The sequence below is a fragment of the Streptomyces sp. NPDC050617 genome, assembly GCF_040654795.1.
In the GTDB taxonomy this organism is placed as follows: Bacteria; Actinomycetota; Actinomycetes; order Streptomycetales; family Streptomycetaceae; genus Streptomyces.
This window is the reverse complement of record NZ_JBFAIS010000011.1, coordinates 163,101-218,371: the sequence shown is the minus strand read 5'-3', so window position 1 is coordinate 218,371 and position 55,271 is coordinate 163,101. Positions and strand designations below refer to the sequence as shown.

The following is a 55,271-nucleotide window of genomic DNA, read 5'->3' as shown; positions in this document are numbered from 1 at the left end:
CGTGGCGCTGTGGCTGGGCTTCTCCCGGTACGGGAAGGTGCGCCTCGGCGGGGCGGGGGCACGCCCGGAGTACGGCAGGTTCCAGTGGGTCGCGATGATCATGTCGACGCTGCTGGCGGGCGGCGGCGTCTTCTTCGCGGCGGGCGAGCCCGTACAGCACTACGTCCAGACGCCGCCGTTCTACGAGGGCGTCAAGAGCGGCACGCAGCAGGCGGCGAACGCGGCGCTCTCCCAGAGCTTCGCGCACTGGGGCTTCCTCGCCTGGGCCGTCCTCGGGACCCTCGCCTCGATTGTCATGATCCGGGGCCAGGAGCGCGGCATGCCGCTGCGCCCGCGCACGCTGCTGTACCCGCTCCTCGGCGAACGCGTCCGGCACTCCCGGCTGGGCGCCGCCGTCGACATCGTCTGCGTGATCGCCGTGGTGGCCGGGACCGTCGGCCCGATCGGCTTCCTCGGCCTCCAGGTCTCGTACGGCCTCTCGAAGGTGTTCGGCATCTCCGGCGGCTACCCGGTGCAGCTCGGCGTGATCGTGCTGCTGACGGTCGTGGCGGTCGCGTCCGTGGCCAGCGGCATCGACAAGGGCATCCAGTTCTTCAGCCGGGCCAACATCTGGCTCGCCGTCGCCCTGATGGCCGTCTTCCTCGTCCTCGGCTCGGTCGGCTTCGTACTCGACTCCTTCCTGGGCGGACTGGGCCAGTACGTAAGCGACTTCGTGCCGCTCGCCCTCAACCGCGGCGACCACCAGTGGCTGGGCTCCTGGACCGTCTTCTTCTTCGGCTGGTTCCTCGGCTACGGCCCCCTGATGTCCATCTTCGTGGCCCGCATCTCCAAGGGCCGCACGGTGCGCGACCTCGTCGTCTCCACCGCGATCATCCCGCCGCTGGCCACCATGTTCTGGTTCACGGTCTTCGGCGGCACCGGCATCTTCCTGGAACAGCAGCACCCCGGCACGATCTCGGGCCCGCTCAAGTCCGTGGGCATGGACGCCGCCGTGATCTCCATGGCGGAACGCCTGCCGATGGGCGCCGTCGTGGCGGTGGCCCTGCTCATCCTGACCATCACGTTCGTCGTCACCACCACGGACTCGATGTCCTACAGCATCTCCGCCGCCGGCACGAAGTCCGGCGAACCCACCCGAGCCGTACGAGCCTTCTGGGCCCTCCTCATGGGCGCGGCCGCCGCCGTCCTCATCCTCGTCGGCGACGGCGGCATCACCGCCCTCCAATCCTTCATCGTCGTCACCGCCGTCCCTGTCGGCTTCATCATGCTCCCGACGTTGTGGACGGCACCGCGCGTAGCGAAGGAAATGGCGAGGGAACAGGGCCTGCTGCCACGGGAACCGGCTCCGACCCCGTCCTCGGACCAGCAGTCCTGATTGGACCGATGCGGGGAGATGCGACACGAGGCGCGGTGCGGGGGAAGTCCCGCACCGCGCCTCGCAACGGTCTGGAAGCCGCGTACTCGTCGATCGGCCGATATCCACGGGGTATTCGCCGGTATCCACGAGTATCTGCGAGGGCACATCAGTCGTCGTAGGGAGCCTCAAGTTTCTGAAGCCGTTCTCCGATGCCGTCGGCCCATTCCTGTGCCCACCGCCGTAGCTCGGTGATCGCTCGCTCGTCGAGTCCGTATGCGGCGAATTCCGAGTCGTCGATCCAGTCGGCTCCTCCCAGCCGCGCCTGGAGCTCGCTCAGGTCGAAGGAGTCGCGGGCGTGGCGTCGGCCGAGCTCTTCGAGTTCCACGTGGGGCCAGCGGTCGGCGGCGGCCCGCACGTCGATCAGGTCCCTGGCGAGTCCCCGGTCGGCCAGCGCGCGGACCTTGGTGCCGACGACGTCTTCAAGGGACAGCACCAAGCCGTGCTCGGTACGCACAGGAGGGCGCCAGAGCGCCTCCTTGAGGATGTCGACCTCGCACTCGTCCTGGCTGACGGGGTCCGTGACGATCAGACGTGCGGACAGCGGGTCCGTCTCCAGCGCCCTTACGCGCCATCCGCGCTGTTCGAGCCCGGTGTGCACGGCAGCCGCGATGTCCTCCATACGGTCCGGGTTCTCGGTGGCGACATCGAGGTCCTGACTGAGCCGGTCGACCAGGCCGTGCGCTTGGACCGCGTAGCCGCCGGTGAGCGCCAGCGGGTAGGCGCCGCCCACGGCGAGTACGTCCGTGAGCAAGCGGCGGTGCAGGTCGGTGAGGTTCACGCAGCGGCCTGCGCGCTCTGAGCCAGTTCGGCGAAGGAGCTCTCCCAGACCGCGCGGACGTCGCGGCTGACCAGGGTGCGGAGCGTGGGCCACAGGCTGACGAGCAGGTCGCGGTTGAGGTACTGAACGAGGTCGTCGTGCTGGCCCTCGGCCAGGACGATGCGGTAGTAGCTCATCCGCAGCCGAGGCTGATCGATGTCGAACGTGGTCAGACCGGACCATGCCAGATGGACCGGCAGACTCACCATGCCGTGCTCGGGGCCGGCCAGCTCGGAAAGCGCTGCGGGCAGGCGTCGCGCGAACTTGGCGCGGCGAAGATCGGAAAGACCGGGCTGTGCTGCCATACGCCGATTATCCAGGAAGAACCGGCGTCGAGCCTCTCGATCCGCTGACCCCGATCCTTACCGGCCCCCCCAACATAAGAGCCTCGGGCCGCTGGCTGGGGCCCGATGTGGCCGACGGCGGGGGAGCCCGGCGGCTACTTCGGCGGGTGGAGCTTGCGGAAGTACGTCCAGCTGGTCTCGTTCGGCTCGCTCCACTGCTCAGGGGCGTGGGCGAACTCCGGCTGGCGGTCGGCGATGTAGGCGCGGGTGCGGTCGGGGACCTCGGCGTACGAGCCGAGCTTGCGGCCTCGGCAGTGGAAGGTGAGCCCGCCGGGCGCCTGGCCGCGGGCCATCCACGGGAGCCACGGCGACATCCGGGACCACGACATGGTGGCCGGCACGCTCGGCGCGGCCCCGGCCAGGTCGGCGCGGTCGGCGAAGAACTGGAAGAGCTCCAGCGCCTTGTACGTGTCCCCGGCCGAATGCACCGGGTACTCGGCCACCGGCAGCGGCGACGGATAGGCCAGCGGAATCTCCAGACTGAAGCAGACCTGCCCGCCGAGCTCGGTCGTCGGAATCGGGAACGGCCGCCACTTCTGGTTCGCCGGGTCGTTCCAGACATGCACCACCGGCAGGTCCTGCCAGGTCTCCAGGATCTCGCGGGTAACCGGGTCCAGATAGAAAGCGGCCTCACGCGTGAGCAGTTGATACGCGTCCGGCCCGGCCGCGGCGTCCCGCACCAACCGGGAGACATTGAGCCCCTCAAACCCGAAGACACGCTGATATGGCTCATCAGGCGCCCACGAATACACGTCCCCGGACCACCAGTACGTCACCTCCTCCCCATCGAGCGAGGCACGGGTACGGGCGAAGTCGCGGAGCAGCTCAGCTGGTGTCGTCATACGGAGTACTGTGCCGGAGCGCTCCGCGCACCGCCCGCCTCCTGTCCGCAAACGCCGCAACCGACCTCGGCAAGGTTCTGGGATGGGGTACGTCCCTGACCGTTCTCAGGCATGGCGCTCGCAGCTGCGGTCGGTGGAGCTGCTATGCAGCCGGGCTACGGCGGGGCAGGGCACGGGCTCGACCGACCTGCGTTGTCAGTGCCCAGCCGTAGAGTCGCCCGCATGGCGACATTCCGATCCGGGTTCACGCTCTGGCAGATGGTCACCGACGCGCGTGAGCTCACCGAGCACCCGAGCGTGCGGGAGCGTATCGACGCGGTGCAAAGCATTATGGGCCCTGCCTTCGGCAGGACGGGGTATGGCAAGGGCAGGCCGTTGGTGAACGCCCTGGAGGATGTCGCTCAAGAAGCGCTTCTGCTCGGCGACTTCGAGTTCGCGCAGCGATTTCAGCGGTTCGCAGCCTATGCCGGAGGCGAACTGTTCCTCGAAATCCTGGAAAACCACTACGACGAACGGGCACGACGCCGCAGCGAGGAATACATGCGCAGGCTGACGGCCATGGGCGCCGATCGCGCGGTGGCGGTCCTGGACGCCCTGTGCCAAGACAACCCCGACGCGACTGTGGGTGACGTGCGAGACCTCTTCCGTGGAATAGCCTTGTCGGTCGACCACTTGGGTATTGGCGACGGCGAGGGCGGGATCCGCCTGCCCACCCGAGAGAGAAGGCGCCTCCAGCAGTACGGCCACATGGAGCTGGTCCTGAGGGGGCTGCCGCGACCGGCCTCTGCTGAGGCCGCGCACATGGTGGGCGACCTCTTGGCGGACGCTGACGTGGAGTTGCTGGCCCAGCTGTTGGAGCTGAAGACCCGGCGAGCGGGCCTCGACGCCCTGCGTGTCGTCGTGGAAGACCCGGCGAGCTCTGAAAAGGCCCTCCACGACCGTCTGAAGAATCAGGAGTGGATCTTCGGCGGTGCCTATGTGGCGGAGCTGGCGCGACGGCAGTACACCTCGGACACGATTCTCGACATTCCGCTGCTGCGCGGCGACGGGGCCATACACGTGGTGGAACTCAAGCGTGCCAACATCGAAAAGCTGGTCATACGGCGCGACGGCCACCTCATGCTGGGTGCGCCGGCGCACCACGCGGTTTCTCAGGCACAGAACTATCTGAGAGCCATGGACGAGAATCGCCAGGCCATCCTCGCGGACCACGGCGTCGACACCCGCAGAGCCTCGGCGACGGTGGTGATCGGGCATCCGCGGTACGTGAGTGAGGGCATCACACCTCAGGAGATCGCCGAGACGCTGCGCACCTACAACACGCACGCGGCACGAATAGAAGTAGTCACCTACGAGACCCTGCTGGAGTCGGCTGCACGGATGCTTGCCCTCTCGTCGGCGAGGCAGGAACCCGACCAGGCCGAGGAGCCCACAGCATGACCGAAGACGAGCGTCCCGCTCTCGAGCACTACCTGGCCCGCCTGTGCGGCGGGACGATCACCGACGAAGACTACGTGGGTTACTTCCTCAACGAGCATGGTGAAGAACTCGTTTTCGCGCAGCGCCCGGGTGAGAAGACCGGTCGGCTCTGGCACAGCGACGCCGAATGGCAGATGTTCCGTGTCGGCGATCACTCGATACGGGTCGGCGGGGTGATGGACGGGGTGACCACCGTCGATGACTTGATCATCGATCGCACTGAGGCGTCGTGGCTGTCCTCATGCCTGGCGGCCTCACGCCACATGCGCGAGAAACGGGGCTGATGAGCACCTCTGATGCCGATGATTCAGCCGAGGATGATTCCGACGCTACGGTCCGGATCGCTCCAGCGGGGCTTCAGTTGGTCAGGTCAGCGCGCGGGTGGGCGGTCAGGCTTCAGACGTGGTGTGGGTGAGCGTTGCTGACGGGCGTACTGCGCCTACGGGTTCGCCGTGGCCCAGGACTGGGGTCGTTGTCAGGGCGGTGAGGTGGGGGTTGGTGTCTACGGCTATGCCGATGTGGCGCAGGGCCGCGGTCATGACGACGGGGCGGGGGCGTTGGGAGCCGTCGGCGATTTTGAGGGCGACGGCGGAGCCGTCGGGGAGGGCGAGGGCGTAGACGCCTTCGGCGCCGTCCTTGGCTACGGCGCCGGGGATGGCCCGCATGAGGGTGGTGACGTCGCGGCCGGTGCCGCCGACGTACTCGGGGTGGGCGTTCATCGCGGAGGCCACGCGCTTCTCGTCGCTGCCCGCCGGGGCGGTCGCGATCGTGGCGAAGGCGCGGGCGAGGCCGCGGAGGGTGAGTGCGAACAGCGGCGCGCCGCAGCCGTCCACGCCGACCGCGGTCGACTTCTCCCCGGCCAGGTCCTCCAGTGTCGCGCGCAGGCCGAGTTGGAGGGGGTGGTCCGGGTCGAGGTAGTTCTGTACGGGCCAGCCCGCGGCCACACAGGTGGCCAGCATCGCGGCGTGCTTGCCCGAGCAGTTCATGGTGATGCGGGTCGGCCCGAGGCCGGCGGCCAGGTGGGCGGGGTGCGACTCGGCCCCGATGGGCAGCGCGGCGGTGCACTGCAACGCGTCCTCGGTCAGGCCCGCGCCCGCGAGTATGCGGCGTACGCCGTCGAGGTGGAAGGACTCGCCGGAGTGGCTCGCGCAGGCGAGCGCGAGGAGTTCGCCGTCGAGGTCGAGGCCAGCGCGGAGCATGCCGACGGTCTGGAGCGGCTTGTTGGAGGAGCGCGGGTACATGGGGGCGTCGACAGGGCCCGCGGTCAGCACGGCGTCGCCCTCGGCGTCGAGGCACACGACCGATCCGTGGTGCACGGACTCCAGGAAGTCGCCGCGCCAGACCTCCGCCAGTACGGGGTGAGCGGGGTGGGCGGCCTGCTCCGCCGGCAGGGGAGCGGGGACGTCCTTGGGGGCTTCGGGGGGCATCTGCGTTCCTTCGGTCGATGATCGGTCGATTGCGCTGGCCATGCCGCGTCGAGGGCGGGTGCGGTCGCGTCGCCCTTCCAACTGTCGACAGTTATCAGTTTTCCGGGCAGGTGTCGACGGTCCGCCCACAATGAAAGACGGTCCCGAAGAACCGTTGACATCGGGTCCATGCCACCTGTCCACTGTCGTCTGTCACCACCTGTCGTGGCGACTGTCGACAGTTCGTGGTCCCGTGAGCGCTGTCTGCGAGACCCACGTCAGCCCCCCGCCCCTGGGAGATTTCCATGACCGGACTGGTCCACCGCGGCTTGGCGGGACAAGTCGTGGAGATGCTGCGCGAGCGGATCCTCACCGGCGTGCTGCCGCCCGGCTCCCGCCTCAACGAGGTGGAGATCGCCCGCGACCTGGGCATCAGCCGAGGCCCGCTGCGGGAGGCCATCGGGCAGTTGGTGAGCGAGGGCCTTCTCGTGCACGTGCCCAACAAGGGCGCCGCCGTCTTCGCCGCCCGCCCCGACGACGTCGCGGCGCTCTTCGAACTGCGCTCCGCCCTCGAATGCGCGGCGGCCCGTATGGCCGCGCACCGCCGCCGGCCCCAGGAAGTGACCCGCCTGCGCAAGGTGTGCGAGCGCTCCCGCAAGGCCCGCGAGGCGGGGCGGAAGCTGCTGTACGACCTGGACCTGGACTTCCACCGTTCGCTGATGGAAGCGGCGCACAGCCCGCGCATCGCCGAGCAGGTGTGGCTGGTGCAACAGCAGGTGATCGTGTTGCGCAGCGGCCTCACCTCGCGGACCTCTCATACGGAGACGTCGCTGGCCGATCACGAGGCCATGGCGGAGGCGGTCGCGGACGGCGACGCCGATCTCGCGGCGAGCCTGATGGAGGCCCATCTCGCGCTCGTGGAAACCGAACTCCTGCAAGCCATGCAAGCCATGCAGGCCATGCAGGCCACGCCGTCCGAAACCCGCGGTGACGAGGCTCCGGAGCCGCGGAGTACGGGGCGTACGGGGCGTACCCAACGCACGGGACGTACCGCCCCATGACGCGCGCCGACAGCCCCACCCCCCGTACCAACCCCCGCCCCCGCGACCTGGGCATCGCCCCAGGCACCCTGCCCCCCGGCCCCTCGAATTCCCTCACCGATGTCCCCGGCGTCCGCGTCGGCCACGTCACCCTCGACCACCAGCACGGAACAGGGCTCCCGGTGCGTACCGGCGCGACCGTCGTCGTCCCCGCGCCCGGCTCGCTCTTCCGTGACAAGCCGGTCGCGGGCCTGGAGGTCGTCAACGGATTCGGGAAAGCGGCCGGCCTGAGCCAGGTCGCCGAACTGGGCGTACTGGAAACGCCGTTGGCCCTGACGAACACGCTCTCCGTCGGTTCCGCCTTCGAGGGCCTGGTCCGGCACGCGCTGGACGGGCACCCGGAGATCGGCGTCACCACGGGCACCGTCAACCCGGTGGTCTTCGAGTGCAATGACGGCTGGCTCAACGACATCCGTGGCCTGCATGTGCGCCCGGACCACGTGCTGGAGGCGCTGGAGGCGGCGTCCGACGGCCCGGTGCCGGAAGGGGCGGTGGGAGCGGGCGCCGGCATGGTGGCCTTCGGCTGGAAGGCCGGCATCGGCTCCAGCTCCCGCATCGTCGACGCAGTCGGCGGCACCGGCACCGGCTTCACCGTGGGCGCCCTGGTCCTGGCCAACTTCGGGCTGGCCGACGACCTGACCGTGCTCGGCGTCCCGGTGGGCCGCACCCTCACCCCGCAACAGGTCAGGGAGCAGGCCGAGTTCGCGCGCGGCGCCGGGTCCTGTGTCGTCCTCCTCGCCACGGACGCCCCGGCCGACGCCCGTCAGCTGCGCCGCGTCGCCAAGCGCGCGACGGTCGGCCTGGCCCGTACCGGCGGCATCGTCCAGCACGGCAGCGGCGAGTACGCCCTGGCCTGGTCGACGACGCACCGCGTCCCGCACCGCCCGTCGGGCCCCGTACGCGCCGCCTCGGCCCTCGCCGAGGACGGTCCCCTGATCGACCTGTTCTTCCGGGCCGCCGTCGAAGCCACCGAAGAGGCCGTGCTCGGCTCGCTGTTCGCGGCCCGTCCGGTGACCGGCGTACGGGGCCACCACGCCCCCGCGCTTCCCGCGGAACGCGTCGCCCGCCTCGTCAACCCTGTGCACCACCCGACGTCCGCGCGGTAGCCGGACCCGCCTCCGTAACAGAACCACAGAAGCAGAAGCCAACTGGACCCACAGGGGCCGTCGGCGCGCCGGACCGCCCGGCGGTCGGCCGCGCCCTGCCCTCAACCACCCCGAAAAGAGCGACTCATGCCAGAAACCGCTCCGGCCGAGGCGTCCCGGCGCAAGCCGACCTTCCTCCAGGCCCTCACCCCCGTCGTCGTGATGATCGTTCTACTGGTCACCGGAACGGTCTGGCTGGACATCGCCCCCGTCATCCTGCTGATCGTCGCCGGCACGTTCGCCGGGGCCTTCGCCCTGCGGCTCGGCCTGACCTGGGAGCAGATGCTCGCCGCCATCTGCCGGAAGATCGATTCGACGATGCCGGCGCTCCTGATCCTGATCTCCATCGGGATGCTCACCGGCACCTGGATGATCAGCGGAACCATCCCGATGATGGTGGATCTCGGGCTCCGGGCGATCGATCCGCACTGGATCATCCCGGTGTCATTCCTGATCACCGCCGTCGTCTCCACGCTCACCGGAACGTCGTGGGGGTCCGTCGGTACGGTCGGTGTCGCGCTCATCAGCGTGGCGGGCGGGCTGGGCGCCTCGCTCCCCATGACGGCGGGCGCGATCGTGGCGGGCGCGTACTTCGGCGACAAGATGTCCCCCCTGTCGGACACCACGAACCTCGCGCCGGTCGTCGCGGGCACCAACCTCTTCGCGCACATCCGCCACCTCCTCTACACGACGGTCCCGGCCGCGCTCGTCTCCCTGGTCATCTACTTCTTCCTCGGCCTGACGCAGACCACGGGCTCGGTGAAGGACACGGGCCACCAGACGCAGGAACTCCTCGACTTCCTGGGCACGTCGTTCACGTTCAGCCCGCTGCTGCTCCTGCCCCCGCTCGTGGTCCTGGCCGGCGCGGTGCTGCGCAAGCCGCCGCTGCCGACGATCATCCTGTCGTCCTTGATCGCGGCGGTGCTCGGCGGCGTGCTGCAGGGCTTCTCCCTGAGTGACCTGAGCACGGCCGCGTCCCAGGGCTTCAGCGTCGACCTGCTCAGCGGCCACGCCGGGGTCCCGCACTCGGTTCCGGCCGCGGCCCAGACGCTCCTCAACCGCGGCGGCCTCGCCTCCATGACGAACGTCGTGCTGATCGGCCTCGCGGGCTTCGCCTTCGCGGGCATCATCACCGAGGCCGGCTGCATGGACGTCCTGATGACCCGCCTGCTCCGGCGCGTACGGCGCACCGGCGGCATCGTGCTGGCGACGGTCGGGTCGTCGGTCGGGGTGGCCCTGGCCACCGGCACCTCGTACCTGACCATCCTCGTCCCCGGCGAGGCGTTCAAGAAGGTCTACGCCGAGCACGGCCTCGAACCCAAGAACCTCTCCCGCACCCTGGAGGACTCCGGCACCGTGATGGTGCCGCTGATCCCCTGGAGCGAGGCCGGTATGTACATGTCGACCGCGCTGGGCGTCGCCACCCTCTCGTACGCGCCGTACGCGTTCCTCTGCTACCTGGGCGCGGTGTTCGCGGTGATCTGCGGTTACACCGGATTCGGCATCGCCCGGAGCAAGTCGGCCCAGTCGGCGCAGTCGGCGCAGTCGGACCAGCCGGCGCAGCCCGAGGACGCGCCCGCCGAGCCCGTACGTCCCTAGGCCGGGCCTTCTGGCCTTGCCGCGGCCCGGCCGGTCGCCCTCGGGGCCTGTTACGGGTGGAGGGCGTCGCGCAGGGCGCGGACCTGGTCGGCCAGGCTGCGCTCGCTGACCCTGGCCTGGGGGAAGAGCAGGTCGTATCCGTGTACGGCGCCGGGGACCTGGACGAGTTCGGTGGTGACCCCGGCGGCGCTCAGGCGCGCACCGTAGGCACGGCCCTCGTCGCGCAGCGGGTCGATCTCGGCGACGGCGATGTAGGCGGGCGGCAGCCCGCCGAGGTCGGCGGCCTGGAGCGGGGAGGCGTACGGGGCGGAGTGGCTCCCGGGCGCGTAGTACTGCCAGCCCCGCTGCATGGCGGCGCGGTTGAGGACGGGGGTGTCGGTGAGTTCCCGCGCGGACGCGCTGGCCAGGTCGGCGTCGAGGCCGGGGTAGGTCAGCGCCTGGAAGACGACGCGCGGGCCGTCGAGGTCGCGGGCGCGCAGCGCGGTGGCGGCGGCGAGGTTCCCGCCGGCGCTGCCGCCGGCGACGGCGATGCGCTCGGCGTCGCCGCCGATCTCGGCGGCGTGCTCGCCGACCCACACCAGGGCGGCGTAGGCGTCGTCGGCGGCGGCGGGGAAGGGGTGTTCGGGCGCGAGGCGGTAGTCGACGGAGACGACGACGGCCTCGGCCTCGGCCGCGTAGCGCAGGGAGCGGCCCTCCTCGGCCTCGGGGGAGCCGTAGGTGAAGGCGCCGCCGTGCGTGTAGAGGATCACCGGCAGGACCTGGTCCGTGACGGGACGGTAGACGCGCAGTCGCAGCTTGCCGCCGGGGCTGCCGGGGCCGGGGATGAACAGGTCCTCGACCTTCACGCGGTCGTCGGCCGGCGTCTCGGGGAGGTCGCGCAGCAGCGCGTACCGGGCGGGGTCGGCGAGGACCTCGTCCAGGCCGTGGACGGGGAAGACGCCGGTGTCGGCGGTGTCGAGGAGCGTCTGGATCTCGGGGTCGACGGCGGGGACGGGCATGGCGGTTTGCCACCTTTCGTACTGTGCTGAGCTGTGCTGTGCTGTGTTGCGCGGAACTGACCTCAGTCTCTGCCGTTCCCGCACGTCACAGAAGTGGCCCGAGGGCCATCATGTGCAACAAACGGGCCATGCCGATGTCGGATGGCTGTGTCTTGCCGCCTTGACGCCTTGACGCCTGGGCGCCTCGGGGCACATGGCGGTCACGCGGCCTACGAACGGGGGCGGACCGCCCCGCCCGGCTCCGACCCCGGCTCCGGCCCCGGCTGACCGTAGGGCGGCTATGTCGCGGTGGTGAAGGCGTCGGGCGACAGGCTGCGGGTGAGGAGGGTTCGGGCGAGGTCGGACAGGGGCTGGTCGTGGGCGACGGCACGGGCGCGCAGGAGGAGGAGCGCTTGCCACAGGGGGACGCCGAGCGCGCTGGAGAGGAAGCCGGTGGCCTGGTGGACTTCGGCGCGGTACAGCCGCAGGCCGGTGCCGGGCCCGATGTCGTCGGCCGGGTCGGCCAGTTCGGCGCGCAGCAGGAGGAGCAGGGCGCGGCCCAGCCGGTCCAGGTCGCGGAGTTGGGCCGGGGTGAGAGGTCCGGGGGCGACGCGGTAGCCGGTGAGGACTCCGACGGTGGCGGCGCCGAGCCGCAGGGGTGCCGCGATGACGGCGCGGAGCGGGGTGCGGGCGGCGGCCGGCAGGAAGAGGGGCCAGCGGGCCGGGTCGGCGGCGGACAGGTCCGGTTCCGTCAGGGGGCGGCCTTGCTGTACCACTTCGAAGGCGGGGCCGTCGCCCAAGGCGCACTGCAGGCCGTCCAGTTCGGGGCCCAGGCCCTTGGCCGGGTCGCACCACAGCAGTTCCAGGCGGTCGTCGTGGGTGAGCATGTTCAGGGTGACGGCGTCCAGGCCGAGCCGGCGGGCGGCTCCGCGAGCGGCGGAGGGGGGCGGGCCGTGTCCGTCGCGGGCGGTCGCGTGCGCATGGGCCAGGACTTCGGTCGGGTCGAGGCCGTCGTGGGGTGGCGGGGTGCCACCGGAAGCGTTGCCCCGGTCGTCGCGGGGCATGTCAGGACGTCGTGTCGAGTTCGGCCGGGACGGCCCCCCGTGCCACGTCGGCGGCCAGTTCGCTGAGCTTCCGCTGCTGGGAACGGGCGTGGCGGCGCAGTCGGTCGAACGCCTCCGGCGTGTCGACCCCCAGACGGGAAGCGAGCACGCCCTTGGCCTGCTCGATCACGATGCGGGACGCCAAGGCCGTCTCCAACTGGCCGATGACCTCGTCCTCGGTGCGCAGCATGTGCCGGTGGTGCAGGCAGACCCCGGTGGCGTCGGCCAGTACCTGCGCCAGGCCCAGGTCCTCACGCGTCGGCACGCGCCCGCTGCTCATCAGATTGAGGGCGCCGATCTGGTGCCGGGGGGTGCGCAGGGGGACGGCGGCGACGCTGGTGATGCCGGCGTTCAGCGCGCGGAGGGTGAAGCGGGGCCAGAGCCGGCGGCTGGTACGGGCGGCGTTCAGCAGGACCGGGTCCAGCGCCTCGCCGCTGCGGGCGCTGTCCAGGCAGGGGCCTTCGCCCAGTTCGATCTGGTCTTCTTCCAGGCCCCGGCATGTTTCGTCGGAGGCGGTGAGGTAGTCGACCTCTCCGCTCTCGTTGAGGACGGTGACGGCGGCCGAGCGTACGCCCAGCAGGGTGACCACGTGCCCGGTCAGGTCGTGCAGCAGTTCCAGGGTGTCGAAACCGTCCGGCCGGGAGGCCAGGTCGAACACGGCCTGGGCGGCGAGGACGTCATGTCGGGTGGCAGACATCGAAAGTCCGTTCCGTCGCCTCCCGGGCACGCGGCAGCGAGCGAGGGCTCGGTCACGCGGTGAACGCGCTGAGAGGCGAGCCTAGGTAGGGCGGCCGCAGGGAGCCGCGTGATGCCCGCTGACGGAAGGTATCGGCTACCGCCTCGATTCGCGTGTATCCGCCGGAGCCGCCACTGTGGCCGGGTACCGCCCCGCCGGGGCAACTCACGGTATCCATTCCAGCGTAGCTCTCCAGCCGACAAAGAGCTGGTCCCGGAGCCGATGATTCGGCCTTTCACCGAAGCCTCCCGGCCGGGGCCGACGGCCTGGGGGCTGTGCATGGAGCGGCTGACGAGAATCGAACTCGCGCTCCGAGCTGGGGAATCCACGGTGCTCGGCCGTCGAAGGAGATCTGACCTGTGCATTCCCGTTGAGCGGGGGCGAGGGATGGCTACGGGCTCTGGGGGCCGCACCTGACCGCTGTCGGTCGTCCGCTCCGCTGGGCACGGACGGGGCGCGAGGGCCGGCAGTGCCACGGAACCTGCCAAGGTGCGTGCTCCGGGTGGGCCCGTGGGCCCGTGGGTCAGAGAGGGATGACGCGGACCTGGTTGCCACAGAGCTTGGCCATGTCGTCGCTGTCGTCGCTGTCGTCGCTGTCGGACGTCAGGACGGCGACCGGTTTCGGTTGGCGCAGGGCGGCCTCGGCGACTGTGGCGTCGATGGCGTACTTGTGCCCGTGCAGTCCGGTGTCTTTGAGGAGCTGCGCTGCCGCTTTGGCCGCGTGTTCGGTGACCGGTTCCACCTTGATCCGGGACAGGGCCCAGTTCAGGCGGGGCATATTGGTGCGGGTATGGCTGACTTCCACGATGGTGTTCGCCCCGACCACCAGCTCGGCGCCCATGTCGTGGAAGACCTTCAGCATCGCGAGGAGCTTGCGATCCTGCGTGATCCAGGCGGAGAGCCCTTCCGAGTCCAGGACGACGGTTTCGATGCGCTCGCTCACGCGGCGTCCGCGTCCTTGGCGGAGCCGGCGGTGCCGAAGATCTTCGCGCGGGCCTCGGCGAGCTCCTCGTCACTGAAGTGCCCATGCTCTTCCTCGTGACGCCGGAGGTCCTCGCCCAGGAGCTGGTGCCGGATCTGGCGGGCTACGGCTTCCGCCACGTATCCGGAGACGTTGTCCGTGAGCTTGCGCAGCTCCGCGACCTGTTCGCTGGGGAGCGTGACGGTGATGCGGGTCGTTGAGGACATGCAGTAAGCATACTGGAGTATGCGCGGACTGGCCCGGCTCCTGTGCCCGACCTCGACAGCCGAGGCCGCATGATCCCGTGGGTCTTGTGGCGCCCCGGCTGTCGGCGGCGGCTCGCATCCGCCCGTAGGGCGTCGGAGCACCAGTGAGCCGATGGGGGTCAGTGGTGTGGTCGTGGCCGTTCCTGCGGCTGGGATGTGGCGGGGCACTCGGAGTCCGACTGCGTCATCGTCCATCCGTCCCCGAGTATCCGGAGGCTGCTGCGTGCGGCGAACGGGCGTCCGGTGCCGCCGACTGCTTCCGCCTCGGATGCGACGCCGGGCGAAGCTGTCCGGTGGTTCACCGTTTTCACCGTGCAGGCCAGTTGGCGCATGGCCTGACGGCTCAGCGGAGCCGCCCCGCCCGGGAGGCGGATGGAGAGCATGCCGTCGTCGCCGGTCGTCAGCCGTGGTGCGTCCGTCAGGCGGGGCAGTTGCGTGGTGGCGGTCGCGGCTTCGGCCGCGGTCGGCCCTTCGAACAGCAGGCGTACGACGGCCTGGAGGTCGGCGGCGTCGCCGGTTCGGCGGGGGTAGGCCGTCAGGTTCCCGTCGCGCAGGAAGAAGAGGGAGACGGTCGCGGGTGTCGGGGGCTGCGAACTGGCGGAGAACATGCCGCTCGCCGGTTCACCGGCCTCGATGACGCCGGACTGGGGGACGCCGCACGCCGTGAGTGTGAGCATGAGCGTCGCGGTGAGCCCGAGCCCCAGCCCCAGCCCGGACCGCAGGGGTGCCGCCCGCCGTGAGTTCTTCATCGGGCGCCTCCTGCGGTACCGGTGGTGGCGTGTGGGCCCGCGTCCGCGTCTGCGTGGTGCAGGGGGAGTTCGACGGTGAACGTCGTGCCGCCGTGGGGCTGGTTCGCCGCCCGGATGCGCCCTCCGTGCAGGCGCACGTTCTCCGCCGTGATGGCCAGGCCGAGGCCGCTGCTCTCGCTCCGGGTCCGTGAGGTGCTCGCCTTGTAGAACCGCTCGAAGATGTGCGGCAGGGCCTCCTCGGCGATCCCCGGCCCGTTGTCGCCGACCGCGATGACGGCCCACGCCGTGCCGGTCCCTTCGTCCCGTACGTCCATGGTCAGCCGCACGGGCGGCGCTCCGTGCCGCAGCGCGTTGCCGACCAGGTTGGCCGTCACCACGTCGAGCCTGCGCGGGTCGACGCGGGCGCGCAGTTCCCCCGGTCCGGGCAGCCGGGTCTCCACCTGCTGCTGCCAGCCGCGGGAGGCGAGAGTGCGCCGTACGGACTCGGCCAGGTCGATCTCGTCCCGGTTGAGTTCGGCGGCTCCCGCGTCGAAGCGGGAGATCTCCATCAGGTCGTCCACCAGCACGCTCAGCCGGTTCGTCCCCTCGCTGATGAGCCGCAGCGCCTCGCCGGTCTCACCCTCCTGTTCCTGCGGGTCCAGCACGTCGGTGACCGCCGACATCGCTGCCAGGGGGGTGCGCAGCTCGTGGGAGACGTCGGCGACGAAGCGGCGTCCCTGGGCCTCCAGGCGGTGCAACTCCTTGATGGTGCGCTCCAGTTCGGCCGCGGTTTCGTTGAACGACTGGGAGAGATCGGCCAGTTCGTCGGAGCCGGTGACCTCCAGCCGTACGTCGAGGTGCCCCGCGGCCATCCGGCGGGTCGCGCGGCGCAGCGCCCGCACGGGACGCAGTACGCCGCTCGCGGCCAGCAGGGCGAGGACGACGGCGAGGCACAGGGCCACCAGGGTCGCCCGCTCGATGCCGCTGACCATGGCCTTGATGTATCCCTCTTCGGCGTTCTGCTCGACCTCCAGGTACAGCACGAGTCCGGAGAGCCGGGGCTGCGTGTCCTCGCCCGAGGTGGAGGTGACGGGCATGCCGACGACGAGACGGGGATGGCCGTCGATGTTCACCCGCTGGAACACCGTGGCGCGTTTGTCGGCCACGGACCGGCGCAGTTCGGGGCTCAGCCCGGCGAAACCGGCGCTCGGCGCAAAGGCACGGCGGTCGCCGTAGACGGCCATGACCCGCCAGCCCGAGGACCGGTTGGCGTACAGCACCTGGTTCACGACGGACTGGAGCTCCGACTGGTCGGGGGAGGGGGGAATGTAGGGCGCGATCGCGTCGACGGTCGTACGGAACTGGCGGATGACGGAGTCCTGGCTCTGCTGGAGCACCCCTGTGCGCGCCTCGCGGAAGGCGAGGGCGCCGGTGCCCAGGGCGCTGGCCACGGCTACCAGGAGGAAAGCGGTCAGCAGGCGGGGGCGCAGGCCGCGCAGCGGGAGCGGGATGCGGACCAGGGCCGCGCGCAGAAACCGCCGGGGGGCGGTGCCCGGAGCGGCGGCGGGGAAATCCCTGTTCGTGGAGGCGCTGCCGGTCGAGGGGGCTGTGGAGGCTTCGCCGGTCGTATGGGCTTCGCCGGTCGTGAGGGATGCGGGGACTTCGCCGGCCGTAGGGGCTGCGGGGGCTTCGCCGGTCGTATGGGCTTCGCCGGACGTGGGGGCTGCGGGGGTCTTGCCGGTCAGGGGGGCTGTGAGGGATTCCGGCGCGGTTCTGCGCGGCCTTGCCGCCTTCCGCCCGCGCCCGGTGCCGAAGCGGCTGTCCCTCGCAGATCCGCGGGCGCTCATGAGGTGCCGAAGCGGTAGCCGAATCCGCGTACGGTCTGCACGTAGCGGGGTTTCCTGCCCTCGGCGAGTTTGTTGCGCAGCCGCTTCACGCAGGCGTCCACGAGCCGTATGTCGCCGTGGTAGCTGTGTTCCCAGACGGCTTCCAGAAGTTGCTGGCGGCTGAACACCTGGCCGGGCGAGGCCGACAGGGTGAGCAGCAGCCGTAGTTCGGAGGGGGCGAGGGCGACGGCGTCGCCGCGGTGCGTCACGACGAGTCCGGCGCGGTCGAGGACCAGCTCGCCGTGGGTCTCCGTCCTGGGGCGGGTGCCGTCCGGCAGCGAGGTGCTCTGTCTGCGCAGCACGGCCCGTATTCGCGCGTCGAGCACCCGGGCCCGTATGGGCTTGACCACGTAGTCGTCGGCGCCCGCCTCAAGGCCCACGACCACGTCGATGTCGTCGCCGCGGGCCGTCACCATGATGACCGGCACCATGTCGCGGTCCCTGATCCGGCGGCAGACGTCCAGGCCGGAGATGCCGGGCAGCATGAGGTCGAGTACGACGACGTCCGGCTGGAAGGGGCGCAGTTGCTCCAGCCCCTCCTCACCCGTGCCCACGGCTACGACGTCATGGCCCTGGTGCCGCAGGCCCAATTGGATGGCCAGGCGGACATCCTGGTCGTCTTCGATGAGCAGAACCCGTGACATTTCGGCAGTGTAAGCAGGCCGGATGGTGCCGCCGTCCCACGGAAGGCCGCTCTCCCGCCGCCGTTACACAATGATCACAACGGACCAACTGGCACAGGTTTCGTTATCTTTTCGCGACAATACCGGCTCATGGCGATCATCTGGGATGAGCAGTTTGAGCTGCCATGCGTTCAGCACGACAGCGACCGTCCGCAGCTCCCACCGGCAGCACCGCCACGCCCGTTCACCGCGCCGACCGTCGTCGCCGGCCCTCCCGGCGCCGGAGACGGCCGCGCCGCCGGGGTCGAATCCTGCTGACCGCCCTGCTGGTGACCGCCGGCCTGCTGATCCCGACGGCGTACTTTCTGCCGGGCGGGCGCGGCGATGCTTCGAGCGCGGCGCCGCACCCGCGGCATACGCGCCTCACCGACGCGTCCACTCCCACGACGACCCCTCCGCCAACCCCCACTCCCACCCCCACTCCCACCGTGAGCCGGACCGGGACCGACGTCCCTGCTACGGGCAGCGGGACGTTCGTCACCGCCCATGCCGACGGGGCGACGGTGGGCAGCGGTTCCCGCCCGCTGCGCTACGTCGTGGAGGTCGAGAGCGGCCTCGACATCTCGCCGTCCCAGGCGGCGAAAGAGATCGCCGCGATACTCGCCGCCCCGCGGGGCTGGACCCATGACCCGGGTACCGCGTTCCGGCTGGTGAGCGCCGGGGCCCCGCACGACCTCACGGTGAAGATCGCGACACCGGGGACGGCCGACGCCGTGTGCTGGGCAGGCATCCATCAGGACACCGGAGGCGAGTACAACTGCGAGGTTCCCGGAGGCGTCGTGGTGAATCTCAAGCGCTGGGTCAAGGGCTCACCCACCTTCGACGGGCCGATCCACGACTACCGCGCGCTGATCATCAACCACGAGATGGGCCACTTCCTCGGCCACTCGCACGTGACCTGCGCGGGCCCCGGACGACTGGCCCCCGTGATGATGCAGCAGATCAAGGGCCTGCACGGCTGCGTCGCCAACGCCTGGCCCTACGACAAGAACGGCCGCTTCGTCACCGGGCCACCCGTGTGACCGTCGTCGGCGGCCGTGGCGGCGGCCGTGGCGGCGGTCGCGGCGGCGGTGGCGGCGGCGGTGGCGGCGGCGGTCGCGGCGGCGGTCGTTACAGCTTGGTCATACAGCGAACCCAAGGCCATGAACTGCCGGCACCACTGTGAACCCCGCGTTCTCTCGGGCTCGCAGGCAGCCCCTCGCGTTCCCCCTCTTCCTCCCCCTCCCCCCTCTCTCCCCCTCCTTGCTTCTCCTCTCTCTTGATCGGATGGACGTACATGACTCGATCCCGCGCTGCCCGAAGACTGGCCGCGACGGCCGCGGTGAGCCTGTTGCCCCTGCTGGCGGCCTGTGGCAACGACACCGGCGCGGAATCCCGTTCCTCGGACAGTGGAACGACCGCGGCCGGATCGTCGGGCCATCTCGACGTGCCCGCCGACGCGAACGCCGACCTCAAGAAGAAGTACCTCTTGGAGAACGCGATCGCGGCCTGCATGAAGAAGCAGGGCTTCACCTACACCCCCGTAGCCCCCGAGGACCCCGCCGACTCCTGGGCCACCAATGGGGCGGACTACGCGCTGACGAAGAAGTACCGGCAGAAGTACGGTTTCGGGGTCTACGCGGGCATCGTCTACCCCAACGACGCCGCCGCGTCGGGCCGTACGGCCGCCCAGCGGGACTCTGACCGGACGCCCAACGCGGACTACGTGAACACGCTCACCCCCGAGCAGAAGACCGCGTACAGCAAGGCGCTGGGCGGGCCCCCGGATGCCAAGACCGGCCAGAAGAACTGGACCGGTTGTCAGGGCGAGGCCGACAAGAAGGTCTACGGCTCCGCGTCGGTCCAGGAGCGGAGCACCGCGACCGCCGGCCAGAACCAGGCCAACGCGCAGGCCCTCAACGGCGATCCGCAACTGGTGGCGCTGGCGCAGACGTACGCCTCGTGCCTGAAGAAGGAAGGCGTCTCCGTCACCACCACGCAGCCGACCGGCATCGGCGACATGGTCAAGCTCCAGGCGCTCGCGTCCGCTCCGCCCGGCGCGGGCGGCATCGTCGCCGTCACCGAGGAGGGGAGCTCCCAGGACTCCAAGGACTCTAAGGACTCCCAGGGCTCCCAGGGCTCCCAGGGCTCCCAAGGCTCCCAAGATTCACAGAAGTCACAGCACTCACAGAAGTCGCTGAGCAAGGAGGAGGCGCTCCCCCTGCTCGACAAGGACATTCAGCTGGCTATGCGGGATCTGAAGTGCGGCAAGGAGTTCCGGGCCGCCTACTTCCCGAAGTTCCTGAAGGCCCCGACCAGCGGTGGCGGTGCCGGGTGAGGCAGCGCACCAAGCCGGACGCCGCCCTCGCCGGACGGTTCCGCAAGCTGCTCGCCACCCGGTCCGGACAGCTGAGCGTCGTCGTCACCGCGGTGGCGCTGGTCGGCGCGGGCGGCTGGTTCGCCGGATCGCGGATGCAGTCGCCCGCGGACGCCGCCGCCGCGCACCGGCCACCCGAAGCCGGTCCCGTCACCGTCGCGGTCGAGCGGCGCTCGCTGACCGCGCGTGTGGTGGCCCAGGGCACGGTGGAGTTCGCGTCGTCGCGCGGCGTGACCCTGGCCGGGCCCGTCGGCTCCCCGGACTCCGGGGCGGGTGACGCGGGGGGCGGCGGCAACGTCGTCCAGCGGGTCACCAAGGCGCCGGCGGCCGGGGCGGAGGTGCGGGAGGGCGACGTACTGATGCAGGTGAGCGGGCGGCCGGTCCTGGTGCTGCGGGGCACCGTACCGATGTACCGGACTCTGGGGCCCGGCGCCTCCGGGGAGGATGTCACGCAGCTCCAGCGGGCGCTGGTACGGCTGGGCTTCACCCCCGGTTCGGCGAACGGGACGTACGGGCAGTCGGACGCCGCGGCGGTCAGCCGCTGGTACAAGAGCAAGGGCTACCGGGCCATGGAGCCCACCGTCGCCGACAAGCAGCAGCTGGGGACCCTCGAAGCGGCGGTGACCAACGCGCAGCAGGCGCTCCTCGCGGCACGGGAGGGGGGTGGCGGATCGGGCAGCGGGCAGACCGGGAACGGAACCTCGGGGAAGGGAACCTCCGGGAAGGGAAACTCCGGGACCGGGTCGCCCGACAACAAACCGTCCGGCAGTGGAACGTCCGGCGGAACGTCCGGCAGCGGATCATCCGCAGGCGGCTCCGGCTCCGGCTCCGGCTCCGGCCGCAAAGCCGCTGAGCTGCAACTCAAGTCGGCACAGCAGCAATTGCACGCGGCCAACTCCGCGCTCCTGGCCTTCCAGGCCGCGTACGGAACCAAGGTTCCCGCCGGTGAGCTGGTGTTCCTGCCGGAGCTTCCGGCCCGCCTCGACAAGGTGCCCGTGAAGACAGGAGACACCCCCACCGGACCGGTCGCCACGGTGACCAGCTCCAAGGTCGTGGTACGGGCCGTGGTCCCGGCCGACGACGCCAAGTTGCTGCACAAGGGCATGGCGGCGCGGGTGGAGTCCACCGACGGCACGAAGGCCGACGGCCAGGTGGTGGCACTCGGCGCCGACGTGCCGAAGGACGACTCGGCCGGCGCCGACAAGCAGCACGGAACCTCGGGCGGTGAAGGCGAGGGCGCCTCGGCTCCCGTACCGGTACAGATCTCCGTGCCCGCGGGGAAGCTGGCCAAGAACGCCGCCGAATCCGCGAAGGTCACCATCGAGGTGGGCTCGTCGCACGGCAAGGTGCTGACGGTACCCGTCGCCGCGCTGCACACGTCCGCCGACAGGAAGGCCCGGGTACAGGTCGAACGCGACGGCAAGGTGGTGGACGTCCCCGTCGAGGCCGGCCTCTCCGCGGACGGTCAGGTGGAGGTCACCCCGGCGTCCGGCGCCACCCTGAAGCCGGGCGACCAAGTGGTGGTCGGGCGGTGAGCGGTACGCCGATGAGCGGCCTGGCAACGACCGGCCTGGCGACGAACGGCCTGGCGACGAACGGCCTGGCGACGAACGGCCCGGCGACGACCGGCCCGTACGCGCCCGGTCCGTACGCGCCCGGTCCGGGGGCGTGCTCCGGTGCGCCCGAGGCGGACACGGTCATTCAATTGGTCGGCGTGGAGCGGACCTTCGATTCCCAGCCGCCGGTGCACGCCCTGCGCGACGTACACCTGAGCGTGCGGCGTGGTGAGCACCTGTCGATCGTCGGCCCGTCCGGTTCCGGCAAGTCGACGCTGCTCAACACGCTGGGGCTGCTGGACCGCCCCACCTCGGGCGCCTACTGGCTCGACGGGGTGGAGACCAACGTCCTCGACGACCTGGAGCGCACCTCGCTGCGGGGCAGCCGGATCGGGTTCGTCTTCCAGTCCTTCCACCTGCTGCCGTATCGGACCGTGCGGGAGAACGTCATGCTGGCCGAGGTCTACCGCCGGCCGAGCCCGGGGTACGGGCGGGCCGGCCGCCGTGACAGGGCCGAGCGGGCTCTGCACCAGGTGGGCCTGGCGCACCGGGCCGGTTTCCGGCCGGACCGGCTCTCCGGCGGTGAGCGACAGCGGGTGGCGATCGCCCGTGCGCTGATGAGCGAACCCGCCCTGCTGCTCTGCGACGAGCCGACCGGCAACCTCGACAGCGAGAACACCGAGTCGGTCCTCGCCCTCTTCGACCGGCTCGGCGAGCAGGGCATGACCCTGGTGGTGATCACGCACGAGGAGGCGGTCAGCCGGCGGGCCCACCGGCGGGTGAGGATCAGTGACGGACGGCTCACCGAGGAGTGCCGATGACGACCCGGACACGCGTCCGGCGGACCACGGCTGCGGATACGGATACGGATACGGCTACGGCTTCCGCGGGCCCGGCACGGGTCTGGCGGAGACTGCGGAGACTACGGACCAGGAGAGCCGTCGCGTATCCATGGATGGACTTCCGGGACCTGTGGTCCGAGGCGCTGGCGGGAGTGCTCGCCCGCCCGATGCGCTCCGCGCTGACCACGCTCGGCACCGTGCTGGGCATCGCCACCCTGGTCATCACCATCGGAATCTCCGCCACGGCGGGCAACCAGATCGTGGGCCGGTTCGACGCGTTGACCGCCACTTCGGTCACGGTGGGGGTGCCCTCCGTGGCGGCGGCCGGCTCCGGTCCCCTCGTGGACTGGGCGGGGGTCGACGCGGTGCGCCGACTGGCCGGGGTCGAGTCGGCGGCCGCGATCGCCGACTCCCAGAAGACCGCGAGCGTCGAGGTACGGGCCAACGACGCGGTCGCTCCCGGTGAGGTCAGCGGCCAGACCATGGCGGTCGTAGCCGCCTCCCCCACGCTGCCGGCCGCGGTACGGGGCTCGATGGCCGCCGGGCGTTTCTTCGACGCCGGGGACATCGCCCGGCACGACCGGGTGGCGGTCCTCGGCGACCAGGCGGCGCGGCTCCTCGGCATCAGCTCGGTCGAGAACGCCCCCGCGGTCTTCCTGAAGGGCCAGGCGTACACGGTGATCGGGATACTCGGCGCCGTGGAGCGGGAGCAGCAGCTCGCCACCGCGATGATCCTGCCGCCCACGACGGCCGCGGACCGGATGGGGCTGGGAACCGTGACCCGTGTCCTGATCAACACCTCGCTCGGCGCGGCCCACCAGGTCGCCCGTCAGGCGCCGATCGCGCTGGCCCCCGGGTCCGAGGCATCCCTGACCGTGACGGCGCCGCCCGATCCGGCCAAGGCCCGCAAGGGGGTGCAGGGCGACGTCAACGGCCTGTTCCTGATCCTCGGGCTGGTCTCGCTGGTGGTCGGCGCCATCGGTATCGCCAACGTGACGCTGGTGACGGTCATCGAGCGGACCGGGGAGATCGGACTGCGCCGCGCCCTCGGCGCCTCGCGGCGACAGGTCGCCGGCCAGTTCCTGGTGGAGTCGACGACGATCGGCCTGCTCGGCGGTGTCGTCGGCGCCGCCCTCGGCATGGTCGTCGTGGTGATCGTCTCAGCGGCCGAGGAGTGGACACCGGTCCTGGACGCCCGTCTCGCTCTCGGAGCCCCGGTCGCCGGAGCCCTGGTAGGACTCCTGGCCGGCCTCTACCCATCACTACGGGCCTCCCGCATGGAACCGGTCGACGCCCTGCGCTCATAGCCGTGCACCGCCCACGACGGCTCCTGCGACGACCACAGCGATGTCTTGCCAGAGCGCTCCGGTGCCACTCGCCGGCCACCGGAGCCGCGGCCGAATCCCGTGCCCGCGACCACGGTTGAGGCCCCGGCTCGCTGTGGCCCGTCCGGGCCCGTCCCGTCCGGGTGCCTGTTCTCGGCAGGCCCCTGAGCTGAGGTCCTCGGGATGAACGTTGCGGCGGGCGCGCGCCGCGGTCGGTCTGCCGGACAACTTTCGGTTTTACGACCTACGTCACACCGGCCACACTCTCGCGACCCGTTCCGGGGCGACGCTCAAAGACACGATGGGGCGAGCTGGGCAGTCCACGGAGCGGGCGGCGCTCATCTATCAGCACTCCGACCGAGAGCGGCAGAAAGAGGTGGCGGAAGGGCTCGACAAGCTGGTGCTTGCGCAGCGGGAGAGGCGTCCGAAGGCCCTGAGGAGGGGCAAGGTGGTGCGGAGGTGGTGCGGGGTTCCTGAACCGGTCTAGACAACAAACAACCCCCGGGCCCGTGGCCTGGGGGTTTGTCGTGGAGCGGGTGACGAGAATCGAACTCGCGCTCTGAGCTTGGGAAGCTCATGTTCTACCATTAAACTACACCCGCGTGACGCCCCGTGAGCGGGGCTTCGTACCGTCGCACACTGTACCCCATGGCTGCCCCTCGGCGCATTTGCCGTGGGGTTTTCGTGTTGTCCGGGGAGGGGGATGCGGCTGCGGGGTGCGGGAGTTGGGGCGTACGGTGTGGGCGCGGAAGTCGGTCGGAGTGCCGCGTGTGAGTGCGTCCGGCCCATCCCCTAATGTGGCTTTTGTCTTTCACGTACATGGGGAAAGGGACTCAATGGAGCGCACCGTCGTCCGTTGTGCCGAAGGGCACGTGTTCAGCACCGCTTCGTTCCCGATGCAGCACCTCAACGCCGGGCGGATCGGCCCCGGGCGGCTTCTGCGCTGTCCGCGATGCGCCCGGCTCCGGCACTCCGTGCCGGTCACTGCTGAGGAGCGATAGCCCCGAGAGAACCGCGTCTGGGCGGCGCGCGGGCCCGGTCCGATTGGGCCGGGCCCTCGGCGTGCGCGTACCCTCGTGGGGTGCTTCTCTCAGACAAGGACATCCGGACCGAGATCGACAACGGCCGGGTGCGTATCGAACCGTATGACGAGTCGATGGTGCAGCCGTCGAGCATCGATGTGCGGCTCGACCGCTACTTCCGGGTGTTCGAGAACCACCGCTACCCCCACATCGACCCCGCCGTCGAGCAGCCCGACCTGACGCGCGAGGTCGTGCCGGAGGGGGACGAGGCGTTCATCCTGCACCCCGGCGAGTTCGTGCTCGCCTCCACGTACGAGGTCGTCACCCTCCCCGACGACGTCGCCTCCCGCCTGGAGGGCAAGTCCAGCCTCGGCCGCCTCGGCCTGCTGACGCACTCCACCGCCGGCTTCATCGACCCCGGCTTCTCCGGCCACGTCACCCTCGAACTCTCCAATGTCGCGACCCTGCCCATAAAGCTGTGGCCCGGCATGAAGATCGGCCAGCTGTGCATGTTCCGGCTGACGTCGCCGACCGAGTTCCCGTACGGCTCCGCCAAGTACGGCTCCCGCTATCAGGGGCAGCGCGGGCCGACGCCCTCCCGCTCCTTCCAGAATTTCCACCGCACTCAGGTCTGACATCGCGGCAACCGCAGAAGTCGTCAAGGAACAGGTAGAGCACGGCAGTGAGTGACAAGCGCGAGAACCTTACGTATCCGCTCTTCGGCGAGGCCATCCGCGAGCTGGCCCAGACCGTCGCCGACGACGGCTACGAGCCGGACATCATCCTGTCCATCGCGCGCGGCGGCCTCTTCGTCGCCGGCGGCCTCGGGTACGCCCTCGACGTCAAGAACCTGCACGTCATGAACGTCGAGTTCTACTCCGGCGTCGGCCAGACCCTCGAAATGCCCGTCATGCTGCCGCCCGTCCCCAACGTCGTCGACCTCAGCCGCAAGAAGGTCCTCGTCGCCGACGACGTCGCCGACACCGGCAAGACCCTCAAGCTCGTCCACGACTTCTGCGCCGGCCACGTCGCCGACGTGCGCTGCGCCGTCATCTACGAGAAGCCGCACTCCCTCGTGAAGTGCGAGTACGTCTGGAAGCGCACCGAGGACTGGATCAACTTCCCGTGGAGCGTCGAGCCGCCCGTCGTACGGCGCGAGGGGCAGATCCTCGACGCCTAGGCGGTTTCGTCTGCATCAGCGGGCGCGCTGGAGAAGGCACACAGGGCAGGCGTGAGCCTCGGCGCGGACGAGCCCGCAGGTCGTCACAGGTCGTCCCGCCGCCGGTCGGCAGGCAGGTCGGCTGAGCGGACGGTGTCGGAGGCGAGGGTGGCGAAGAGGATGCCGACGGCCAGGGCGACGATGACCATGCCGGCGATGCCGATCTCGGTGACGGCGTTCAAGCGGTCGCCGGATTCGCCGAGCTCGACGGCGCCCTGCAAGCCCAGGGCGCCGGGGACGACGATCCAGAGCACGGGGACGAACCCGGCGTACGACGGCAGGGCGCCCGGGACGCGGTCGAAGACGCCGGCGGCGATGATGGTGGCGACTCCGGCGGCGAACCCGCCCAGGATCGGCCCGCCGAGGTCGGTGGCGAAGAACTGGACGGTGAAGGTCGTGTAGGCCACGAGCATCAGGGCGGGCAGGGCTCTGACCGGTGCCGACTCGGTGAGGAGGGACCCGGCGCAGAAGACGGCGACGCCGAGCCAGGGGGCCCAGTCCAGGGTGGTGCCGGTGTGGTGGGGTGCGTCGGGGACGAGCCGGGAGGCGGCGAAGGCGCCGAAGGCGAGCAGGACCATGCGCTGCACGCCGACGGCCAACCGGGCTGTGCCGGAGATCGCCTGCCCGACGGACAGGTCGATCACGGCGTAGGTCATGGCGGCGGCGGGCAGCAGCGATGCCAGCGGCGCGATCATGGCCAGGGCGGGGTTCATCCCGATGCGAGGGGCGGCGAGATCGGCCACGGCGGTGACGGCGAACGCGGCGACCACCGGGAACAGGGCCGCACCGGCACGGTTGCGGGCCACCACGCTGTTGGCCCCGCCGACGATCACGGCCAAGCCCGCGGCGAGGACGAGACCCCACCACGTGGGTTTGAGCAGCATGCCGAATCCGAGGCCGAACAGCGCATGGCCGACCAGCGTGGCCGCGGTCCCGTAACGGGGCGGCGAGTCCCGCATCGCCTTCAGCCGGCGCAGCCCCTCCTCGGGACCGGTGCGGCCGGCTGCCACCGCGTCGAGGAGAGACTGCAGTTCCTGAAGCTGGTCCATGCGCAGCGAGCCGGTCCCGGCCGTCGTGTTGTCGGCGTCGAAGAAGGCGGTGGTCCCGTCGGCGCGATGGACGAGCACCCCGGCGGGCATGGTGTAGACCCGGGTACCGGGCAGGCCCAGGGCCGTAGCGATCCGCCGCATGCGCACGGTGACGTGGAAGCTCGGCACGCCGGCGTCGGCCTGGGCCACCGCGGCGTCCTCGACGAACTCCAGCGCCGCCGCACGCGGTGCCCCGGCCTCCTGACCGGCGGGCGGCGCACCGTCGGCACCGCGTCCGGCTCGGAACCTCATTCGCCGAGGAGGTTCTTGAACACCTGCCCGTCCTTCACGATGACCGCCAGGTTCCGTTCGGGGTCGGTGAGGACGGACGGGTCCTCCAGCGGGTCGCCGTCGATGAGCAGTACGTCGGCCAGCGCTCCGGGCTCGATCACCCCGAGGGCGCCGGGGTAGGGATTGCGCGGTCCGGCCAGGGCCAGCATCTTCCCGTTGTTCCCGGTCGCCTGGCGCAGGATCTCGGCCGGGCTGAACCACTTCGTCCGGTGCACGAACTCCTCGTTGATCTTCGCGAGGGTGTCCGGCGCGCTGATGATGTCCGATCCGAAGCCGATGCGCTCGAACCCCGTCTTCTTCGCCAGCTCGAACAGCGTGTCCAGCCCTTCGCGGGCCTGGGTGAACTTCTTCTTCAGCGACGGGTCCAGGCCATGCGGATCGTTGACATAGACGCTGACCTGCGGGCTCAGCCAGACGCCGCTGTCCTTCATCAGCCGCAAGGTCTCGGGGTCGACCAGGTTGGCGTGCTCGATGGTGCGCACCCCGGCCTCGACGGCACGGCGGATACCGGAGGGGTTGTAGACGTGGGTGGCCACGTAGGTGTTCCAGTCGTCGGCCGCCTTCACCGCCGCCCCGATCTCCTCGGCGGTGAACTCGGTGATGTCCAGCGGGTCCCGCTCGGAGGCACAGCCGCCGCTCACGGCCAGCTTGATCTGGGAGGCGCCGCGCCCCAGGACGTAGCGCACCGCCCGCAGCATCTCCGGCACACCGTCGACCACCAGCAGATGCCCGTCCATCTGCATGTTGTCGCGATGCCCTCCCACCAGGCGGGACGGTTCGGCCGCCGGGGTGAAGTCCCCGTGCCCGGAGGTCTGGGAGATGATCGGCCCGGACGGGAAGATCCGGGGCCCCTCGGTCATGCCGGCGTCGATCGCCTTCTTCAGCGAGAAGGTGTTGCCGCCGGTGTCCCGGATCGTGGTGTAGCCGCGCGACAGGTAGAGCTTCGCCATGGAAGCGCCGTACAGCGCGTGGTAGGCCAGGTCCGTGTTGGCCGCGTCCGCGAGCGTGGGCTGCAGCATGACGTGCGCGTGGGCGTCGATGAACCCCGGCGTCAGCGTCCGCCCGCCCGCATCGATGACCAGGGCGTCGGACGGGACGTCGGACGGGACGTCGCCGCCGTCGCCGATCGCGGCGATCTTCCCGTCGGCGATCAGCACACGGGTCGGTCCGGTCACCTCGTCCGAACGGCCGTCGAATACCCGGGCGCCGGTGAACAGCACCGCCCGCCGGGAAGAGACCGTCCCGCCAGCGGCGGGCGCCGTTTCCGGTGCTGAATTCGAAGCACTCATGAAAGTCTTCCCTCACGGTCGCAGGACCACAGCGCAGTGCCCACCATGCCGCCGATGTGGTTCAACCGCCTGGTCACAGGCGCAAACGAGTGACCTGAACGCCTCGCCTCCATCACCAGGTGAGCGTTGGTCGCTGCGTGCGGAACGGCACGGAACGGAACGGCACGGAACGTACGGAGGGCCCGGCTGCCTTTCGCAGCCGGGCCCTCGTGCGTACGGATCGGGCGGTCGGACGTCGGGCGCAGGGCGCCGGGCTCTCAGGTCCTCAGGCTCTCAGGTCCTCAGAACGTGCCCAGCTTGATGATCGTCAGCAGCGCCACCAGCTGGATCGCCGACGCCGCCAGCGCCTTCGGCCACGGCAGATCGTGCGACTTGCTCACCATCGACGTGAACAGCGCGCCCGCCCCCAGCCACGTCGCCCACCCCAGCACCTGTACGAACGGGCTGTCGCCGCCCAGGAACATCGCGAACAGCAGGCGCGGCGCGTCCGTGATCGACATGATCAGCATCGACAGCCCCACCGTCGGCTGCCACTCCCCGTCGCCGCCCAGCTGTCGCGCCAGCGTGTGCGTCACCGCGCCCAGGATCAGGCTCGCGATGACGACGATCACCGCCGTGGTCAGCACCCACGGGATGCTGTTCGACAGCGTGGCCTTCAGCACGTCCTCGCGCGCCTTGTCGAACCCGAAGACCGCCAGCAGGCCGTAGACGAATGTGACCGTTATCGCCGTCGCCCACATCGGGTGGTCGCGCATCTGCCAGAACGTGGCGGAGGGGCGCAGCACGATCCCGCTCAGCAGGTCCTTCCACGGCAGCCGCGGGCCGACGGGCGGCGGGGGCGCCTGCCCGGCGCGGTAGGTGTTGCCGCCGTCGTAACCACCGTTGTCGTGGTAACCGCCGTCGTTGTACGGACCGTCGTCGTACGGGCCCTGGTTGTACGGGGCCTGTCCGCCATACGGGTCGTACGCGCCTGGGCCCTCGCCCACGTTGAACTGCTGGGTCTGACCGGGTCTGTCCTGGCCGTAATGCGGGTCATGGGGCCGGCCCGGCCCCGGTCCCGGCCCCTGCCCGTATGCCGTCGGCGGGCCGCCGAAGTACTCCGGCTCGCCGTGGCCCCGCGACTGCTGCCACTGCTGGCCCTGGCCGCCGCCACCGCCCTGGCGGCCGTCGTACGGACCTTGTCGCCGCCCGTACGGCGGTTGCGCCGGGGGTGGGTTCTGCTGCTGCCCGGGGCGCTGCTGTCCTTGCTGTGCGGACTGGGAGTCGTCCCGTCCGCGTCCGATCCTGAATCCAGCCACGCTTTCGAACGTACCCGTTCTGTCGAACCACGGTGCCGGGCCTGGGCGGACAGCCCGGCATTGCTGCCGAGCTGTGACATCCCCTAAGGGAAAACTGAGGGTTCAAGCGCTGGTCAGGTACCTCGGCACGGTGGTGGCCAGCGGTCCCTCGCCCGTCAGATCGCACCATACGTACTTGCCCTTGAACCCGAAGAACTCCTCCCCGAGCCCGTACCACCCCCAGTCGTCCGAGCAGAGCGTCACGAGCTGAAGCCCGCGCCCGGTCTCCTCGCCGGTCTCCTCGTCGGCCGCCTCTCGGAGGTGGGGAGGGGTCGGGTCCGTGTCCCAGACCCCGATGCGGAGTTTCCCGTGCGACCACCACAGACGCATGGACGCCGGTCCGTCCGTGTGCCGCAGCGCGTTGGACAGCAGTTCGGTCGCGAGCAGCTCGGCCCGGTCGATGAGGTCGGGGAGGTCGTGAAGGGTGAGCACCGCCCGCAGGGTCGCGCGGGCGATGGCTGCGGCTCGGGTGTCGTGCGGGACGTAGAGGGTGTAGTCCCAAGTCTCGTCTGAGTGAGCGGAGTTCGTCATACGGGCCTCCGTGCCGTGGGGAGCCAAGTCGCTGCGCTGGCTGCGCGGGGCAGTGCTCCCCTGGTTCATTGGGGAGCGCTGAGTGACTGGCGCATCACGCACGGTAGGGCATAAGGTTCGGCCGTCGCAAGCTTAAGTCCGGCGGTTCCCGCGTAGGTGTGAATGGACCCAAGTGCGGGGTGCACGGCAGACTTTGACCAGTTACGAAGGAAGGAACGCATGCCGCCGAGGAGACAACCCACCGCACGTCAGGAGCGGCTGGGCGTGGAATTGCGGAAGCTGCGCGAGGCGGCAGGCATGACCGCACGTGAGGCTGCGGGGCTGTTGGGAACCAACCCGATCCAGATGAGTCAGATGGAGTCGGGGCGGGCGGGGATCAGCGAGGAGCGCTTGCGTCGGCTTGCGGCACACTATGCCTGTGCCGATGCCGAATTGATCGACGCGCTTGTCGCCATGGCGACGGAGCGTGGGCGCGGGTGGTGGGAGGAGTACCGGGGCATTCTGCCGCCGACGTTCCTGGACTTGGCGGAACTGGAACACCACGCCACGTTTCTGTGTGACCTCAACATCGTCCACATTCCAGGGGTTCTCCAGACGGAGAGTTATGCACGGGCTGTGTTCGCGTACAACATGCCAGAACTGCCTGCGAGCGAACTTGAACCCCGAGTGGAACACCGCATGCGACGGCGCGTCATTGTCAGCCGAGATACCCCGACCGAGTTCGAGGCGGTGATCCATGAAGCCGCGCTGCGTATCAGAGTTGGAGATCGGGATGTGTCCCGCGATCAGCTGAAGTACGTCCTCGATGAGTCCGAGCGGCCCAACGTGACGGTCCGGATCATCCCCTTCGACGTGGACAGGTTCTCCGGAGCGTCGTCTTCGATGATCCTTGCGGGAGGCGTCGTGCCTCAACTCGACACGGTCGTGCGAGACGCACCCCATGGCACGGCATACCTGGACGCCGCGTCGCAGATTGCCGGGCTTCGCGCGCTGTTCCGCAAGGTGGAGGAAGCGTCCCTCGATCCTGCGAAATCCCGAGATTTCATCCATCGCGTGATGCGAGATATGTGAAAGGCGTAGCAATGCCCGCTGAACTCAACTGGCAGAAGTCCTCTTTTTCAGGCGGGGGAGACGGTAACAGCTGTGTTGAACTGGTTGCCGTCGACGGCAAGATATGGCTCCGTGAGAGCGAAGCGCCCCGCGCCATCGTCACCGCCGCGCCCGCCGCGTTGCGGGCGTTCGTGCGTTCCGTAAAAGCTGACGGCGGGGCGTGGCATGAGGAATGCCGCCAACGGATTCGTTGACGGCATTCGCAGGTCAAAGGTCTGGTGTTCAGGACGCGGACGCGGGGTTCAGGCGCATCGCCCGCGGGCCTTGCCCGGGTGTGTTGTCGCAGCGGCGGTCGCCCGGGGCGCGGTCGAGTTGGAGGCCGAGGCAGGAGCCGAGGGCGACTTGCCCGTAGTAGTTGGGGTGCAGAGACTCCTGGCGCTGGCCTTGGCCGGCGCCGGTGGTCACGAAGCGGACCCATTCGCTGGTGCGGCCCGAGGGCCGCTGGTCGGGGCCGGCGTGGACGGTGGTGGTGGAGCAGACCTCCCGGCCCTCGAAGGCGCGCGACAGGTCGAGGAACTCGGCGCCGGAGGCCTTGGCGGCGGAGCCGAGGGTGGTGCTGATCTCGGGGACGAGCTGGTCGTGGGCCCAGGTGAGGTCCTTGTCGAAGAAGGGACAGCCGCCGTCGGTCAGGCGGTCGTACTTCTCTCCGGGGTAGCGGACCCGCGCACCGTCGGGCAGTGGTGAGGGGTAGGACTGGAGGATCAGGCGGTAGCTGCCCGCCGGGTGGCCCGCACGGGCCATGGCGGTGGTGACGTCGGCGAGTGTGTTGACGGCGGCGGTGCGCATCGCGGGCAGCCGGTTCTTGACCTCCGGCGCCTGGTCCGGGGCGCAGGGCTTCCCGCCGATGGGCTTGAGGAAGTTCGTACCGCAGGCGAGGATGACGTCCTCGAAGCCGAGGTCGTTGCCGCCGACGGAGACGACGACCGCCCGTACGGGGTGGCCGGTGACGGCTTTCTGGAGTTGCTGGGCCTGGGACGGCTCGGACTTGAAGGGGCTCCCGCCGTGTTCGGGCAGCAGGATCGCGGTCGAGGTGGCCCCCGAGCAGGCGAGGTTGAGCCGGTGGGCCCCGGCCGGGGCGGGCGCGGAGTGGACCTCGGCGCTGTCGGAGCGGTTGCAGCCGTTGTCGTAGGAGGCGCTGTACACGCGGTGCTCGTCCGTCGTGCCGGTGGCGGGGTCGTAGGCGCGGTCGGTGCCGGAGTAGCCGCCGGCGCTGTCGTTGCTGTTGCCCGACCAGCGGCCGGCCTCGCCGGAGATGAAACTGTCGCCCAAGGACACCACCCACGGCGCCTCCGCGGCCTTGCTCTGCGCCTGTACGGCACCGCCCTGCGTGAGGCCGGCTCCGCACAGGGCGGCCACGGCGGCGGTGGCGACCGCGACGCGTCGTCGGCCTCGTACCCGAGAAGTTCTCATGAGGTCCTGGATTGCCGTGGCAGACACGGGATATGTGCCGTCGGCCGTGCCGCCCCTCCAACGAGTCGTACCGCAGCGGCTGTTGACGCCGGCCGCATGGGGGCCGCTGCGGCGCTGCGCCTGCGCAGTACCCGACGAGGCGTCCGGCGAGGCGTTCGGCGAGGCCGTCGGCGTGCCATGGAACCTATGCCGGAATGCTATGGGGCAATGGCAGTGGGCCTGGGGTGTGCGGGGCAGTAGCTTCGACGGGTGACGGGCGGTGCGGCGCCCGGTCCGGTCGAATCCCCATGCGCTGCTTCGAGACGAGGTCCTCGTGAGCCGTAGACATTCCCCCCGCCTATTGACCGCATGTCTTGTCCTGGCCCTCGGGTCGGGCGCCGTGGCCGCGTCCGGAACCGCGTCGGCCGGTGCCGCGTCCGGCAGCGGTGCCGCCGAGCCGTACTGCTACGGCGAACCGTCGCAGCCGAACGCCGACGTCAGCGATCTGAAGGCGGCCTTCAACTCCTCGAACTGGATGCGGACTCTCCAGGCCGTGTACAAGCGGCGCTGGCCCAGCGGGGAGGCGCTGGCGGTGGCGCAGGCGAAGGACAAGTACTGGGACCAGTTCGTGAACAAGCGGAGCTTCGAGGGGTTCGCCGAGTCGATGATGGTGGCGATCCACGAGGAGACCCACATGTGGGACCTCGATCCGTCCCGGACCAAGTGGGACGTCAGCATCGCGGCGTGGATCAACGGCGGGCAGCAGGCGCTGACGGTGCCGGTGCACGGCGGCTTCCCCCGCAAGGAGATCCTGCCGCTGATCAAGGACAGGCTCTCCGCCTCCATGGACGACATCTACCTGCGGGACAGCACGCAGGGTTCGTATCTGCTCCAGGGGGTGCTGGCGGAACAGAACGCGGGGCTGACGGGGCTGCCCGCGGTGACGGTGCTCCAGGAGTACATCAAGGGGGTCGGCGCCAGTAACGCCCGGGACATCGCCGCCACCAACCTGCGCTACCTGCTGCTCTACTTGCGGGTCGCCAAGGACCGGCACCCCGATTACTGGGCCAAGATCAAGGCCGAGCCGAAACTGCGCGACCTGGTCCTGACGCAGTTCCTGCGGACGGCCTACTGGCTGGACAAGTCCGCGCCGTACACCGGCAAGCTGGGCAGCAAGGACGCCGACAAGATCACGGCGACGAATTACGCGCCGGAGAACATCGCCATCGTGGAGGAGTTCACCGGGCGCAAGGTGCGCGTGGACGCGCAGAAGCACTGCACTGCCGGCTGAGGTATCGCCCTGAGCGGTCGTCCTGAGAGATCGCCGCAGACGACGCGCCCGGCGGCCATGGCCCGCCGGGCGCGGCCTCGCGTCAACGCAGCGCGTCCGAGCCGCCCGTGTTGCGGATCATGCGGCGGAGGACCTTGAGGGCGGCCACGTACTCCTCGTCGGTGATGCCGTCGTGCATCTCGGCGCGGAGGTCTATGACGAGCTGCTTGATACGGGCCTTGGCGGCGCGGCCCGCGTCGGTGAGCTGGAAGCGGTCGTCCTCGTCGGCGGCCAGCCACTCCTGGTGGAGGAGCAGATCCACCGAGCGCGAGATCTCGTACGGACCGTCGGCGACGCTCGCGAGCCGGTCGGCCAGCTCCTCGCGCGTCTGGCCGTTCGGGCTGCTGTCCACCTGGTTGAGGATCCACCACTGCGGCTGGGTGATCCCCTGTCGCGCCATCGCGTCACGGAGGTGCTTGATGACCGCTTGGTGCGCGACCCCGCTCCAGTACCCGATCGGCTGCGAGGCGAGAACCTCGTCCGCCGCGTTGGGATCGGCGGGCGAAGGGGCGGTCACTGGGGCTACGGGCGTCGTCATGGGGCTTCACCTTCACGGTCGGCTCGGGAACAACCCGAGGGCGTCTCGCGCTCGTTCGCGATCAGCTGTTACGACGACGCTAAAAGTTGAACCATGGTTCAAGTCAAGCGAATGGCCCGCACGCGCGTGACGCTTATTCGGCGGCACCGTACAGCGGCAGTTCCGACGTATCGATCGTCCACGGCCCTACAGTCACCTTGTCCCCGAACACGTAGTCATGACGGGCCCGGTAGCGGTGCCAACCGTCGCTGTCGACGCCCGGGTCGGACATGACCGCGACGGTCCCCTTGCGCGGATCGACCAGCAGGTACAGAGGGATGCCCATGGCCGGGTAGTCCTGCATCTTCTGGGCGTAGTCGTTGGCGTGGTTGGACGGGGAGACGACTTCGCCGGCCAACAGCAGGTCTCGCGGATGGAAGCCGCCGGGTGTGTCCATCGCAGCCAGTGGAATGACGATCAGGTCCGGACGACGCAGGATTCCGAGCGAGGGGTCTTCCACGTCACCGCCCGTATGCGCCGCCAGATCATCGGAAACCTGCCGGTCGAGCTGACGCCGCAGCTTCCAGGCGGTTAGCTCGTGGGTGCCCGATGGGCTCATCATCATGACGATGGTGCCGTCGGAGATCTCGACTTTCCCTGTGTTGGGTAGCGCAGACAGTTCTTCGGCAACAGCGCGGATACGGGTGTAATCCATGGCGTGGCTCCTGCTGGGGAGGGCTGTTAGCGCGTACGTGTTCATCGTCCCACGCACCTACGACAACGGCCGGTCCTCGCAGTGTGCGAGGACCGGCCGTCGGGGCCGTACCTACGGACGTACGCGTGCGCCCACGCGCGTACCGCCCGCGCTCCGCCCTACTTCACCGGCTCCGGCTCCGGCTCGTCCGCCTTCTCCGGTTCGCCCGCCGGGTCCGCCGGGGTCTTGACCGACTCCAACAGCAGCTGGGCGACGTCGACGACCTGGATGGACTCCTTGGCCTTGCCGTCGTTCTTCTTGCCGTTGACGGAGTCGGTGAGCATGACGAGGCAGAAGGGGCAGGCGGTGGAGACGATGTCCGGGTTGAGGGAGAGGGCCTCGTCTACGCGTTCGTTGTTGACGCGCTTGCCGATGCGCTCCTCCATCCACATGCGCGCGCCGCCCGCGCCGCAGCAGAAGCCGCGTTCCTTGTGGCGGTGCATTTCCTCGTTGCGCAGGCCCGGCACCTTGGCGATGATCTCGCGCGGCGGCGTGTAGACCTTGTTGTGGCGGCCGAGGTAGCACGGGTCGTGGTACGTGATCAGGCCCTCGACCGGCGTCACCGGGACCAGCTTGCCCTCGTCCACGAGGTGCTGAAGCAGCTGGGTGTGGTGGATGACCTCGTACTCGCCGCCGAGCTGCGGGTACTCGTTGGCGATCGTGTTGAAGCAGTGCGGGCAGGTCGCGACGATCTTCTTCTTGGACTTCTCGACCTTCACGCCTTCCTCGGCGTCCTCGCCGAAGGCCATGTTCAGCATTTCCACGTTCTGCTGACCGAGCTGCTGGAAGAGGAACTCGTTGCCCAGCCGGCGCGCCGAGTCGCCGGTGCACGCCTCGTCGCCGCCCATGATGGCGAAGCTGACGCCCGCCATGTGGAGCAGTTCGGCGAACGCCTTCGTCGTCTTCTTGGCGCGGTCCTCCAGGGCGCCCGCGCAGCCGACCCAGTAGAGGTAGTCGACCTCGGTGAGGTCCTCGACGTCCTTGCCGACGACCGGGATGTCGAAATCGACCTCCTTGGTCCACGCCAGCCGCTGCTTCTTGGCGAGGCCCCAGGGGTTGCCCTTCTTCTCCAGGTTCTTGAGCATCGTGCCCGCCTCGCTGGGGAAGCTGGACTCGATCATCACCTGGTAGCGGCGCATGTCGACGATGTGGTCGATGTGCTCGATGTCGACCGGGCACTGTTCCACGCACGCCCCGCACGTGGTGCAGGACCACAGCACGTCGGGGTCGATGACGCCGTTCTCCTCCAGCGTGCCGATCAGGGGGCGCTCGGCCTCGGCGAGGGCCGCCGCGGGCACGTCCGCGAGCTGTTCCGCGCTCGCCTTCTCGTTCCCCTCCTCGTCCTTGCCGCCGCCCGCCAGCAGGTACGGGGCCTTGGCGTGGGAGTGGTCCCGGAGCGCCATGATCAGGAGCTTGGGGGAGAGCGGCTTGCCGGTGTTCCAGGCGGGGCACTGCGACTGGCAGCGGCCGCACTCGGTGCAGGTGGAGAAGTCGAGGATGCCCTTCCAGGAGAAGTGCTCGACCTGGGAGACGCCGAACTGGGCGTTCTCGTCGGGGTCCTCGAAGTCGATCGGCACGCCGTCGCTGACCATCGGCTGGAGCGCGCCGAGCGCGACGTCGCCGTCCGCCTCGCGCTTGAACCAGATGTTGGGGAAGGCGAGGAAGCGGTGCCAGGCCACGCCCATGTCGGTCTTGAGCGCGACCGTGATCATCCAGATGAAGGACGTCGCGATCTTGATCATCGCGAAGAGGTACGTGAGGTTCTGCAGCGCTCCGAGGCTCATCCCCTTGAAGGCGGCGACCAGCGGGTACGTGGCGAAGAAGGAGGCTTCGTAGCCGTCCACGTGGTGCTGGGCGCCCTCCAGGGCGTGCAGCGTCAGGATGCAGACGCCGACGATGAGGATGACCGCCTCGACGAAGTACGCCTGGCCGAAGTTGGAGCCCGCGAAGCGGGACTTGCGGCCGGCGCCGCCGGGGCGGCTCAGCTGCCGGATGACGATCAGGGTCAGGATGCCGAGCGTCGTCATCAGGCCGAGGAACTCGACGAAGACGTTGTACGGGGCCCAGTCGCCGATCACCGGCAGGATCCAGTCGGCCTTGAAGAGCTGGCCGATGGCGTTGACGATCGTCAGGAGCAGCGAGAAGAAGCCCACCGCGACGAACCAGTGCGCCACGCCGACGACGCCCCAGCGGTTCATGCGGGTGTGGCCGAGGAATTCCTTGGCCACGGTGATGGTGCGCTGCTTGGGATCGTCGGTCCGGGAACCGGCGGGTACGGGCCGGCCGAGCCTCACGAAGCGGTAGATCTGCGCGATGGCACGGCCGAACAGCGCGACGCCCACCACGATGAGGACCAGCGACACGATGATCGCGGCGAGTTGCATGGGATGGCTCCTCGGGCCTGCGAGAGCGGGGACTACTGGATAGCGGGGACTACGGGGGAGCACCGGGGGCTGCCGGTGACTACTGGGATTACTAAGCAGTAACTTTTTGGGTCTGCGCTGAGGTTACCCAGTATCAGCGGCACCATGAAGCCGCCCGGCCGGTGATCTGTGTCGCCCAGTGGACCCTTCCTGGGGCTTCCCGGCCCTCCGCCCGGTGCCCGAAGGGCACTTGGGGCCGTTTCCCGCCGTCGCTGACTATAAGGCCCGTATAAAAGTTGAGCGAGCCAGACTCAGGTCTGTTGACAGGTTTGAATCGGTGTTGCACTCTTGAGCCTGTTCCACTCAAGTCAGCTGGAGGATCGAAATGGCACGTGCGGTCGGCATCGACCTGGGTACGACGAACTCCGTCGTCAGTGTTCTCGAAGGCGGTGAGCCCACCGTCATCACCAACGCCGAGGGCGCCAGGACCACGCCGTCCGTCGTCGCCTTCGCCAAGAACGGCGAGGTGCTCGTCGGCGAGGTCGCCAAGCGCCAGGCTGTCACCAACGTCGACAGGACCATCCGGTCGGTCAAGCGCCACATGGGCACCGACTGGAAGATCAACATCGACGGCAAGGACTTCAACCCGCAGCAGATGAGCGCCTTCATCCTGCAGAAGTTGAAGCGCGACGCCGAGGCGTACCTCGGCGAGAAGGTCGTCGACGCGGTCATCACCGTCCCGGCGTACTTCAACGACTCCGAGCGCCAGGCCACCAAGGAGGCCGGCGAGATCGCGGGCCTCAACGTCCTGCGTATTGTCAACGAGCCGACCGCGGCCGCCCTCGCCTACGGGCTGGAGAAGGACGACCAGACCATTCTGGTCTTCGACCTCGGCGGCGGCACCTTCGACGTCTCGCTCCTTGAGATCGGCGACGGCGTGGTGGAGGTCAAGGCCACCAACGGCGACAACCACCTCGGTGGCGACGACTGGGACCAGCGCGTCGTGGACTACCTGGTCAAGCAGTTCCAGAACGGTCACGGCGTCGACCTGTCCAAGGACAAGATGGCCCTCCAGCGCCTCCGCGAGGCCGCTGAGAAGGCGAAGATCGAGCTGTCCTCGTCCACCGAGACGACGATCAACCTCCCGTACATCACGGCGTCCGCCGAGGGCCCGCTGCACCTGGACGAGAAGCTCACGCGCTCGCAGTTCCAGCAGCTGACCGCGGACCTGCTGGAGCGCTGCAAGACGCCGTTCCACAACGTCATCAAGGACGCCGGCATCTCGCTGTCCGAGATCGACCACGTCGTCCTCGTCGGCGGCTCGACCCGCATGCCCGCCGTCGCGGAGCTCGTCAAGGAGCTGACCGGCGGCCAGGACGCCAACAAGGGCGTCAACCCGGACGAGGTCGTCGCCATCGGCGCGGCCCTCCAGGCCGGTGTCCTCAAGGGCGAGGTCAAGGACGTCCTGCTGCTCGATGTCACCCCGCTGTCGCTGGGCATCGAGACCAAGGGCGGCATCATGACCAAGCTCATCGAGCGCAACACCACGATCCCGACCAAGCGGTCCGAGATCTTCACGACGGCCGAGGACAACCAGCCGTCCGTGCAGATCCAGGTCTACCAGGGCGAGCGCGAGATCGCGGCGTACAACAAGAAGCTCGGGATGTTCGAGCTCACCGGTCTGCCGCCGGCCCCCCGCGGCGTCCCGCAGGTCGAGGTCACCTTCGACATCGACGCCAACGGCATCATGCACGTGGCCGCGAAGGACCTCGGCACGGGCAAGGAGCAGCGGATGACCGTCACCGGCGGCTCCTCGCTGCCGAAGGACGAGGTCGACCGCATGCGCCAGGAGGCCGAGCAGTACGCGGAGGAGGACCACAAGCGCCGCGAGGCCGCCGAGACCCGCAACCAGGGCGAGCAGCTCGTCTACCAGACGGAGAAGTTCCTCAAGGACAACGAGGACAAGGTCCCGGGCGACGTCAAGACCGAGGTCGAGACCGCCGTGGCCGACCTGAAGGAGAAGCTCAAGGGCGAGGACTCGGCCGCGATCCGCGAGTCGACCGAGAAGGTCGCCGCGGTCAGCCAGAAGCTGGGCCAGGCGATGTACGCGGGCGCCCAGGAGGCCGGTGCGGCCGGCGCCGAGGGCGCTGCCCCCGGCGGCGAGCAGCAGGCCAAGGCCGAGGACGATGTCGTGGACGCCGAGATCGTCGACGACGAGAAGCCCAAGAAGGACGGTGCGGCGTGACGGAGGAGACCCCGGGCTTCGAGGAGAAGCCCGACGTCCCCCCCGACGCCGCAGCCCCTGACGACGCGGCGCAGGGCGCCGGGCCCGCCGACAAGGCGGACCCGGCGGCCCCGGCCGGGGACGCACAGCAGGACATCGCTCTGACCGCACAGCTGGACCAGGCCCGTACGGCGCTCAACGAGCGCACCTCGGACCTCCAGCGGCTGCAGGCGGAGTACCAGAACTACCGTCGCCGCGTGGAGCGGGACCGGGCCGCCGTCAAGGAGATCGCCACGGCGAACCTCCTGGCCGAGCTCCTTCCCGTGCTCGACGACATCGGCCGGGCCCGTGACCACGGCGAGCTGGTCGGCGGCTTCAAGTCCGTCGCCGAGTCGCTGGAGACGGTGGCGGCCAAGATGGGGCTGCAGCAGTTCGGCAAGGAGGGCGAGCCCTTCGACCCGCTGGTGCACGAGGCCCTGATGCACAGTTACGCGCCCGATGTCACCGAGACCACGTGCGTGTCGATCCTCCAGCCCGGGTACCGGATCGGGGAGCGTACGATCCGCCCGGCCCGGGTCGCGGTCGCCGAACCGCAGCCCGGCGCGCAGGCCAAATCCGACGAGGCCGGGGCGGGCGCGGCCGACGCGGATGGCGCTGATGAGGAGAGCGGTGGCCCGAAAGAGGGCTGACGTGCGGCAAGAGGACAGCGGCCGGGAGGAGGGACGTCGGGGATGAGCACGAAGGACTTCGTCGAGAAGGACTATTACAAGGTCCTCGGCGTCCCGAAGGACGCCACCGAAGCGGAGATCAAGAAGGCGTACCGGAAGCTCGCCCGCGAGTACCACCCGGACGCCAACAAGGGCGACGCCAAGGCGGAGGACCGCTTCAAGGAGATCTCCGAGGCGAACGACGTCCTGGCGGACCCCAAGCGCCGCAAGGAGTACGACGAGGCGCGCACCCTCTTCGGCAACGGCGGCTTCCGGGCCGGGCCCGGCGGCCAGGGCGGTGGCGGATCGTTCAACTTCGACCTGGGCGACCTCTTCGGGGGCGCCCAGGGCGGGCCGCAGGGCGGCGGGGCCGGCGGCTTCGGCGGCGGCCTCGGGGACGTGTTCGGCGGCCTCTTCAACCGCGGCGCCGGTACGGGCACGCGCACCCAGCCGCGCCGCGGCCAGGACATCGAGTCCGAGGTGACGCTCAGCTTCACCGAGGCGGTGGACGGGGCCACGGTCCCGCTGCGGATGTCGTCGTCCGCGGCGTGCAAGGCGTGCGCCGGCACGGGCGACAAGAACGGCACCCCGCGCGTCTGCCCGACGTGCGTGGGCACCGGCCAGGTCTCCCGCGGCACGGGCGGCGGCTTCTCGCTCACCGACCCGTGCCCGGACTGCAAGGGGCGCGGGCTGATCCCCGAGAACCCCTGCGACGTCTGCAAGGGCAGCGGCCGCGCCACGTCCTCGCGCACGATGCAGGTCCGCATCCCCGCGGGCGTCTCGGACGGGCAGCGCATCCGGCTGCGCGGCAAGGGCGCGCCGGGCGAGCGCGGCGGTCCGAACGGCGATCTGTATGTCGTCGTGCACGTCGACGAGCACCCCGTCTTCGGGCGCAAGGGCGACAACCTCACCGTCACGGTGCCGGTCACCTTCCCGGAGGCGGCGCTCGGCGGCGAGGTGAAGGTCCCCACCCTGGGGGGCCCCGCCGTCACCCTGAAGATCCCGGCGGGCACGCCCAACGGCCGTACGATGCGCGCCCGCGGCAAGGGCGCGGTGCGCAAGGACGGCACCCGCGGGGACCTGCTGGTCACCGTGGAGGTCACCGTGCCGCAGCACCTTGACGACAAGGCGCGGGACACGCTGGAGTCCTATCGCGAGGCGACCGCGGGCGAGGACCCGCGGGCAGAGCTGTTCCAGGCCGCGAAGGGAGCTTGAGATGGACGGCCGAGGCGGGCGCAGCCGGCGCACTCCTATGTCGAATCCTTATCAGTTGACCGAAGAGTCGCCGGTGTACGTGATCTCGGTGGCGGCGCAGCTGTCCGGTCTGCATCCGCAGACGCTCCGCCAGTACGACCGGCTCGGTCTGGTCTCCCCGGACCGTACGCCAGGCCGGGGGCGGCGCTACTCGGCGCGCGACATCGAGCTGCTGCGCACGGTGCAGCAGCTGAGCCAGGACGAGGGCATCAACCTGGCGGGCATCAAGCGGATCATCGAGCTGGAGAACCAGGTGGCCGCGCTCCAGGCGCGCGTCGCCGAACTCTCGCAGGCGGTGGACGGCGCCGCCGCGGCGATGCGGCAGCGCGAGGCGCAGGTGCACGCCTCGTACCGGCGCGACCTGGTCCCGTACCAGGACGTGCAGCAGACCAGCGCGCTCGTGGTCTGGCGGCCGAAGCGGCCGGAGTGACGTGCCGATGCCAAGCCGATGACGAAGGGGCCGAGGAGAATCTCCCCGGCCCCTTCGTCGTACGCGCGGGTGGGCTCAGACCCGCCCCAGCGCCCTGGTCACGGTGATCTCGATGACGACCCGCTCGGGGTTGGGCGCGGGCGTACGGCCGTACCGCTCACTGTGCCGCGCGACGGCGTCCGCGACCCGCTCCGCCTCCGTACGCACCACCGCCACCCCCTCCAGCGTCGCCCACCGCTTCCCCTCGAACTGACACACCGCGACCATGGCCCCGTCCGGGCCCGCCGCCCGCACATGGGCCGCCTTGGCGCTGCCCCCGCGCGTGATGATCCGCGCGAGCCCGGCCTCGTGGTCGTACGTCACGCACACGGGCACCACGTGCGGCCCGCCGTCCGGGCGGGGCGTGGTGAGGGTGCAGACATGGCGTTCCCGCCAGAAATCGAGGTACTCGGGGGCGGGGTCGCGAAGGTCGTGGGCCATGGGGGAAGGGTATGCCGATGCCCGTCAGAGGAATTCGGACGTGTCCAGATCGAAGGAGAACGGCGCGGGGAGGGGGACGGGCTTGCCGAAGGGGACCAGGTGGGTCTCGGTGTAGTCGCCGTCCTTGGGCTCGCTGAAGAGGACGGTCGTGGCCTTCTCGCGGTCTACGAGCAGGTAGAGCGGGATGCCGGCGCGGGCGTAGGAGAGGCGCTTGGTCTTTCGGTCCCCGTTCGGTTTGGTGGAGGTGACCTCTGCGACCATGGCGACGCCGTCGCTGGGCATCCAGGAGGGCGCGCCCCGGAAGAGCCGCAACTCGCGAGGGGCGAAAGTGATATCGGGGATGACATGGTCCTTGGGGGAGGTCCCCCAGATGGCCAACTCCAGGCCCTTGTTGCCGGACGACTGCATCTTGGTCTTCGAGAGTTCGTAGACCTGCGAGAGGATCATGTCGATAGCGTCTTCATGGTCTCCGTCCGGAGCTGGGGACACGAAGATCCTCCCGTCGATGAGCTCGGCTCGGAACCCTTGAGGGGGCTCCAGGGCGAGGAAGTAGTCCAGGAGGATCTCGTCATCGGTGGGCATCGGCGCGTGTGCCATAGCCGTCATGCTGCACCCCCTTGTCAGTGATGGCCAGCATCGCCCGCGGCCAGCGGTGGCGAGGGGATCATCCGACCGGTTCACTCGTAAGGGAAGCGTGGATCTGTTCGGACGGTGCCCGATTTCGAGGTTGAGTGGAATAGACTCAACTTACTGCATGCTGTAGTAGGCAGGACGGTATGCGTGAGCCGAGCACGAGGAGGAGTACGCCGACGTGGAAGCCGAGCTGACGAACAAGAGCCGGGAGGCGCTGAGCGCCGCGAATGACCGGGCCGTGTCCGCGGGGCATGCGGATATGACGCCGGCGCATCTGCTCATCGCGCTTCTGACGGGCCAGGAGAACGAGAACATCCTGGATCTGCTGGCCGCCGTCGAGGCCGACGCCGTGGTGCTGCGGACCGGGGCCGACCGGCAGCTGGCCGCGCTGCCGAGCGTGCAGGGCTCCACCGTCGCGCCGCCGCAGCCCAACCGGGACCTGCTGGCCGCCATCGCCGACGCCTCGCAGCGGGCGAAGGAGCTGGGCGACGCGTACATCTCCACCGAGCACCTGCTCATCGGGCTGGCCGCCAAGGGCGGGCAGGCCGGGGAGCTGCTGGACCAGCAAGGGGCATCCGCCAAGAAGCTGCTGGACGCGTTCGAGACCGCGAGGGGCGGGCAGCGGGTGACCAATCCGGACCCGGAGGGCACGTACAAGGCGCTGGAGAAGTTCGGCACGGACTTCACGGCCGCCGCGCGCGAGGGGAAGCTGGACCCGGTCATCGGCCGGGACCAGGAGATCCGCCGCGTCGTGCAGGTGCTCTCCCGGCGCACCAAGAACAACCCCGTCCTCATCGGCGAGCCCGGCGTCGGCAAGACCGCCGTCGTCGAGGGGCTGGCGCAGCGGATAGTGAAGGGCGACGTCCCCGAGTCGCTGAAGAACAAGCGGCTCGTCTCGCTGGACCTCGGCGCGATGGTCGCGGGCGCCAAGTACCGCGGCGAGTTCGAGGAGCGGCTCAAGACCGTACTCGCGGAGATCAAGTCCAGCGACGGCCAGATCATCACCTTCATCGACGAGCTGCACACCGTCGTCGGCGCGGGCGCCGGCGGCGACTCCGCCATGGACGCGGGCAACATGCTCAAGCCCATGCTGGCCCGCGGCGAGCTGCGGATGGTCGGCGCGACCACCCTGGACGAGTACCGCGAGCGGATCGAGAAGGACCCCGCCCTGGAGCGCCGCTTCCAGCAGGTGCTGGTCGCCGAGCCCAGCGTCGAGGACTCCATCGCCATCCTGCGCGGCCTCAAGGGCCGCTACGAGGCGCACCACAAGGTGCAGATCGCCGACTCCGCCCTGGTCGCCGCAGCCACCCTCTCCGACCGCTACATCACCTCCCGCTTCCTCCCCGACAAGGCCATCGACCTCGTCGACGAGGCCGCGTCCCGGCTCCGCATGGAGATCGACTCCTCGCCCGTGGAGATCGACGAGCTCCAGCGCTCCGTGGACCGGCTCAAGATGGAGGAGCTGGCCCTCAAGTCCGAGTCCGACCCCGCCTCCAAGCAGCGCCTGGAGAAGCTCCGCCGCGACCTCGCCGACAAGGAGGAGGAGCTGCGCGGCCTCACCGCCCGCTGGGAGAAGGAGAAGCAGTCCCTCAACCGGGTCGGCGAGCTGAAGGAGAAGCTGGACGAGCTGCGCGGCCAGGCCGAGCGCGCCCAGCGCGACGGCGACTTCGACGCCGCCTCCAAGCTGCTCTACGGCGAGATCCCGGGCCTTGAGCGCGAGCTGGAGGAGGCCGCGGCCGCCGAGGCCGAGCAGGAGGCCGCTGCCTCCGGCAAGGACTCGATGGTCAAGGACGAGGTCGGCCCCGACGACATCGCCGACGTCGTCGCCTCCTGGACCGGCATCCCGGCCGGCCGCCTGCTGGAGGGCGAGACGCAGAAGCTGCTGCGCATGGAGGACGAGCTCGGCAAGCGCCTCATCGGCCAGACCGAGGCCGTACGGGCCGTGTCCGACGCCGTCCGCCGCACCCGCGCGGGCATCGCCGACCCCGACCGGCCCACCGGCTCCTTCCTCTTCCTCGGCCCCACCGGCGTCGGCAAGACCGAGCTGGCCAAGGCGCTCGCCGACTTCCTTTTCGACGACGAACGGGCCATGGTCCGCATCGACATGAGCGAGTACAGCGAGAAGCACAGCGTCGCCCGGCTGGTCGGCGCCCCGCCCGGCTACGTCGGGTACGAGGAGGGCGGCCAGCTCACCGAGGCCGTGCGCCGGCGCCCGTACAGCGTCGTGCTCCTGGACGAGGTGGAGAAGGCCCACCACGAGGTCTTCGACATCCTGCTCCAGGTCCTCGACGACGGGCGGCTCACGGACGGCCAGGGACGGACCGTCGACTTCCGCAACACCATCCTCATCCTGACCTCCAACCTCGGCTCGATGTTCCTGGTCGACCCGCTGCTCAAGGAGGACCAGAAGAAGGAGAAGGTGCTGGAGACCGTACGGGCCTCCTTCCGGCCCGAGTTCCTGAACCGCCTCGACGACCTCGTCGTCTTCCACGCGCTCGGCACCGACCAGCTCCAGCGGATCGCCCGCATCCAGATCGACCACCTCCAGCGCCGCCTCGCCGACCGCCGGCTCACCCTGGAGGTCACGGACGCCGCGCTGACCTGGCTGGCCACCCTCGGCCACGACCCGGACGACGCCGACGCCGCCGTCGATCTCACCTACGGCGCCCGCCCGCTGCGCCGCCTCGTGCAGACCGCCATCGGCGACCAGCTGGCCCGCGCCATCCTCGCCGGGGACGTACGGGACGGGGACACGGTCCGGGTGGACCGGGAGCCCGGCTCGGACGGCCTCACGGTCACCTCGGCCGCGACGGTGGCCTGAGCGGCCGGCGCCCCAGCGGCCCCCGCCTGAGCCGCCGCGGCCGGAACGGTCCCTTCCATAACCACCTGCCCCGCCCGGGCTTGCCAGGACGGGGCGGGTGTGGGAGAGGATGTCGGCAACCGTACGAAGGGAAAACCACGGTGAGCATCGACCCGTCCTCGATTCCGAATTTCGGGGGCCAGCCCGAACCCCAGGAGGAGGGTCCGGCAGGCCCCGTAATCCCCGACCAGGACCTGGTCAAGCAGCTCCTCGAACAGATGGAGCTGAAGTACGTCGTCGACGACGAGGGTGACCTCGCCGCGCCGTGGGAGCAGTTCCGCACGTACTTCATGTTCCGCGGCGAGGAGGAGCAGCAGGTCTTCTCCGTGCGCACCTTCTATGACCGGGCGCACGCCATCGAGGAGAAGCCCAAGCTCCTCGAAGCGATCGACGACTGGAACCGCCGCACCCTGTGGCCGAAGGTCTACACGCACACCAACGACGACGGCAGCGTCCGCCTCATCGGCGAGGCGCAGATGCTGATCGGCGTGGGCGTCTCCCTGGAGCACTTCGTGTCCTCCACGGTCAGCTGGGTGCGCGCCTCGATCGAGTTCGACAAGTGGCTCGTCGAGCAGCTCGGCCTGGAGGCCGAGATCGACGGCGACGGCGAGGCGAAGCCCGGCGACGAGGAGTCCTGAGCGAACCCCGTTCCGGGCCGTACGAGCCGAGCGGCTACATCGGCATGGGGGCGATCAGCAGCAGATACGCCCCGTAGCCGAACGAGAGCCCGGCCAGCGCACCCGCCGTCACGACGGCGGTGCGCGGCCGGGCTCTCGCCATCGCCAGCGCCGCCGGGAGCAGCAGCGGAAACGCGGGCAGCAGGAAGCGCGGCTTCGACGCGAAGTACTTCGAGCCGCCCAGCGCGATGACGACCAGCACCAGCGTGTAGACGAACACCGGCAGCGGCGGCCGGTCGAGGGCGAGGAAGACCAGCGCCAGCAGCGCCACGACGATCACCGCGAACGTCACGTAGTAGCCGAGCCGGCTCAGGCCGATCACCAGATGGCGGATGAACATCAGCGCGTCATAGCCGAAGTCGAAGCGCGAGCCCCAGCCGCGCTGCACCTCGAAGTAGCCGAGCGGGCCGCCCTGCCGGGCGCCGACCCAGGCCACGTACCCGAGCCAGCCGACCGGCGAGAGCGCCGCCCCCGTCCACACCCGCCAGTTCCGGCGGGCGCGGCGGTCCCGCCACAGCAGGGCCGCCGCCGCGCAGCAGACCGCCGCCGCCACCGCGATGCCGTTGGGGCGGCAGACGCCCGCGAGCAGGGCGAGGCCCCCGGCCCACACCCAGCGGCCGGTCAGCACCGCGTACAGCGACCAGGCGGCGAGCGCCGTCATCAGCGGCTCGGTGTACGCCATCGTCTCGATGACCGCGTGCGGCAGCAGCCCCCACAGCAGGACGAGCAGCGTCCCGACCCGGCGTCCGTGCAGCCGCTCGCCGACCGCGTACAGCCCCCAGGCCGCGGCCGCCGACGAGACCCAGGCGACCAGCAGCCCCGCGTTGACCAGCCCGATCGGCAGGACGCTCGCCACGCCGCGCATCAGGCCGGGGAAGAGCGGGAAGAACGCCATGTCGCTGAAGTGCTGCCCCGCCCAGCCCGCGGTCGGGTGGACCGAGTCGTACCCGTTCCGGGCGATGCCGGTGTACCAGGTGCCGTCCCAGGCCAGCCCGAGCGTGGTCCGCGGGTGCCGGCCGACCCGCCAGGCCCAGACCGCCATCGTCAGCATCCCGGTCAGCCGCACCGCGGCGTACAGGCCGAGCGCCGGGGCCGCCCGGCGCAGCGCGTCGCGGACGCGCTCCCCCCTGCGGGACGCTCCCGCGCCGTCGGCCGGCTGCGGTTCCGGGGCTCGTACGGGCATGGCGGTGTCGGCGGACACGGCTCACCTCCGGTGCGGGGGCGGTTGCGAGTACGGGCCGGCGTCCATGGCGGCCGGGCCCGGCACCCCGACTCTGCGGGCCCGCCACCGGGTACGCGACCGCTGTCGGCCGTCCGTAGGGCCCGTGCACCCGCTCGGACGCGGGGGCCGCGTGGCGGCGTGACAACGGGGGCGGCTTGTGGTGCGCGACCGGGCCCGGACCGTACGGACGCGATCCCGGCCCCCGGTCCGTACGCGGCCCCCGGCCGCCGTCCGCGCCCGCCTATCGTGAGGGCAGCAGCGCTCGGCGGGCCGGGCTCCGGATGCCGGGCGGGACAGGACTGGGGAACGACTCGGGAAAGCGGGACCGTATGGACATGAGGGGGCAGGCCGGCGCGCGCGGCGCGGTGGGCTCGGAGCGGTGGGGCCCGGCGGAGCGGGTGCGGGCCATGGGCACGTCGGTCTTCACGGAGATGACGGAACTCGCCCGCGCCACGGGCGCGATCAACCTGGGGCAGGGCGTGCCCGAGCTGGAGAGCCCCGGCGCGCTGCTGGAGGACGTGGCGCGGGCGGTGCTCGCCGGCAGCAACCAGTACCCGCCGGCCGTCGGTGCGCCGGCGCTGCGCGAGGCCGTCGCGGCGCACCAGCTGCGCCGGTACGGGCTCGACTACCGGGCGGGGGGCGAGGTGCTCGTCACCACCGGCGCCACCGAGGCGCTCGCCGCCGCGCTGCTCGCGCTCTGCGACCCCGGCGACGAGGTCATCGCCTTCGACCCCTGCTACGACGCGTACGCGGCGGACGCCCGGCTGGCCGGCGCCCGGCTCGTCGGCGTGCCGCTGGCCCCCGACGGGGACGGCTTCGTCCTCGACGCCGACGCCCTGCGCGCCGCCGTGACGCCGCGCACCCGCGTACTGGTGCTGAACAGCCCGCACAACCCGACGGGCAAGGTGTTCACGGCGGCCGAGCTGGAGGCCGTCGCCGAGGTGTGCCGCGAGCACGACCTGATCGCCGTCACGGACGAGGTGTACGAGCACCTCGTGTACGACGACGGCGCCCGCCACCTGCCCCTCGCCGCGTTGCCCGGCATGCGGGAGCGGACCCTCGCGATCTCCTCCGCGGGCAAGACCTTCAACGTCACCGGCTGGAAGATCGGCTGGGTCTGCGGCCCGGCCCGCCTCGTCGGCGCGGTCGGCGCGGCGAAGCAATTCCTCACGTACGCCTCGGGCACCCCCTACCAGGAGGCGCTGGCGCGGGCGCTCGGCTCGGTGGAGGAGTGGGCGGCCGGGCTGCGCGCCACGCTGCGGCGCCACCGCGACCTGCTCGCCGAGGGCCTGGCGCAGGCGGGGCTGCGCCCGTTCCGCGCGGACGCGGGGTACTTCGTGCAGGCGGACGTACGGCCGTGGGGCCACGGGGACGGGGTGCGCTTCTGCCGCGAACTCCCGAAGCGGGCCGGGGTCGTGGCGATCCCGACCGCCGCCTTCTACGTGACCGAGGGCGCCCCGTCCCATCTGGTGCGCTTCTCCTTCTGCAAGCGCGAGGACAGCCTGCGCACGGCCGTGAAGCAGCTGGTCGCCGCCGCTCCCTGACGCCCTGTCATGGTCGGCTGCCGGGAACCTCTGGTCTTGCTCAACTCTGCTTTGCCGTAAGGCGCTTACGGGCAAAACCCCCGCAGGCACGGAGCGGGGGGGGCCTCGCTTCGAAGCGGGAGGGAGTGAGGCACTGATGGCGATCTTCATTGCGGCTCTGATCGCGATCGCCGGTCTGACGCTGGTCGGGGTGCTCGCCGGCCGCACCCGGTCGGCCGGCGGGAAGTCGGCGCGCCGCCGTACGTACAGCGGGGGGACCGCGAGCGGGGGCGGCAGCTGGTGGGCCGGGGACGGCGGGGGGTCGGACGGCGGTCACCACTCATGCGGTGGCGGCGGTCACCACTCGTGCGGCGGGGGCGGGCACTCCTCTTGTGGCGGGGGAGGCGGTTGCGGAAGCAGCTGACACGGGGCAGCCGATTCCGCGGACCGCGGCGGCGCCTTCCGGCCCCCTGCCGGTGCCGAAGGCGACGGCCCGGCCGTCAACGCGCCCGGCGGACCCAAAGTCCGCCGGGCGCTTTGGTGTTGAACGTTTGAGCTGGGCAGCCCTCGGGGGGATGGAAACCCGGCGAAGATGGGTAAAAGCGCTGTGGGCGCCGTGCATTTCATGATTCCCTCTTGATGAGAGTACAAGTCCTCGGAATCACAGTCCTCGGACCCCACGGACCCCACGTGGGCACGAGCCGGCGTACTCGAACACCCTGGTCCTCCTCCGGGGCGGGCCGGCCCACCTTCCACTGCGTGCTTGCGGAGCCGACCCATGCTCACCTCCCTCACCACCCCCTATACCGATACCCGTGCCGCCGACCTCGCGTGGTGCCTGGGCAAGGACCCCCTGCCATCCCTGGCCGACCTCGACCTCCAACTCGACGGCGCGACCGTGCAGTTGCGCCTGCTCGGCGCCTCCCATCAGGTGCTTCTCGACGGAGCGGAGGGAAGCTGCTCGGAGACCGTGGCCTGTCTGCCCGGCAGCAGCACCCCCCTGCCGCTGGGCGTCGCGAAGCGCGTCGGCGACTGGGAGTACGAATTCGCGGCGCGCGTCGAGACGCTGTCGCGCGGCTCCTTCGCGGGGCGCGCGCAGGAGCTGCTGGCGCTGGTCGCCGACCATCCGCACGGCCTCGCCGGCACCTTCCCCGGCAGCCCGCACGCCTTCACCGCGATGCTCGCCCAGCGCCACGAAGGCCAGGTCAGCTGGCGTACGTGGCACGCGTACCCGCAGGAGGGGCGGCTCGTCGCGACGCGAACGAGAGTGGCGGTGCGGCTGGCCGTGCCGAGGTGAGCGCGGCGCGGCCCGCGTACGGGGCGCTCCGCGGCGGCGCGGGTGCGCCGGTACCCGCCCGGCGGCGCCCGAACCTCGAACGCCCCACGAATACCCCTGAATCGCCCCTAGTGAACCCTTGTGGGTGACAGGGGGTGCAGGGGTGGTGACGTAGCGTTCCGTCATGAACTACCCCATGAGTCCGGGCCGGTCGTCCGTGCCGCCCGGACTCGGCCGCTTCGCCGTCCTGACCACGGCGTTCATCTGTGCCGCCTGCGGACTGGTGTACGAGCTGGAACTCGTCGCCCTCTCCTCCTACTTGCTCGGCGACTCGGTCACCCTGGCCTCCGTCGTACTCTCCGTGATGGTCTTCGCCATGGGCGTCGGCTCGCTGCTCGCCAAGCGGTTACGGCCGCGGGCCGCCGTCTCCTTCGGCGCCCTGGAAGCCGCCCTCGCCGTGACCGGCGGCGGCTCGGCGATAGCCCTCTACGCGTGCTACGCCTGGCTGGGCCAGGCGCGCCTCGCCCTCGTCGGCTGCTGCCTCGCCATCGGCGTGCTCATCGGCGCCGAGGTGCCGCTGCTCATGACGCTCATCCAGCGCGTCCGCAGCCAGGACCCCGGCGGCGCGGTCGCCGACCTCTTCGCCGCCGACTACGTGGGCGCGCTCGTCGGCGGGCTGGTCTTCCCCTTCCTGCTGCTGCCGATGCTGGGGCAGCTGTCCGGCGCGCTGCTGACCGGCGGCATCAACGCGGTGGCGGGCGGCGCGCTGGTGCTGTGGGTCTTCCACCACGACCTGAGCGCGCGCCAACGCCGGCTGCTCATCGGCGTCAACGTCCTAGCCCTCGCGGTCCTCGCCGCCGGCGCCGCGCTCACCGCCCCCTTCGAGCGGGCCGCGCGGCAGGCGCTGTACGGGCCCGAGGTGCGGATCGCCCTCCGTACGGGCGTGCAGGAGGTCGTCGTCACGGGCGGCGCCGGGCGGCGCGGCACACCGCCGTCCCTGTACCTCGACGGCCGGCTCGGCTTCGACGGGCGCGACGAGGCCCGCTATCACGAGGCGCTCGTGCACCCCGCGATGGCCGGGCCGCACCGCAGGGTGCTGGTGCTCGGCGGCGGGGACGGGCTCGCCCTGCGCGAGGCCGAGCGGTACCCCGGCGTGCGGTCCATCACCGTCGTCGAACTCGACCCGGGGCTGCTGCGGTTGGCCCGTACGGACCCCGGCCTGGCGCGGCTCAACCGCGACGCCTACCGCGACGGCCGGGTGCGGGACGTCGCCGCCGACGCCTTCGAGTGGCTGCGGAGGCGGGAGGTGGCGGCTGTGCGGCGCGGCCGGGAGGCGGGCGGTCACGTCGGTCACGGCGGTGGCGGCGTTGTCGATGGTGCTGACGGTGGTGGCGACGGCCGCTTCGATGTGGTGCTCGCCGACCTGCCGGACCCCGCCGTCACGGCCGGCACGAAGCTCTACTCGCGGGAGTTCTACGGGCTCGTCCGCCGCGTCCTCGCCCCCGGCGGCCGGCTCGCGGTGCACGCAGGGACGCTGGGCGGCGGCCGGCGCCACACCTTCTGGACGGCCGACGCCACCGTACGGGCGGCGGGCCTGGACACCACGGCGTACGCGGTCGAGGGCCGGGGCTTCCTGCTCGCCGCGCGGACGCCCGTACCGCTTCGACTGCCCGCCGTGAGACCGCCGTTGCGCTCGCTCACCCCGCAGTCGCTGCGGGTCGCCGGGCGCGCGGCGGAGCGGGAGCGGTACGGGCGCGGGGCGGCGCAACCGCTGCCCTCGACCCTGCTGCGGCCGCGCTACGCGAGCTGACGGCGCGCGGGCCGGGCGGCCGGTCCGGCTGCCGGGCGACGCTTCGATTGATCTGGTCCGCTGATCTTTTTGACGCATAGTCAGGTGAGCTGATGTGCAGAGTAGTCAGGTGAACTGATGTACAGAGGTCACCCGTTTGCGTGCGCGTCGATCCGCCGCGCCCGTACAGAAAGTTGGTCGTATCGGGTTTCGCCGGTTCTCCGGCCGGAGAACGGCTCTCCTTCTCCCCGTACGGCTACGTAAGGAATCAGTGTCATGTCGCGTATCGCCAAGGCCGCTGTCCTGACCATCGCCGCGGCCGCCGCCATGGTGGGCACCGCGGGCGGGGCCTCGGCCCACGACCACCACCAGTACCGCCACGACGGCGCCTGGGCCACGGGCGCGGCCATCGGTTCGCCCGGCGTGCTCTCCGGCAACCTGGTGCAGATCCCGGTCCACGTGCCGCTCAACGTCTGCGGCAACAGCATCGACGTCGTCGGCCTCCTCAACCCGGCCTTCGGCAACACCTGCGTCAACGGCTGACGACGCCGGCAACGCCCTGCCGGCAGCGCGCGTCCCGCACTCCGCGGCGCTCACCGCTCCTCGCGGTGGGCGCCGTTCGCGTGCGCGCCGTCAGCCGGTGTTCCGCGCGTGGGGCGGAGGCTCGGGGGACGGGGGCTTGAGGGAGGCGCGGAACGCGCCGGGGGACAGGCCCGTGCGGTGCGTGAAGAACTTGGAGAAGTTGGCGGCGTCGTCGAAGCCGAGGCGGTCGGCGATACGGGCGGCGGGCAGTTCGCTGTGGGCGAGGAGCCGCTTGGCCTCCAGGACCACCCGGCAGTCGATGAACTCCTTGGCGCCCACCCCGGCCGCCGCGAGGGAGGCGCGGGAGAGGGTGCGCGGGGAGTAGCCGAGGGCGCGCGCGTAGTCGGCGACGCGGTGGCTGGTCGCGAACTCCCGCTCCACGGCGGCCCGGAACCGCTCGAACGTCTCGCTGGGCGCGGGGACGCTGCTGCCCACCGGGGCCGTCAGATGCGCGAGACGCAGGACGAGCACGGTGAACAGGTGCCGCAGGACGTCCGTGTGCACCTCGGCGGGCAGCCCGCGGCCGCAGCCGAACTCGGCGGCCAGGTGGTCCACGGCGCGGTTCACCGCCGCGAGGTCCGGGCCGACGGGCTGCCACAGGACGGGGCGGAAGGGGTCCTCCGCCTTGGCCGCGGCGGCGGTGCCGGGCGGCAGGAAGCCGGGCTGGGCGAGGACGACGTAGCCGTCGACGGTGTCGGTGCCGCTGTCTGTGCCGTTGTCTGTGCCGTTGTCTGTGCTGCTCGCCTCGTCGAAGCTCTGTACCTGGCCGGGGCGCACCCACAGGACGGAGCCCGGTACGAGCGCGTAGCCGGTGAAGTCCACGGTGTGCGCGGCCGAACCGGAGCGCACGACGAGGAGCTGGTGGAAATCGAGCCGCTGGGGACGGCGCAGCAGCCCTTCGGGGGCGCGGGAGCGCAGCTCGGCGAAGGTCATGACCTCCAGGCCCGCGGGGGTGCCGGGCGGGGCCTGATAGGCCAGCTCGACGATGTCGGCGTCCTGGGCCCCGGAGAGGTCGTGTCGCTTTTTTACCATGGCTGGTCGCAAGCGTACCTGGCTGGCTAGCCGCGCCCCTCGTAGCTTGGTCGTAACGGACAAGGAAAGTCCGGGAAAACGACCGGAAGACGACCGGAAGAGAGGAAGCCATGGAGCGCGCGAAGCTCACCTACGCCTTCGACGCCTACTGCGGCTGGTGTTACGGGTTCGGCCCCGTCATCCGCGAATTCGCCGCGGCCAACGCCGAACGGATCGAGCTGCGCGTACTCAGCGGCGGGCTCTTCACCGGGCCGCGGGCGCAGCCGGTGTCCGCGTATCCGTACATCCCCGAGGCGGACGCGCGGATAGCCGAACTGACCGGCGCGGTGTTCGGCGACGGCTACGCCGAGGCGTTCGCCCGCGGCACCGCCGTGCTGGACTCCGCCGACGCCGCCACCGCGCTCGCCGCGCTGCGGCAGCAGGCGCCCGAGCGGACACTGGAGATCGCGGGGGCTCTGCAGGCCGCCTGGTACCGCGACGGGCGACCGCTGTCCGAGCCGGAGACCGTGGCCGGCGTCGCCACCGCCCTCGGCCTTGACGCCGGGGCGGCGTCCGCCGCCTACGCGGACCCGGCGACGCGGCGGGCGGTCGAGGAGGAGTTCCGGCAGGTCCGCCGGCTCGGCGTCGAGGGCTTCCCGACGCTGCTGCTGCACACCCCCGGCGGGGTGCGGCGGATCGGCGGGCCGATGTCCTCCGCGCAGGACCTCACCCGCGCCCTCGACCAGCACTGACGCCGTTCGCCCGGAGGGCGGGCGCACGACGGCACCATCACCG

Annotated in this window: 52 protein-coding genes, 1 tRNA gene and 1 pseudogene (1 of these 54 only partly in view); 29 read left to right on the top strand and 25 right to left on the bottom strand. The window is 70.6% G+C overall.

Going from position 1 to position 55,271, the window contains the following annotated elements:
- Nucleotides 1–1,375 carry the 3' portion of a BCCT family transporter gene (locus tag AB0I49_RS17685; protein WP_363227856.1) on the top strand. It extends 302 nt beyond the left edge of the window, so 1,375 of the gene's 1,677 nt are visible here — the last part of the coding sequence; the start codon falls outside the window, past its left edge; the stop codon is at nt 1,373–1,375.
- Nucleotides 1,376–1,523: 148 nt separating this feature from the next.
- Here AB0I49_RS17685 and AB0I49_RS17680 read toward each other — a convergent pair whose 3' ends face one another.
- The 3 genes from AB0I49_RS17680 to AB0I49_RS17670 form a co-directional block, all read right to left on the bottom strand.
- Nucleotides 1,524–2,195 carry a nucleotidyl transferase AbiEii/AbiGii toxin family protein gene (locus AB0I49_RS17680; protein ID WP_363227855.1) on the bottom strand — a complete coding sequence of 224 codons (672 nt, stop codon included), beginning with the start codon at nt 2,193–2,195 and terminating at the stop codon, nt 1,524–1,526.
- Nucleotides 2,192–2,539, bottom strand: coding sequence for a transcriptional regulator (locus AB0I49_RS17675; protein WP_363227854.1), 348 nt, complete (start codon nt 2,537–2,539; stop codon nt 2,192–2,194). Before AB0I49_RS17675 ends, AB0I49_RS17680 begins: the two co-directional genes overlap by 4 nt.
- 134 nt (nt 2,540–2,673) lie before the next feature.
- Nucleotides 2,674–3,420 (bottom strand): DUF1838 family protein, encoded by a 747-nt coding sequence (locus AB0I49_RS17670; protein ID WP_363227853.1) that lies wholly within the window; start codon nt 3,418–3,420, stop codon nt 2,674–2,676.
- A 222-nt stretch (nt 3,421–3,642) separates the two neighbouring features.
- Between AB0I49_RS17670 and AB0I49_RS17665 the strand changes: the two genes are divergently transcribed.
- Both AB0I49_RS17665 and AB0I49_RS17660 read left to right on the top strand, forming a co-directional pair.
- Entirely contained in the window at nt 3,643–4,860 is a 1,218-nt protein-coding gene (locus AB0I49_RS17665; RefSeq protein WP_363227852.1) for a Shedu anti-phage system protein SduA domain-containing protein, read from the top strand.
- Nucleotides 4,857–5,183 (top strand): hypothetical protein, encoded by a 327-nt coding sequence (locus AB0I49_RS17660; RefSeq protein WP_363227851.1) that lies wholly within the window; start codon nt 4,857–4,859, stop codon nt 5,181–5,183. The genes AB0I49_RS17665 and AB0I49_RS17660 overlap by 4 nt, the downstream gene beginning before the upstream one ends.
- A 105-nt stretch (nt 5,184–5,288) precedes the next feature.
- On the opposite strand, the gene AB0I49_RS17655 is transcribed toward AB0I49_RS17660, so the two are convergent.
- A complete protein-coding gene (locus AB0I49_RS17655; RefSeq protein ID WP_363227850.1) occupies nt 5,289–6,326 on the bottom strand; it encodes an asparaginase in 1,038 nt (345 codons plus the stop codon).
- A gap of 284 nt (nt 6,327–6,610) precedes the next feature.
- Here AB0I49_RS17655 and AB0I49_RS17650 point away from each other — a divergent pair, with 284 nt between their 5' ends.
- From AB0I49_RS17650 to nhaC, 3 genes are all read left to right on the top strand, one after another.
- Nucleotides 6,611–7,366, top strand: coding sequence for a GntR family transcriptional regulator (locus AB0I49_RS17650; protein ID WP_363227849.1), 756 nt, complete (start codon nt 6,611–6,613; stop codon nt 7,364–7,366).
- On the top strand, nt 7,363–8,511 hold the full coding sequence (locus tag AB0I49_RS17645) for a P1 family peptidase (protein WP_363227848.1): 1,149 nt from the start codon (nt 7,363–7,365) through the stop codon (nt 8,509–8,511). Before AB0I49_RS17650 ends, AB0I49_RS17645 begins: the two co-directional genes overlap by 4 nt.
- Nucleotides 8,512–8,637: 126 nt before the next feature.
- Entirely contained in the window at nt 8,638–10,149 is a 1,512-nt protein-coding gene (gene nhaC / locus AB0I49_RS17640; RefSeq protein WP_363227847.1) for a Na+/H+ antiporter NhaC, read from the top strand.
- A gap of 50 nt (nt 10,150–10,199) precedes the next feature.
- Here the strand turns inward: nhaC and AB0I49_RS17635 are convergent, their stop codons facing one another.
- From AB0I49_RS17635 to AB0I49_RS17600, 8 genes are all read right to left on the bottom strand, one after another.
- Entirely contained in the window at nt 10,200–11,147 is a 948-nt protein-coding gene (locus AB0I49_RS17635) for an alpha/beta hydrolase (RefSeq protein WP_363227846.1), read from the bottom strand.
- Nucleotides 11,148–11,425: 278 nt separating this feature from the next.
- Entirely contained in the window at nt 11,426–12,190 is a 765-nt protein-coding gene (locus tag AB0I49_RS17630) for a GAF and ANTAR domain-containing protein (RefSeq protein WP_363227845.1), read from the bottom strand.
- A 1-nt stretch (nt 12,191) separates the two neighbouring features.
- The gene (locus AB0I49_RS17625) at nt 12,192–12,926 is read right to left on the bottom strand and encodes a GAF and ANTAR domain-containing protein (protein WP_363227844.1); all 735 of its coding nucleotides are present in this window, start codon (nt 12,924–12,926) and stop codon (nt 12,192–12,194) included.
- A gap of 562 nt (nt 12,927–13,488) precedes the next feature.
- Nucleotides 13,489–13,908, bottom strand: a complete 420-nt coding sequence (locus AB0I49_RS17620) for a DNA-binding protein (protein WP_363227843.1) — start codon at nt 13,906–13,908, stop codon at nt 13,489–13,491.
- Entirely contained in the window at nt 13,905–14,153 is a 249-nt protein-coding gene (locus AB0I49_RS17615; protein WP_363227842.1) for a type II toxin-antitoxin system CcdA family antitoxin, read from the bottom strand. The genes AB0I49_RS17620 and AB0I49_RS17615 overlap by 4 nt, the downstream gene beginning before the upstream one ends.
- 158 nt (nt 14,154–14,311) lie before the next feature.
- Complete coding sequence (locus AB0I49_RS17610) at nt 14,312–14,941, bottom strand: hypothetical protein (RefSeq protein ID WP_363227841.1); 630 nt, start codon at nt 14,939–14,941, stop codon at nt 14,312–14,314.
- The gene (locus tag AB0I49_RS17605; protein WP_363227899.1) at nt 14,938–16,440 is read right to left on the bottom strand and encodes a HAMP domain-containing sensor histidine kinase; all 1,503 of its coding nucleotides are present in this window, start codon (nt 16,438–16,440) and stop codon (nt 14,938–14,940) included. The genes AB0I49_RS17610 and AB0I49_RS17605 overlap by 4 nt, the downstream gene beginning before the upstream one ends.
- 323 nt (nt 16,441–16,763) lie before the next feature.
- The gene (locus AB0I49_RS17600; RefSeq protein ID WP_363227840.1) at nt 16,764–17,450 is read right to left on the bottom strand and encodes a response regulator transcription factor; all 687 of its coding nucleotides are present in this window, start codon (nt 17,448–17,450) and stop codon (nt 16,764–16,766) included.
- A gap of 129 nt (nt 17,451–17,579) precedes the next feature.
- Between AB0I49_RS17600 and AB0I49_RS17595 the strand changes: the two genes are divergently transcribed.
- The 7 genes and pseudogenes from AB0I49_RS17595 to AB0I49_RS17565 form a co-directional block, all read left to right on the top strand.
- The gene (locus AB0I49_RS17595) at nt 17,580–17,747 is read left to right on the top strand and encodes a hypothetical protein (RefSeq protein WP_363227839.1); all 168 of its coding nucleotides are present in this window, start codon (nt 17,580–17,582) and stop codon (nt 17,745–17,747) included.
- Between the two features lie 170 nt (nt 17,748–17,917).
- On the top strand, nt 17,918–18,511 hold the full coding sequence (locus AB0I49_RS17590; RefSeq protein ID WP_363227838.1) for a DUF3152 domain-containing protein: 594 nt from the start codon (nt 17,918–17,920) through the stop codon (nt 18,509–18,511).
- A gap of 254 nt (nt 18,512–18,765) precedes the next feature.
- Complete coding sequence (locus AB0I49_RS17585) at nt 18,766–19,806, top strand: hypothetical protein (protein ID WP_363227837.1); 1,041 nt, start codon at nt 18,766–18,768, stop codon at nt 19,804–19,806.
- The gene (locus AB0I49_RS17580; RefSeq protein WP_363227836.1) at nt 19,803–21,380 is read left to right on the top strand and encodes a peptidoglycan-binding protein; all 1,578 of its coding nucleotides are present in this window, start codon (nt 19,803–19,805) and stop codon (nt 21,378–21,380) included. Before AB0I49_RS17585 ends, AB0I49_RS17580 begins: the two co-directional genes overlap by 4 nt.
- Before the next feature lie 11 nt (nt 21,381–21,391).
- Complete coding sequence (locus AB0I49_RS17575) at nt 21,392–22,222, top strand: ATP-binding cassette domain-containing protein (RefSeq protein WP_363227835.1); 831 nt, start codon at nt 21,392–21,394, stop codon at nt 22,220–22,222.
- A 134-nt stretch (nt 22,223–22,356) separates the two neighbouring features.
- On the top strand, nt 22,357–23,550 hold the full coding sequence (locus tag AB0I49_RS17570) for an ABC transporter permease (RefSeq protein ID WP_363227834.1): 1,194 nt from the start codon (nt 22,357–22,359) through the stop codon (nt 23,548–23,550).
- A 211-nt stretch (nt 23,551–23,761) separates the two neighbouring features.
- A pseudogene (locus AB0I49_RS17565) lies at nt 23,762–24,055 on the top strand (hypothetical protein); the annotation flags it as partial.
- Nucleotides 24,056–24,096: 41 nt separating this feature from the next.
- Here the strand turns inward: AB0I49_RS17565 and AB0I49_RS17560 are convergent.
- Nucleotides 24,097–24,170, bottom strand: a tRNA-Gly gene (locus AB0I49_RS17560).
- 479 nt (nt 24,171–24,649) lie between these two features.
- On the opposite strand from AB0I49_RS17560, the gene dcd reads away from it, so the two are divergent.
- Nucleotides 24,650–25,225: a dCTP deaminase gene (gene dcd / locus AB0I49_RS17555; protein WP_363128339.1), complete on the top strand. Its 576-nt coding sequence runs from the start codon at nt 24,650–24,652 to the stop codon at nt 25,223–25,225.
- Between the two features lie 47 nt (nt 25,226–25,272).
- Complete coding sequence (locus AB0I49_RS17550) at nt 25,273–25,770, top strand: phosphoribosyltransferase (RefSeq protein WP_363227833.1); 498 nt, start codon at nt 25,273–25,275, stop codon at nt 25,768–25,770.
- A gap of 83 nt (nt 25,771–25,853) precedes the next feature.
- Here AB0I49_RS17550 and AB0I49_RS17545 read toward each other — a convergent pair whose 3' ends face one another.
- The 4 genes from AB0I49_RS17545 to AB0I49_RS17530 form a co-directional block, all read right to left on the bottom strand.
- The gene (locus AB0I49_RS17545) at nt 25,854–27,149 is read right to left on the bottom strand and encodes a threonine/serine exporter family protein (RefSeq protein ID WP_363227832.1); all 1,296 of its coding nucleotides are present in this window, start codon (nt 27,147–27,149) and stop codon (nt 25,854–25,856) included.
- Nucleotides 27,146–28,477, bottom strand: coding sequence for an amidohydrolase family protein (locus AB0I49_RS17540; protein ID WP_363227831.1), 1,332 nt, complete (start codon nt 28,475–28,477; stop codon nt 27,146–27,148). The genes AB0I49_RS17545 and AB0I49_RS17540 overlap by 4 nt, the downstream gene beginning before the upstream one ends.
- Nucleotides 28,478–28,758: 281 nt before the next feature.
- The gene (locus AB0I49_RS17535) at nt 28,759–29,775 is read right to left on the bottom strand and encodes a Yip1 family protein (protein ID WP_363227830.1); all 1,017 of its coding nucleotides are present in this window, start codon (nt 29,773–29,775) and stop codon (nt 28,759–28,761) included.
- A gap of 102 nt (nt 29,776–29,877) precedes the next feature.
- The gene (locus AB0I49_RS17530; RefSeq protein WP_363227829.1) at nt 29,878–30,345 is read right to left on the bottom strand and encodes an ATP-binding protein; all 468 of its coding nucleotides are present in this window, start codon (nt 30,343–30,345) and stop codon (nt 29,878–29,880) included.
- Between the two features lie 219 nt (nt 30,346–30,564).
- Between AB0I49_RS17530 and AB0I49_RS17525 the strand changes: the two genes are divergently transcribed.
- Nucleotides 30,565–31,416, top strand: a complete 852-nt coding sequence (locus AB0I49_RS17525; protein ID WP_363227828.1) for a helix-turn-helix transcriptional regulator — start codon at nt 30,565–30,567, stop codon at nt 31,414–31,416.
- Nucleotides 31,417–31,427: 11 nt separating this feature from the next.
- Entirely contained in the window at nt 31,428–31,649 is a 222-nt protein-coding gene (locus AB0I49_RS17520) for a DUF397 domain-containing protein (protein ID WP_363227827.1), read from the top strand.
- A gap of 28 nt (nt 31,650–31,677) precedes the next feature.
- Here the strand turns inward: AB0I49_RS17520 and AB0I49_RS17515 are convergent, their stop codons facing one another.
- Nucleotides 31,678–32,865 (bottom strand): hypothetical protein, encoded by a 1,188-nt coding sequence (locus AB0I49_RS17515; protein WP_363227826.1) that lies wholly within the window; start codon nt 32,863–32,865, stop codon nt 31,678–31,680.
- A gap of 379 nt (nt 32,866–33,244) precedes the next feature.
- On the opposite strand from AB0I49_RS17515, the gene AB0I49_RS17510 reads away from it, so the two are divergent.
- Nucleotides 33,245–34,135, top strand: coding sequence for a hypothetical protein (locus AB0I49_RS17510; RefSeq protein ID WP_363227825.1), 891 nt, complete (start codon nt 33,245–33,247; stop codon nt 34,133–34,135).
- 82 nt (nt 34,136–34,217) lie between these two features.
- On the opposite strand, the gene AB0I49_RS17505 is transcribed toward AB0I49_RS17510, so the two are convergent.
- From AB0I49_RS17505 to AB0I49_RS17495, 3 genes are all read right to left on the bottom strand, one after another.
- Nucleotides 34,218–34,712, bottom strand: a complete 495-nt coding sequence (locus AB0I49_RS17505; RefSeq protein WP_363227824.1) for a MarR family winged helix-turn-helix transcriptional regulator — start codon at nt 34,710–34,712, stop codon at nt 34,218–34,220.
- Between the two features lie 133 nt (nt 34,713–34,845).
- Complete coding sequence (locus tag AB0I49_RS17500; RefSeq protein ID WP_363227823.1) at nt 34,846–35,406, bottom strand: Uma2 family endonuclease; 561 nt, start codon at nt 35,404–35,406, stop codon at nt 34,846–34,848.
- 158 nt (nt 35,407–35,564) lie between these two features.
- Entirely contained in the window at nt 35,565–37,829 is a 2,265-nt protein-coding gene (locus tag AB0I49_RS17495; protein ID WP_363227822.1) for a (Fe-S)-binding protein, read from the bottom strand.
- A gap of 364 nt (nt 37,830–38,193) precedes the next feature.
- Between AB0I49_RS17495 and dnaK the strand changes: the two genes are divergently transcribed.
- The 4 genes from dnaK to AB0I49_RS17475 are packed head-to-tail and all read left to right on the top strand — an operon-like array spanning nt 38,194 to nt 42,423.
- The gene (dnaK, locus tag AB0I49_RS17490; RefSeq protein WP_363227821.1) at nt 38,194–40,053 is read left to right on the top strand and encodes a molecular chaperone DnaK; all 1,860 of its coding nucleotides are present in this window, start codon (nt 38,194–38,196) and stop codon (nt 40,051–40,053) included.
- Complete coding sequence (gene grpE / locus AB0I49_RS17485; RefSeq protein ID WP_363227820.1) at nt 40,050–40,721, top strand: nucleotide exchange factor GrpE; 672 nt, start codon at nt 40,050–40,052, stop codon at nt 40,719–40,721. The genes dnaK and grpE overlap by 4 nt, the downstream gene beginning before the upstream one ends.
- Before the next feature lie 42 nt (nt 40,722–40,763).
- On the top strand, nt 40,764–41,954 hold the full coding sequence (gene dnaJ, locus AB0I49_RS17480) for a molecular chaperone DnaJ (protein WP_363227819.1): 1,191 nt from the start codon (nt 40,764–40,766) through the stop codon (nt 41,952–41,954).
- 1 nt (nt 41,955) lies between these two features.
- The gene (locus AB0I49_RS17475; RefSeq protein ID WP_363128322.1) at nt 41,956–42,423 is read left to right on the top strand and encodes a helix-turn-helix domain-containing protein; all 468 of its coding nucleotides are present in this window, start codon (nt 41,956–41,958) and stop codon (nt 42,421–42,423) included.
- A 75-nt stretch (nt 42,424–42,498) separates the two neighbouring features.
- Here the strand turns inward: AB0I49_RS17475 and AB0I49_RS17470 are convergent, their stop codons facing one another.
- A complete protein-coding gene (locus AB0I49_RS17470) occupies nt 42,499–42,903 on the bottom strand; it encodes a TIGR03618 family F420-dependent PPOX class oxidoreductase (RefSeq protein WP_363227818.1) in 405 nt (134 codons plus the stop codon).
- Between the two features lie 24 nt (nt 42,904–42,927).
- Nucleotides 42,928–43,509, bottom strand: a complete 582-nt coding sequence (locus AB0I49_RS17465) for a Uma2 family endonuclease (protein ID WP_363227817.1) — start codon at nt 43,507–43,509, stop codon at nt 42,928–42,930.
- A gap of 205 nt (nt 43,510–43,714) precedes the next feature.
- Here AB0I49_RS17465 and clpB point away from each other — a divergent pair, with 205 nt between their 5' ends.
- Together clpB and AB0I49_RS17455 are read left to right on the top strand one after the other, a co-directional pair.
- Nucleotides 43,715–46,357, top strand: a complete 2,643-nt coding sequence (gene clpB, locus AB0I49_RS17460; RefSeq protein ID WP_363227816.1) for an ATP-dependent chaperone ClpB — start codon at nt 43,715–43,717, stop codon at nt 46,355–46,357.
- 140 nt (nt 46,358–46,497) lie between these two features.
- Nucleotides 46,498–47,034 (top strand): YbjN domain-containing protein, encoded by a 537-nt coding sequence (locus AB0I49_RS17455; protein WP_363227815.1) that lies wholly within the window; start codon nt 46,498–46,500, stop codon nt 47,032–47,034.
- 34 nt (nt 47,035–47,068) lie between these two features.
- Here the strand turns inward: AB0I49_RS17455 and AB0I49_RS17450 are convergent, their stop codons facing one another.
- Complete coding sequence (locus AB0I49_RS17450) at nt 47,069–48,274, bottom strand: hypothetical protein (protein ID WP_363227814.1); 1,206 nt, start codon at nt 48,272–48,274, stop codon at nt 47,069–47,071.
- Nucleotides 48,275–48,702: 428 nt separating this feature from the next.
- Between AB0I49_RS17450 and AB0I49_RS17445 the strand changes: the two genes are divergently transcribed.
- From AB0I49_RS17445 to AB0I49_RS17430, 4 genes are all read left to right on the top strand, one after another.
- Nucleotides 48,703–49,839, top strand: a complete 1,137-nt coding sequence (locus AB0I49_RS17445; protein WP_363227898.1) for an aminotransferase class I/II-fold pyridoxal phosphate-dependent enzyme — start codon at nt 48,703–48,705, stop codon at nt 49,837–49,839.
- Nucleotides 49,840–50,596: 757 nt separating this feature from the next.
- A complete protein-coding gene (locus AB0I49_RS17440) occupies nt 50,597–51,115 on the top strand; it encodes a DUF2617 family protein (protein WP_363227813.1) in 519 nt (172 codons plus the stop codon).
- A gap of 163 nt (nt 51,116–51,278) precedes the next feature.
- Nucleotides 51,279–52,904 (top strand): polyamine aminopropyltransferase, encoded by a 1,626-nt coding sequence (locus AB0I49_RS17435; protein ID WP_363227812.1) that lies wholly within the window; start codon nt 51,279–51,281, stop codon nt 52,902–52,904.
- Nucleotides 52,905–53,159: 255 nt separating this feature from the next.
- Nucleotides 53,160–53,426 (top strand): chaplin, encoded by a 267-nt coding sequence (locus AB0I49_RS17430; RefSeq protein WP_363227811.1) that lies wholly within the window; start codon nt 53,160–53,162, stop codon nt 53,424–53,426.
- A 90-nt stretch (nt 53,427–53,516) separates the two neighbouring features.
- On the opposite strand, the gene AB0I49_RS17425 is transcribed toward AB0I49_RS17430, so the two are convergent.
- Complete coding sequence (locus tag AB0I49_RS17425; RefSeq protein ID WP_363227810.1) at nt 53,517–54,497, bottom strand: AraC family transcriptional regulator; 981 nt, start codon at nt 54,495–54,497, stop codon at nt 53,517–53,519.
- Between the two features lie 110 nt (nt 54,498–54,607).
- On the opposite strand from AB0I49_RS17425, the gene AB0I49_RS17420 reads away from it, so the two are divergent.
- Nucleotides 54,608–55,228, top strand: a complete 621-nt coding sequence (locus AB0I49_RS17420) for a DsbA family protein (protein ID WP_363227809.1) — start codon at nt 54,608–54,610, stop codon at nt 55,226–55,228.
- The last annotated feature ends 43 nt before the right edge of the window (nt 55,229–55,271 follow it).

What these genes read in the sequence shown, in the direction of transcription:
- AB0I49_RS17675 (WP_363227854.1), bottom strand. Translation starts at nt 2,539, where the DNA reads ATGGCAGCACAGCCCGGTCTTTCCGATCTTCGCCGCGCCAAGTTCGCG.
- AB0I49_RS17670 (WP_363227853.1), bottom strand. Translation starts at nt 3,420, where the DNA reads ATGACGACACCAGCTGAGCTGCTCCGCGACTTCGCCCGTACCCGTGCC.
- AB0I49_RS17665 (WP_363227852.1), top strand. Translation starts at nt 3,643, where the DNA reads ATGGCGACATTCCGATCCGGGTTCACGCTCTGGCAGATGGTCACCGAC.
- AB0I49_RS17660 (WP_363227851.1), top strand. Translation starts at nt 4,857, where the DNA reads ATGACCGAAGACGAGCGTCCCGCTCTCGAGCACTACCTGGCCCGCCTG.
- AB0I49_RS17655 (WP_363227850.1), bottom strand. Translation starts at nt 6,326, where the DNA reads ATGCCCCCCGAAGCCCCCAAGGACGTCCCCGCTCCCCTGCCGGCGGAG.
- AB0I49_RS17650 (WP_363227849.1), top strand. Translation starts at nt 6,611, where the DNA reads ATGACCGGACTGGTCCACCGCGGCTTGGCGGGACAAGTCGTGGAGATG.
- AB0I49_RS17645 (WP_363227848.1), top strand. Translation starts at nt 7,363, where the DNA reads ATGACGCGCGCCGACAGCCCCACCCCCCGTACCAACCCCCGCCCCCGC.
- nhaC (WP_363227847.1), top strand. Translation starts at nt 8,638, where the DNA reads ATGCCAGAAACCGCTCCGGCCGAGGCGTCCCGGCGCAAGCCGACCTTC.
- AB0I49_RS17635 (WP_363227846.1), bottom strand. Translation starts at nt 11,147, where the DNA reads ATGCCCGTCCCCGCCGTCGACCCCGAGATCCAGACGCTCCTCGACACC.
- AB0I49_RS17630 (WP_363227845.1), bottom strand. Translation starts at nt 12,190, where the DNA reads ATGCCCCGCGACGACCGGGGCAACGCTTCCGGTGGCACCCCGCCACCC.
- AB0I49_RS17625 (WP_363227844.1), bottom strand. Translation starts at nt 12,926, where the DNA reads ATGTCTGCCACCCGACATGACGTCCTCGCCGCCCAGGCCGTGTTCGAC.
- AB0I49_RS17615 (WP_363227842.1), bottom strand. Translation starts at nt 14,153, where the DNA reads ATGTCCTCAACGACCCGCATCACCGTCACGCTCCCCAGCGAACAGGTC.
- AB0I49_RS17610 (WP_363227841.1), bottom strand. Translation starts at nt 14,941, where the DNA reads ATGAAGAACTCACGGCGGGCGGCACCCCTGCGGTCCGGGCTGGGGCTG.
- AB0I49_RS17600 (WP_363227840.1), bottom strand. Translation starts at nt 17,450, where the DNA reads ATGTCACGGGTTCTGCTCATCGAAGACGACCAGGATGTCCGCCTGGCC.
- AB0I49_RS17595 (WP_363227839.1), top strand. Translation starts at nt 17,580, where the DNA reads ATGGCGATCATCTGGGATGAGCAGTTTGAGCTGCCATGCGTTCAGCAC.
- AB0I49_RS17585 (WP_363227837.1), top strand. Translation starts at nt 18,766, where the DNA reads ATGACTCGATCCCGCGCTGCCCGAAGACTGGCCGCGACGGCCGCGGTG.
- AB0I49_RS17575 (WP_363227835.1), top strand. Translation starts at nt 21,392, where the DNA reads ATGAGCGGCCTGGCAACGACCGGCCTGGCGACGAACGGCCTGGCGACG.
- AB0I49_RS17570 (WP_363227834.1), top strand. Translation starts at nt 22,357, where the DNA reads ATGGACTTCCGGGACCTGTGGTCCGAGGCGCTGGCGGGAGTGCTCGCC.
- AB0I49_RS17545 (WP_363227832.1), bottom strand. Translation starts at nt 27,149, where the DNA reads ATGAGGTTCCGAGCCGGACGCGGTGCCGACGGTGCGCCGCCCGCCGGT.
- AB0I49_RS17540 (WP_363227831.1), bottom strand. Translation starts at nt 28,477, where the DNA reads ATGAGTGCTTCGAATTCAGCACCGGAAACGGCGCCCGCCGCTGGCGGG.
- AB0I49_RS17530 (WP_363227829.1), bottom strand. Translation starts at nt 30,345, where the DNA reads ATGACGAACTCCGCTCACTCAGACGAGACTTGGGACTACACCCTCTAC.
- AB0I49_RS17525 (WP_363227828.1), top strand. Translation starts at nt 30,565, where the DNA reads ATGCCGCCGAGGAGACAACCCACCGCACGTCAGGAGCGGCTGGGCGTG.
- AB0I49_RS17520 (WP_363227827.1), top strand. Translation starts at nt 31,428, where the DNA reads ATGCCCGCTGAACTCAACTGGCAGAAGTCCTCTTTTTCAGGCGGGGGA.
- AB0I49_RS17515 (WP_363227826.1), bottom strand. Translation starts at nt 32,865, where the DNA reads ATGAGAACTTCTCGGGTACGAGGCCGACGACGCGTCGCGGTCGCCACC.
- AB0I49_RS17505 (WP_363227824.1), bottom strand. Translation starts at nt 34,712, where the DNA reads ATGACGACGCCCGTAGCCCCAGTGACCGCCCCTTCGCCCGCCGATCCC.
- AB0I49_RS17500 (WP_363227823.1), bottom strand. Translation starts at nt 35,406, where the DNA reads ATGGATTACACCCGTATCCGCGCTGTTGCCGAAGAACTGTCTGCGCTA.
- AB0I49_RS17495 (WP_363227822.1), bottom strand. Translation starts at nt 37,829, where the DNA reads ATGCAACTCGCCGCGATCATCGTGTCGCTGGTCCTCATCGTGGTGGGC.
- dnaK (WP_363227821.1), top strand. Translation starts at nt 38,194, where the DNA reads ATGGCACGTGCGGTCGGCATCGACCTGGGTACGACGAACTCCGTCGTC.
- dnaJ (WP_363227819.1), top strand. Translation starts at nt 40,764, where the DNA reads ATGAGCACGAAGGACTTCGTCGAGAAGGACTATTACAAGGTCCTCGGC.
- AB0I49_RS17475 (WP_363128322.1), top strand. Translation starts at nt 41,956, where the DNA reads ATGGACGGCCGAGGCGGGCGCAGCCGGCGCACTCCTATGTCGAATCCT.
- AB0I49_RS17470 (WP_363227818.1), bottom strand. Translation starts at nt 42,903, where the DNA reads ATGGCCCACGACCTTCGCGACCCCGCCCCCGAGTACCTCGATTTCTGG.
- AB0I49_RS17465 (WP_363227817.1), bottom strand. Translation starts at nt 43,509, where the DNA reads ATGACGGCTATGGCACACGCGCCGATGCCCACCGATGACGAGATCCTC.
- AB0I49_RS17445 (WP_363227898.1), top strand. Translation starts at nt 48,703, where the DNA reads ATGGGCACGTCGGTCTTCACGGAGATGACGGAACTCGCCCGCGCCACG.
- AB0I49_RS17440 (WP_363227813.1), top strand. Translation starts at nt 50,597, where the DNA reads ATGCTCACCTCCCTCACCACCCCCTATACCGATACCCGTGCCGCCGAC.
- AB0I49_RS17435 (WP_363227812.1), top strand. Translation starts at nt 51,279, where the DNA reads ATGAACTACCCCATGAGTCCGGGCCGGTCGTCCGTGCCGCCCGGACTC.
- AB0I49_RS17430 (WP_363227811.1), top strand. Translation starts at nt 53,160, where the DNA reads ATGTCGCGTATCGCCAAGGCCGCTGTCCTGACCATCGCCGCGGCCGCC.
- AB0I49_RS17425 (WP_363227810.1), bottom strand. Translation starts at nt 54,497, where the DNA reads ATGGTAAAAAAGCGACACGACCTCTCCGGGGCCCAGGACGCCGACATC.
- AB0I49_RS17420 (WP_363227809.1), top strand. Translation starts at nt 54,608, where the DNA reads ATGGAGCGCGCGAAGCTCACCTACGCCTTCGACGCCTACTGCGGCTGG.